This is a genomic window from Rhizobium sp. Leaf311, from assembly GCF_001423445.1.
Classification (GTDB): domain Bacteria; phylum Pseudomonadota; class Alphaproteobacteria; order Rhizobiales; family Rhizobiaceae; genus Agrobacterium.
Genome location: NZ_LMNZ01000021.1, coordinates 115,641 through 173,311, shown reverse-complemented (window position 1 = coordinate 173,311; position 57,671 = coordinate 115,641). Strand labels below are relative to the sequence as shown.

47 protein-coding genes and 3 pseudogenes (1 of these 50 only partly in view) are annotated in these 57,671 nt (G+C 57.1%); 12 read left to right on the top strand and 38 right to left on the bottom strand.

Annotation, left to right across the window (positions count from 1 at the left end):
* Positions 1 to 800, bottom strand: the 5' portion of a protein-coding gene (locus tag ASF69_RS23780; protein ID WP_062590071.1) for an autotransporter domain-containing protein. Its footprint begins 2,689 nt before the window's first position; the window shows 800 of its 3,489 coding nt (coding positions 1–800); the start codon lies at positions 798 to 800; its stop codon lies off the left edge, out of view.
* Between the two features lie 429 nt (positions 801 to 1,229).
* Between ASF69_RS23780 and ASF69_RS20190 the strand changes: the two genes are divergently transcribed.
* Complete coding sequence (locus tag ASF69_RS20190) at positions 1,230 to 2,210, top strand: helix-turn-helix domain-containing protein (RefSeq protein ID WP_062590070.1); 981 nt, start codon at positions 1,230 to 1,232, stop codon at positions 2,208 to 2,210.
* Positions 2,211 to 2,328: 118 nt separating this feature from the next.
* Positions 2,329 to 2,924 (top strand): annotated as a pseudogene (locus ASF69_RS20185) (IS6 family transposase); the annotation flags it as partial.
* Here the strand turns inward: ASF69_RS20185 and ASF69_RS20180 are convergent.
* Entirely contained in the window at positions 2,924 to 3,343 is a 420-nt protein-coding gene (locus tag ASF69_RS20180) for a hypothetical protein (protein WP_062590069.1), read from the bottom strand. The pseudogene ASF69_RS20185 and the gene ASF69_RS20180 overlap by 1 nt on opposite strands.
* Before the next feature lie 250 nt (positions 3,344 to 3,593).
* On the bottom strand, positions 3,594 to 4,166 hold the full coding sequence (locus ASF69_RS20175; RefSeq protein WP_082469803.1) for a contact-dependent growth inhibition system immunity protein: 573 nt from the start codon (positions 4,164 to 4,166) through the stop codon (positions 3,594 to 3,596).
* A 350-nt stretch (positions 4,167 to 4,516) separates the two neighbouring features.
* On the opposite strand from ASF69_RS20175, the gene hpaI reads away from it, so the two are divergent.
* Positions 4,517 to 5,305, top strand: coding sequence for a 4-hydroxy-2-oxoheptanedioate aldolase (gene hpaI / locus ASF69_RS20170; protein ID WP_062590067.1), 789 nt, complete (start codon positions 4,517 to 4,519; stop codon positions 5,303 to 5,305).
* Positions 5,306 to 5,511: 206 nt separating this feature from the next.
* On the opposite strand, the pseudogene ASF69_RS23820 reads toward hpaI, so the two are convergent.
* The 12 genes and pseudogenes from ASF69_RS23820 to ASF69_RS20110 all read right to left on the bottom strand — a co-directional run.
* Positions 5,512 to 6,090 (bottom strand): annotated as a pseudogene (locus tag ASF69_RS23820) (metal-binding protein ZinT); the annotation flags it as partial.
* 2,186 nt (positions 6,091 to 8,276) lie between these two features.
* Positions 8,277 to 10,055: pseudogene (locus ASF69_RS20160) on the bottom strand (ABC transporter ATP-binding protein).
* On the bottom strand, positions 10,052 to 10,966 hold the full coding sequence (locus tag ASF69_RS20155) for an ABC transporter ATP-binding protein (protein WP_082469802.1): 915 nt from the start codon (positions 10,964 to 10,966) through the stop codon (positions 10,052 to 10,054). Before ASF69_RS20155 ends, ASF69_RS20160 begins: the two are co-directional and overlap by 4 nt.
* A 29-nt stretch (positions 10,967 to 10,995) precedes the next feature.
* Positions 10,996 to 12,066 carry an iron chelate uptake ABC transporter family permease subunit gene (locus ASF69_RS20150; RefSeq protein ID WP_082469801.1) on the bottom strand — a complete coding sequence of 357 codons (1,071 nt, stop codon included), beginning with the start codon at positions 12,064 to 12,066 and terminating at the stop codon, positions 10,996 to 10,998.
* Positions 12,067 to 12,068: 2 nt separating this feature from the next.
* Positions 12,069 to 13,118, bottom strand: a complete 1,050-nt coding sequence (locus ASF69_RS20145) for an iron chelate uptake ABC transporter family permease subunit (protein WP_062590064.1) — start codon at positions 13,116 to 13,118, stop codon at positions 12,069 to 12,071.
* Positions 13,119 to 13,135: 17 nt separating this feature from the next.
* The gene (locus ASF69_RS20140) at positions 13,136 to 13,978 is read right to left on the bottom strand and encodes a siderophore-interacting protein (RefSeq protein WP_062590063.1); all 843 of its coding nucleotides are present in this window, start codon (positions 13,976 to 13,978) and stop codon (positions 13,136 to 13,138) included.
* 57 nt (positions 13,979 to 14,035) lie between these two features.
* Positions 14,036 to 15,094 carry an ABC transporter substrate-binding protein gene (locus ASF69_RS20135; protein WP_082469800.1) on the bottom strand — a complete coding sequence of 353 codons (1,059 nt, stop codon included), beginning with the start codon at positions 15,092 to 15,094 and terminating at the stop codon, positions 14,036 to 14,038.
* Positions 15,094 to 17,553, bottom strand: coding sequence for a TonB-dependent receptor (locus ASF69_RS20130; protein WP_062590061.1), 2,460 nt, complete (start codon positions 17,551 to 17,553; stop codon positions 15,094 to 15,096). Before ASF69_RS20130 ends, ASF69_RS20135 begins: the two co-directional genes overlap by 1 nt.
* A gap of 143 nt (positions 17,554 to 17,696) precedes the next feature.
* Positions 17,697 to 18,731 (bottom strand): FecR family protein, encoded by a 1,035-nt coding sequence (locus ASF69_RS20125; RefSeq protein ID WP_062590060.1) that lies wholly within the window; start codon positions 18,729 to 18,731, stop codon positions 17,697 to 17,699.
* An 84-nt stretch (positions 18,732 to 18,815) separates the two neighbouring features.
* Positions 18,816 to 19,391: an RNA polymerase sigma factor gene (locus ASF69_RS20120; protein WP_244475531.1), complete on the bottom strand. Its 576-nt coding sequence runs from the start codon at positions 19,389 to 19,391 to the stop codon at positions 18,816 to 18,818.
* A gap of 271 nt (positions 19,392 to 19,662) precedes the next feature.
* Positions 19,663 to 20,607 carry a dienelactone hydrolase gene (locus ASF69_RS20115; RefSeq protein WP_062590059.1) on the bottom strand — a complete coding sequence of 315 codons (945 nt, stop codon included), beginning with the start codon at positions 20,605 to 20,607 and terminating at the stop codon, positions 19,663 to 19,665.
* Positions 20,608 to 20,646: 39 nt separating this feature from the next.
* On the bottom strand, positions 20,647 to 21,405 hold the full coding sequence (locus tag ASF69_RS20110; protein WP_062590058.1) for an SDR family oxidoreductase: 759 nt from the start codon (positions 21,403 to 21,405) through the stop codon (positions 20,647 to 20,649).
* Positions 21,406 to 21,502: 97 nt separating this feature from the next.
* On the opposite strand from ASF69_RS20110, the gene ASF69_RS20105 reads away from it, so the two are divergent.
* Positions 21,503 to 22,402 carry an AraC family transcriptional regulator gene (locus ASF69_RS20105; protein ID WP_062590057.1) on the top strand — a complete coding sequence of 300 codons (900 nt, stop codon included), beginning with the start codon at positions 21,503 to 21,505 and terminating at the stop codon, positions 22,400 to 22,402.
* 157 nt (positions 22,403 to 22,559) lie between these two features.
* Here ASF69_RS20105 and ASF69_RS20100 read toward each other — a convergent pair whose 3' ends face one another.
* Together ASF69_RS20100 and ASF69_RS20095 are read right to left on the bottom strand one after the other, a co-directional pair.
* Positions 22,560 to 23,693 carry a HAMP domain-containing sensor histidine kinase gene (locus ASF69_RS20100; protein WP_156462134.1) on the bottom strand — a complete coding sequence of 378 codons (1,134 nt, stop codon included), beginning with the start codon at positions 23,691 to 23,693 and terminating at the stop codon, positions 22,560 to 22,562.
* Complete coding sequence (locus ASF69_RS20095) at positions 23,686 to 24,384, bottom strand: response regulator (RefSeq protein WP_062590055.1); 699 nt, start codon at positions 24,382 to 24,384, stop codon at positions 23,686 to 23,688. The genes ASF69_RS20100 and ASF69_RS20095 overlap by 8 nt, the downstream gene beginning before the upstream one ends.
* Positions 24,385 to 24,479: 95 nt before the next feature.
* On the opposite strand from ASF69_RS20095, the gene ASF69_RS20090 reads away from it, so the two are divergent.
* Complete coding sequence (locus tag ASF69_RS20090; protein ID WP_156462133.1) at positions 24,480 to 25,235, top strand: phosphatase PAP2 family protein; 756 nt, start codon at positions 24,480 to 24,482, stop codon at positions 25,233 to 25,235.
* A 342-nt stretch (positions 25,236 to 25,577) separates the two neighbouring features.
* On the opposite strand, the gene ASF69_RS20085 is transcribed toward ASF69_RS20090, so the two are convergent.
* The 6 genes from ASF69_RS20085 to ASF69_RS20060 all read right to left on the bottom strand — a co-directional run bounded on the left by ASF69_RS20085 (position 25,578) and on the right by ASF69_RS20060 (position 30,205).
* On the bottom strand, positions 25,578 to 26,252 hold the full coding sequence (locus ASF69_RS20085) for a 4-carboxy-4-hydroxy-2-oxoadipate aldolase/oxaloacetate decarboxylase (RefSeq protein WP_062590053.1): 675 nt from the start codon (positions 26,250 to 26,252) through the stop codon (positions 25,578 to 25,580).
* Between the two features lie 87 nt (positions 26,253 to 26,339).
* Positions 26,340 to 27,176 carry an ABC transporter substrate-binding protein gene (locus ASF69_RS20080; RefSeq protein ID WP_062590052.1) on the bottom strand — a complete coding sequence of 279 codons (837 nt, stop codon included), beginning with the start codon at positions 27,174 to 27,176 and terminating at the stop codon, positions 26,340 to 26,342.
* A 32-nt stretch (positions 27,177 to 27,208) separates the two neighbouring features.
* Positions 27,209 to 27,970 (bottom strand): amino acid ABC transporter ATP-binding protein, encoded by a 762-nt coding sequence (locus tag ASF69_RS20075; protein WP_062590051.1) that lies wholly within the window; start codon positions 27,968 to 27,970, stop codon positions 27,209 to 27,211.
* A complete protein-coding gene (locus ASF69_RS20070) occupies positions 27,967 to 28,725 on the bottom strand; it encodes an amino acid ABC transporter permease (RefSeq protein ID WP_062590050.1) in 759 nt (252 codons plus the stop codon). The genes ASF69_RS20075 and ASF69_RS20070 overlap by 4 nt, the downstream gene beginning before the upstream one ends.
* Positions 28,722 to 29,429, bottom strand: coding sequence for an amino acid ABC transporter permease (locus ASF69_RS20065; protein ID WP_062590049.1), 708 nt, complete (start codon positions 29,427 to 29,429; stop codon positions 28,722 to 28,724). Before ASF69_RS20065 ends, ASF69_RS20070 begins: the two co-directional genes overlap by 4 nt.
* On the bottom strand, positions 29,426 to 30,205 hold the full coding sequence (locus ASF69_RS20060; protein ID WP_062590048.1) for an SDR family oxidoreductase: 780 nt from the start codon (positions 30,203 to 30,205) through the stop codon (positions 29,426 to 29,428). Before ASF69_RS20060 ends, ASF69_RS20065 begins: the two co-directional genes overlap by 4 nt.
* A 228-nt stretch (positions 30,206 to 30,433) precedes the next feature.
* Between ASF69_RS20060 and nac the strand changes: the two genes are divergently transcribed.
* Positions 30,434 to 31,339: a nitrogen assimilation transcriptional regulator NAC gene (gene nac / locus ASF69_RS20055; RefSeq protein ID WP_062590198.1), complete on the top strand. Its 906-nt coding sequence runs from the start codon at positions 30,434 to 30,436 to the stop codon at positions 31,337 to 31,339.
* Positions 31,340 to 31,384: 45 nt separating this feature from the next.
* On the opposite strand, the gene ASF69_RS20050 is transcribed toward nac, so the two are convergent.
* The 7 genes from ASF69_RS20050 to ASF69_RS20020 are packed head-to-tail and all read right to left on the bottom strand — an operon-like array spanning position 31,385 to position 37,338.
* Entirely contained in the window at positions 31,385 to 32,590 is a 1,206-nt protein-coding gene (locus ASF69_RS20050) for a pyridoxal phosphate-dependent aminotransferase (protein ID WP_062590047.1), read from the bottom strand.
* A 47-nt stretch (positions 32,591 to 32,637) separates the two neighbouring features.
* Positions 32,638 to 33,405, bottom strand: a complete 768-nt coding sequence (locus ASF69_RS20045) for a 5-oxoprolinase subunit PxpA (RefSeq protein WP_062590046.1) — start codon at positions 33,403 to 33,405, stop codon at positions 32,638 to 32,640.
* Between the two features lie 16 nt (positions 33,406 to 33,421).
* A complete protein-coding gene (locus tag ASF69_RS20040; protein WP_062590045.1) occupies positions 33,422 to 34,417 on the bottom strand; it encodes a biotin-dependent carboxyltransferase family protein in 996 nt (331 codons plus the stop codon).
* Positions 34,414 to 35,121 carry a 5-oxoprolinase subunit PxpB gene (gene pxpB / locus ASF69_RS20035; protein ID WP_062590044.1) on the bottom strand — a complete coding sequence of 236 codons (708 nt, stop codon included), beginning with the start codon at positions 35,119 to 35,121 and terminating at the stop codon, positions 34,414 to 34,416. The genes ASF69_RS20040 and pxpB overlap by 4 nt, the downstream gene beginning before the upstream one ends.
* A complete protein-coding gene (locus tag ASF69_RS20030) occupies positions 35,118 to 35,534 on the bottom strand; it encodes a hypothetical protein (protein ID WP_062590043.1) in 417 nt (138 codons plus the stop codon). The genes pxpB and ASF69_RS20030 overlap by 4 nt, the downstream gene beginning before the upstream one ends.
* Positions 35,531 to 36,913 carry an acetyl-CoA carboxylase biotin carboxylase subunit gene (gene accC, locus ASF69_RS20025; RefSeq protein WP_062590042.1) on the bottom strand — a complete coding sequence of 461 codons (1,383 nt, stop codon included), beginning with the start codon at positions 36,911 to 36,913 and terminating at the stop codon, positions 35,531 to 35,533. The genes ASF69_RS20030 and accC overlap by 4 nt, the downstream gene beginning before the upstream one ends.
* Positions 36,913 to 37,338, bottom strand: coding sequence for an acetyl-CoA carboxylase biotin carboxyl carrier protein subunit (locus tag ASF69_RS20020; protein WP_062590041.1), 426 nt, complete (start codon positions 37,336 to 37,338; stop codon positions 36,913 to 36,915). The genes accC and ASF69_RS20020 overlap by 1 nt, the downstream gene beginning before the upstream one ends.
* Before the next feature lie 544 nt (positions 37,339 to 37,882).
* Between ASF69_RS20020 and ASF69_RS20015 the strand changes: the two genes are divergently transcribed.
* Entirely contained in the window at positions 37,883 to 38,365 is a 483-nt protein-coding gene (locus ASF69_RS20015; RefSeq protein ID WP_062590040.1) for a MarR family transcriptional regulator, read from the top strand.
* Between the two features lie 305 nt (positions 38,366 to 38,670).
* Positions 38,671 to 40,050 carry a carbohydrate porin gene (locus tag ASF69_RS20010; protein ID WP_062590039.1) on the top strand — a complete coding sequence of 460 codons (1,380 nt, stop codon included), beginning with the start codon at positions 38,671 to 38,673 and terminating at the stop codon, positions 40,048 to 40,050.
* Positions 40,051 to 40,487: 437 nt separating this feature from the next.
* Here ASF69_RS20010 and ASF69_RS20005 read toward each other — a convergent pair whose 3' ends face one another.
* The 5 genes from ASF69_RS20005 to ASF69_RS19985 form a co-directional block, all read right to left on the bottom strand.
* Positions 40,488 to 42,155, bottom strand: coding sequence for an FAD-binding oxidoreductase (locus tag ASF69_RS20005; protein ID WP_062590038.1), 1,668 nt, complete (start codon positions 42,153 to 42,155; stop codon positions 40,488 to 40,490).
* Positions 42,152 to 43,165: a (Fe-S)-binding protein gene (locus tag ASF69_RS20000; RefSeq protein WP_162238100.1), complete on the bottom strand. Its 1,014-nt coding sequence runs from the start codon at positions 43,163 to 43,165 to the stop codon at positions 42,152 to 42,154. Before ASF69_RS20000 ends, ASF69_RS20005 begins: the two co-directional genes overlap by 4 nt.
* Positions 43,166 to 43,482: 317 nt before the next feature.
* The gene (locus tag ASF69_RS19995; RefSeq protein ID WP_062590036.1) at positions 43,483 to 44,892 is read right to left on the bottom strand and encodes an FAD-binding protein; all 1,410 of its coding nucleotides are present in this window, start codon (positions 44,890 to 44,892) and stop codon (positions 43,483 to 43,485) included.
* A gap of 300 nt (positions 44,893 to 45,192) precedes the next feature.
* Complete coding sequence (locus tag ASF69_RS19990) at positions 45,193 to 46,905, bottom strand: CocE/NonD family hydrolase (protein ID WP_082469798.1); 1,713 nt, start codon at positions 46,903 to 46,905, stop codon at positions 45,193 to 45,195.
* 209 nt (positions 46,906 to 47,114) lie between these two features.
* Entirely contained in the window at positions 47,115 to 47,738 is a 624-nt protein-coding gene (locus tag ASF69_RS19985; RefSeq protein WP_062590034.1) for a TetR/AcrR family transcriptional regulator, read from the bottom strand.
* A 109-nt stretch (positions 47,739 to 47,847) separates the two neighbouring features.
* Here ASF69_RS19985 and ASF69_RS19980 point away from each other — a divergent pair, with 109 nt between their 5' ends.
* Genes ASF69_RS19980 through ASF69_RS19965 form a run of 4 tightly spaced genes read left to right on the top strand, consistent with a single transcriptional unit; the run spans position 47,848 to position 54,273 of the window.
* The gene (locus tag ASF69_RS19980) at positions 47,848 to 48,921 is read left to right on the top strand and encodes an efflux RND transporter periplasmic adaptor subunit (protein ID WP_062590033.1); all 1,074 of its coding nucleotides are present in this window, start codon (positions 47,848 to 47,850) and stop codon (positions 48,919 to 48,921) included.
* Positions 48,918 to 50,003 carry an efflux RND transporter periplasmic adaptor subunit gene (locus tag ASF69_RS19975; protein ID WP_062590032.1) on the top strand — a complete coding sequence of 362 codons (1,086 nt, stop codon included), beginning with the start codon at positions 48,918 to 48,920 and terminating at the stop codon, positions 50,001 to 50,003. The genes ASF69_RS19980 and ASF69_RS19975 overlap by 4 nt, the downstream gene beginning before the upstream one ends.
* Positions 50,000 to 53,077 (top strand): efflux RND transporter permease subunit, encoded by a 3,078-nt coding sequence (locus ASF69_RS19970; RefSeq protein ID WP_062590031.1) that lies wholly within the window; start codon positions 50,000 to 50,002, stop codon positions 53,075 to 53,077. The genes ASF69_RS19975 and ASF69_RS19970 overlap by 4 nt, the downstream gene beginning before the upstream one ends.
* Before the next feature lie 53 nt (positions 53,078 to 53,130).
* Positions 53,131 to 54,273 (top strand): alpha/beta fold hydrolase, encoded by a 1,143-nt coding sequence (locus tag ASF69_RS19965; protein ID WP_062590030.1) that lies wholly within the window; start codon positions 53,131 to 53,133, stop codon positions 54,271 to 54,273.
* Between the two features lie 20 nt (positions 54,274 to 54,293).
* Here the strand turns inward: ASF69_RS19965 and ASF69_RS19960 are convergent, their stop codons facing one another.
* The 3 genes from ASF69_RS19960 to ASF69_RS19950 form a co-directional block, all read right to left on the bottom strand.
* On the bottom strand, positions 54,294 to 55,646 hold the full coding sequence (locus tag ASF69_RS19960; RefSeq protein WP_062590029.1) for a glycosyl hydrolase family 28 protein: 1,353 nt from the start codon (positions 55,644 to 55,646) through the stop codon (positions 54,294 to 54,296).
* 68 nt (positions 55,647 to 55,714) lie between these two features.
* The gene (locus tag ASF69_RS19955) at positions 55,715 to 56,686 is read right to left on the bottom strand and encodes a mannonate dehydratase (RefSeq protein WP_062590028.1); all 972 of its coding nucleotides are present in this window, start codon (positions 56,684 to 56,686) and stop codon (positions 55,715 to 55,717) included.
* Between the two features lie 57 nt (positions 56,687 to 56,743).
* On the bottom strand, positions 56,744 to 57,655 hold the full coding sequence (locus tag ASF69_RS19950) for an SMP-30/gluconolactonase/LRE family protein (protein ID WP_062590027.1): 912 nt from the start codon (positions 57,653 to 57,655) through the stop codon (positions 56,744 to 56,746).
* Positions 57,656 to 57,671 lie beyond the last annotated feature (16 nt).

The following is a 57,671-nucleotide window of genomic DNA, read 5'->3' as shown; positions in this document are numbered from 1 at the left end:
GGGCCGCCTGAGCCACCTGTGATGTTGCCTGTATTGGTGACGGTCGTATTGCTGCCCGCGACCAGCAAACCGTCACCGCCGCCACCGCCACCTCCGGCATAGCCACTACTACCGTTTCCTCCATCACCGCCGTTCAGTGTGCCCGCATTGCCGATGGTTGCTCCTGCAATGTTGGAGACCAGCGCGGCACCACCGCCACCGCCGCCGCCGCCGCCACTGTGGGACGCGCCGCCATCACCGCCATTGCCACCAGAAACGTTGACGCCCGAACTGACCGTGATGCTGGCGCTGCCTGCCTGCAGACCTGCGCCACCGCCACCGCCGCCGCCGCTGCTATAACTGACACTTGCTGTCCCATCACCACCATCGCCACCGGTAATGTCACTGGTCACGGCAATGGATGGGCCGGTCGCAACGCTTCCCGCCGCGCCACCACTGCCTCCGGCTGCACCCACCGCGCTGGTGCCGCCATTGCCACCTGCGCCATTGCTGCTTGAGGACGTGTTGTTCGTGATGGTCCCTGATCCGTTATTGTCACCACCGGCGCCGCCGTGACCGTTTCCGGCTCCCCCTATCCCGCCATATATCGTCATGACGGCACCGCCAGCCGCGTCTGCCGCCAAGCCGGTCTGTGGAAGCGCAAGCGTGGAGCCAAAGACTGCGATGGCCAGAGGGGATGCCACAAGGCGCAAGCCGACATGACCGCTGGGGGCGAGCGCCGCTTTTTCGGCGCGCGCTTTAGCGTGATCGGTGCGGGAGGGTGTGTCTTTGCCGTGGGTCTCACTTTTATGGGTCTTCATGCCATGCTTTCCATGCTTCAATTTCGCTCACCAGCCCGCACGTTTTCCGCACGGAGTGCCTCACTCCCGCGAAGAGCCGCATGGCTTGACGTTTCCACTTGTTGACGAAACCGCAGACCCAATCCCGTGGCTCCACTACACATCTCGACGTGATCCATTGCCCGGCTCCGCCGTTGAACAGTTGCTTGCCAGGGGGTGGGCGTCCGTGCCTTTTCGTTTCACTGCGTTAAACCGACGCGCCGCAATTCGCATATTTTGCGCGCAGGGTAGCAACCAGCACGCACTGCTTTTTGATCGAAAATGCGGTTTGTAAAATTTTTTGTATTCGAAGCATTGTGCTGATGTGAATCATTTTTTTTTGGCTTATGCATGGGTGCATATTGCCCCCGTGCAGCGGCTCGCGGGCCGAAAATATATTTGAGATTTAATATGGTTTTTGAACCCGATACCCGTTCCGCGCAGGAGCCGACACGCAACGAAAACTCCATTGCCGGTGCGCTGGAATTTTCGCAGCCTTCCATCGGACCGCTAGAGCCGCCCCTGCGCACACGGCTCCCGCCCATGCTGTTGGATGATCCGGCTATTCTCAATGCATTGCGCGCGATGGAGGGCTATCGCGCCTCTGCCTTGCCGATCGTCCCGCTCGAGGCCGTTGCTGCACAGGCGGGGCTCAGCCTGCACCATTTTCAGCGCCGGTTCAGCGCAGTAATGGGCGAAACCGTGGGTGCCTTTGCCCGGCGCCAACGGCTTGAGACGGCGGCAATGCTGTTGAAGATGACGGAAACGTCCGTCCTCCAGATCGCTGTCGCGGTCGGCTACAACAGTACGGAAGCTTTTTCGCGGGCGTTTTTGCGGCAGTTCGGCCACGGGCCAAGCCAATACCGGGCGTGGTCCCGTGCTGCCGCGACACCGTCTGAACCGCATGAATATGAGCTTGCCCGCCATGTCAGCGCAGACTCACGCGATACGTTGAACCTTCTGGCCGTGCGCTTCTTCGGTTCGCATGCCCGTGTGGGCGAGTATTGGCAAGCCTTTGCCAGATTGCTGGAGGAAGCCGAAATCGATACGCGGGGCAAGCGCTTCTTTGGCATATCGCTGGATGACCCGCAGATCACTCCTCGTGGCCTGATGCGCTACGACTGCGCGATCGAAGCACCGCAACCCATGCCTGCCTCACTGCATGGGACACCTTTCTCAGCGCTATCCTTGCCGCGCAGCCGCGTTGCGCGGGCGCGACATCGCGGGCCGTATCACACTGTGTTTTCCTCCTACCGCGCCATCATCATCTGGGTGTCGGAAAAGCTGCAACAGTTTGGCGATGCGCCCGGACTGGAAATCTACGATGAACTCCCCTGGCGCGCTGGTCTGGATCAACCCGATAACTTTGCAGTGGAACTGGCGATTTTATAAGTATCTCAGGCAGTGAGAAGCTGTTGCGGACCCGATCGCTTGTCGCAAATTTTCGGGCTCAGCCGTATGTTGACCATAAGCATTGAATTTGCCGCTCCGAAAGTTGCGGAGCGAGCCCATGGTTCTGAATGCTATTGCCGAGAAGCTGAAGCACCAATCAAATGATGACTTCCAAGGAAGCATTTCGAGGCCTGGCTGATTGTACAGGCGGTTGCCTGGTACTTGCGATACCCGCTCAGCTATCATGACTTGGAAGAGATGTTTCGCGAGTGGGGCTTCGAGGTCGATCATAGCACGGTCAACCGCTGGGTATTGGCTTATACGCCGATGATCGAAAAATGGTTGCGGGAGTTTCGCCAACCCCATTGCGGCTCGGTCCGGATTGATGAGACGTATGTCAAGATCCGCGGCAAATGGCGCTATCTGTTCCGAGCCATAGATAAACACGGCAATCCGTTAGATTTCCTGCTGACCGCTAAGCGCGATCTCGCCGCCGCCAAGCGGTTCTTCCGCAAGATGCTTAAAGATGAACCCTTGTTGTCGCCGAACACGATCGGGACGGACGGGGCCAACACCTTCCCGTCAACGATCAAAACGTTGGTTGATGACGGACTTCTCCATCCGGGCCCCGTCCACTATGTCACCAAGCACCTTCAGCAAGGCATCGAAAGTGACCATTTCCCGGTAAAGAGGAACATACCAAAGATCGACGGTTAACAAAGCATGAAAATGAGGATGCACAGTGGATAATCGCGCGCCCCAAAAATGTTTGCGACACCCTTTTCATCTTCCTTCGCGGGCTGGCTGGCGGATAGCAGAGGGATACCAGACGGGCTGAGCGTGATGCCGCTGCCCGAGGTGGAAACTTCCGAGCGGTTCTCGGTATCCGAATTGGTAAGATGATCGGCGGTCAGGCTGTTGTTGTTCTTCGCGGCGGATGACGCGATCACGCCAGCCTTCAGATCAACGCCACCCTCTGCCACAACATGATAACCGCCGGAACCGGCAACAATGCCGCTTTGCTCGGCAACATTGGCATAATCACCTTCGATCTTCGCCGTGCCAGCACCGCCAGAAACCTTGACGCCGCCGCCTGAAATCGAAAGGCCAATCGAAGCGTTCTTGGGGCTCATGTCAACGCTTACATTTCATCTGTCCGTCATAGCGAACTAAGGATTTAACATGCAAATGTGCAATGAAATCCCTCGCATCCACGTCGATTGAGCAACAAACGAAAGCCCTTGCCGCAGTCTTTGCACGTTTAGTTTAGGATGCCCTGGCTGGCCGTATGCGCACAGTCCTCACCCGTCCCTACCGTTCAATATGGATATTTAGTCGCGCTGCTTAACGCGCTTTCAGCAGAGTGAGTTCAGCTTGCGGCTGTCAACCTAAGCAGCGGCTGAGCGCAACGCGCAGATTGGCGCCGATGTCTTCGTTGCTGCTGTCCTTAGGAATGATGACATAGTCCTTTTCCCGGCGCAGTGTTCCCTCAAATCCATCACCACGGGAACGCTTGGTCGGTTTCATCACGATGTTATTGTCCGAGCATTCAACCGAGCAAAGGACCATCCCCTTGAACATCAAGCTCTTTGTCCGAAAACCGAAAGTTTCCATAATATCCTTGATCCAGGCGATATACCGCGCCGCATGCTTCTGGTTGTCCCAGAGTTCAGGATCCTCTTCCGGCGAAACCTGGCGACTTTTGGCAAGCGCCTCTGTGACGGCCTCACCCAACTTATCGTTTTCCACATCGGGGGGAAATCGCTTCTCACCGGCGCGAAAGTCACCGAGGCGCAGCCTGTATCCTGACATTGTTTTCACAGAGAAGAATTTCTTGTTCCTGTAAACATGACAGGCCGGAATGTGTACGATATCGTTGCTCATTTTATCACCGTAACCTTTATTGAAACGCCCTGTTGCCTGCCCTATTCCATTGCCCGCTGCAATTGCTGCCATTGCGCAGCAGTGGTACCTTGGGGCACGGCAAGATCGATCTGACGAGCGCTGATCATGGCGCTTGTCAGTTCCTTTTCGCCAAGGTTATAGTTATTGAACTTACGAGCTGAATCCACTCATCCTTTGAGGGTTGTATAAACCTGATTTGGGTTGGCTAGCTTAGAACCTATCAAGGTATACATTGTTTTTGCGCTTCCGCGGCGCCTGTTTTTCGATCATGGAAGTCAAACGTTTTGAAGCATGGCGGTAAGCGGTCGTATATGGAAGCGCGCCATGGCGACACGATCGTTGCGGATTTCGGACCATATGGCACCGTCAGCAGCTATTTCGCTTAAGAAAGAGAGCAGTCCATGCCCGCACCCAAGAACCTTTTCAAGCAAGCACTGAAAGAGGGGCGCGCTCAGATTGGCCTCTGGCAGGCACTCGCAAACCCTTACACGGTGGAGATTTGCGCGGGTGCAGGGTACGACTGGCTGCTTTTGGACGCGGAACATGCGCCAAACGACATTCCGCTTCTCGTATCGCAGCTACAGGCGATGAAGGGTTTGCCAAGCCACGCCGTCATTCGCCCGCCAATCGGCGAAACCTTCATCATCAAGCAGATGCTCGATATCGGAGCGCAAACGCTGCTCATTCCGATGGTGGACAGCAAGGAAATGGCGCAGCAGATGGTCAAGGCCGTGCGCTACCCGCCGCATGGCGTGCGCGGTGTCGGCGCGGCACTGGCACGCGCCTCCGCCTTCAATCGCATTCCCGACTATCTTCAGACGGCCAATGACGAGATTTGCCTTTTGCTGCAGGTGGAAAGCCGGGCAGGACTTGCGGCCCTCGATGAGATTGCATCGACCGAAGGTGTCGATGGCGTCTTCATTGGCCCTGCGGACCTTGCCGCCGATATGGGCTTTCTCGGCAGGCCGGGCGCACCGGAAGTACAGGTGCAGGTGGAGACAGCCCTTGCGAAAATCCAGTCTCACGGCAAGGCGGCAGGCATCCTGACCGGCGATCTTGGCCTTGCAAAACGCTATCTCGAACTCGGCGCAACCTTCGTAGCCATCGGCAACGACGTAACCCTTCTTGCCAACGCCACGACGAAGCTTCTGGCTGATTTCCAGAATGCCGTCGCGAAGCCCGCCTACTAATTCTGAAAGCACCAAAAGAATGCGCAGTGACGACACCGCTGAAGTAAACTTAAAACTGGATAAAACTTCGGGGCAACGTCAGGAGGCTTCGGCGCTCTTTCCGACATCAATGTAATTTTTTGCAATATAGCCAGAGGGATCGACTTTTCCGATGGAGCAGCATCCGTTCCGTGAAGGCCGGATGCTGTTGTCGTTGGCTTGGTCGATTAATGAGCCTTCATTTCGCTGACAATCTCTTCTGCCTTCAATGAAGACGGATAGTAAGTCGGCCAGTTGGTGACTTCCTTCAGCAAGGCTGCGCGGTCGTTACCCCAATAGAGGTGGTAATGGTCTGCTTTGTTAGGAGCAATTCCGTGATCGCTGAACTGGATGTATTGCGGAGCCGTCGCGTCACCGCCTGTCTTTTTGAAGATGAACCGTACGCCACGATTGCCCTTCTTGTAGGTCAGGATTTCTTTGCCGTCATAGGCGTAGGTGCCCTTCGACGGCTGACCGTCCTTGAAGAAGGTAACGACATCGCCGTCAATGGTGATACGCTCTACGTCAGTCTTGTATCCGACTTCGTATTCGGCACGGATCTCTTCTACGGTTGAAGTTCCCTTTTCAGCCTTATGCTTCCAGACGGGATCGAGACTACCGTCCTTGAGGTAAGGATAAACTGACTGCCAGTCTCCAACATAGTCAGCAAGCGGGCGGTCCTTTACCTGGTTGTCCTCAAAGTAACCGGCGTAGATTTTCGGGTCGCCATGACTGTGAGCATGATCATGACCGGCATGGTCGTGTGCTTCACCGTCAGCGTGCTCATGGACCTGGCCGCTGCCACCGGCAACCACAATGTTGTAGGGCTTGCCCTCAACCTTTATCGTGCCGACTTCCTTGAGGTCCGTCTTGGAAATTCGACGTACCAGTCCGGCGTTGGGATCACTCATGACGACATCGTCTCCAGCCAGGGCGATACGAGGGCGCGGATCGTTCCAGTGCCCATCCATGGAATAGGGTTCGGTTACCTTTGCGCCCTTGGAAATCTTGGCGCCGAGAATGTCGATCTGATGCAGCGTGCCGTCTTCCGTCAGCACATACCCAAAGCGAACGTTAGCAGGATCCAGGGCAAAGTCGATACGGCGGAAGGGTAGCTCGATGTAACGGACGTGCGGCTCATCGGCGGGGTCAATGACGACGAGACCCCTGGCACCATAGTTGCCGAGGAATACCTGCATGCTCTTTGCGCCCAGCAAGGTGCCGGTGGTCTGGTCCTTCGGCAAATCGGCGGGATAGGTCAGCATCTTGGCCACTGGGCCATTAGCGCTGGCGGTCACCGCCAAAATACCTTCCTTGCATCCAGCGGCGAGAAAGGCGCCAGAAAATGCTTCACCATGAATGTCTGTGCAGGTCACCACATCGCCTGTGGGCGTGCCGTCTTCCTTAACCGCACGCAAGCCGACACGCGTCGGAGCCACATTGCCTTCGACCGGGGCATCGGAGGCAACCGTGGTTACCCAGCCATTTCCGACAGGCGCAGCAAAACCGTGATGAGCACGGGTCTGTTTCAGGCGTGTCGTTTCAATCTCGCCATCGGATAGTTCATGTGCATCAACGATTTCGTTGTAACCGCCCTTGTCGAAGTTGATGACAATCTTGCCGTTGTGATCAATGACGTGAAAGGGGCGCGGGCCGGTCAGGGCTTTTGTCACGACTTGCGGATCGGTAATCTCGATGTCGGAATGGTCACCATGAGAGTGAAGGGTAATGCCACTATTGATAAAGTTGACGGCATCATTGTCAGACTGAACGGCGACGACACTTGCACCTTCATTGACGCTGTACAGCTTATTCTGGCCGACCGTGTTGAACGTCCAGCGCTTCTCGGGCTTACCCAGATCAAACGCCGTGACCTTTGGATCCTTATGGTCTCCCACAAAGACGCGGTACAGCGTTTTGCTGTCTTCATCGTCCTGAGCATGAGCCACGGACCCTAAGAGGGTCGCTGATAGCGCCAGCGCAGATACGCTTCGGATTAAATGTCCCATTCTTCTCTCCTTTTAATGATATTACATAACATCAACGTTATGAATTTCCCCGTTTTACTCGACAGTCTCTTATCTGCGGTTGGTCATAGATGCTGGGGGCTAACGCTGTAACGCATAATGACCTTGGAGGCAGGTGCAGGTTCGTCGGCAGCCGACTGCGGGTACGAAGACACGATGCCGGACACACTCGCTCCTGCTCCCGAAGCGCGATGCTCCACGACGCGCGCGTCGGATATGTTTTCTGAGACGATAGTGACAGCAGAACGCCTCTCGCGGATTTCACGAGCATGTCCCACTCCTAGGCCCCAACGAGCCACGGATGCCCTGCCCTTTATCAGGCTCGATCCGCGTGACCCGTCACCGCCAACAGTTGCTTTCAGGCTTCCTCTGCGCACACCGAAGTTCATATCATGCGCAGCTGGCTGGCGGTTATCGCCTAACGATAGATTGTCACAGGTCAGGCATAGATCAGTCACGACGCCGCTATAGCTCCATTCTCAAGGCATCACTGCTCAACGCCCCATGTAATGCTATAACGTTTATGAGCGGTGTGAAGCGTGCGCAACCCCTGGCGCGCAAATATTCAGCAAATTATTTTAACTCACAGGACGCCATTGAAGCCGCGATGGTATCCTCCTTCCAATAGACGGCGGAACGTCTGAGGAATGAAGTCACAACACCCAAGGTCCTGCAGCGCGCCGCGCCCCAAGGACGTTCCGGACCAACGCGGCAACCTCCGCTAAGACATGGACAGAAAACCCGACTGCGCGACAGTATCGGACATTCATCACCAGGCAGGCGATATGCACGCTTACACGTTACGTTACCCGCTTTGGCGGCTTCCATTGTCCAAGCGGTCTTGCTTTGCGCTTCTGCACAGGTGGAGAGAAATAGCGATGGCGGTTTTGGAACGGCTGTTTAGGCGCGTTCGCCTTCCTCCCTCGTCAATCGCCAGAAACCGACACCGCAAAGGACATCTGATCGCTGGTAGCAGTCACGTGGCCTGCGGACTGGGCAGCATGGAGCTGGCTATAGCGACCGTGCTTTCGGGCGATAAGGTCTGCGTGGCGTCCCTGTTCGACGATGTGGCCGTCTTCCACAACGAGAATGCGGTCGGCATTGGCGATGGTGGCGAGCCGGTGAGCAATGACCAGCGTCGTGCGGCCATGCGAGAGATCGGCGAGTGACTGCTGGATCGCGCGTTCCGTTTCGGTATCGAGCGCCGAGGTTGCCTCATCAAGAATGAGGATCGGCGGGTTTTTCAAGAAGATGCGGGCAATGGCCAGCCGCTGCTTCTGGCCTCCTGATAGCTTGACGCCGCGCTCGCCGACGATGGTATCGAGGCCGCCCGGAAGAGCCGCAATCACAGCGTCGAGCCTTGCAAGCCGCGCCGCCTCCTCGATCTCACTTTCCGTCGCACCCAAACGGCCATAGGCGATATTCTCGCGGATCGTGCCTGCAAAAAGGAAAACATCCTGCGCGACAATGCCGATGCTGGAGCGCAGCGACTTCAGGGTTATCTCCCTGATATCGATACCGTCGATCAGGATAGCCCCGCCGGTTACCTAAGAACGCGGCAGAAGCGAGCAGATCGTCGTCTTGCCAGCACCTGACGGACCGACAAAGGCTATGGTCTCGCCAGCCTTGATCGACAGGTTCAAGCCCGCAAAGACAGGCTTTTCCGGGCTGTAGCCGAAACTTACGTCACGGTATTCGATATTCCCGTTCAGCCGCGCAACCACTTTGGCATCGCTCCGGTCGGCAATATCGGGTCTTGTATCGAGGAACTGGCAATAGCGCTGGAAGCCCGCCAGTCCCTTCGGATAGGTTTCGATAATCGTATTGATCTTTTCGATAGGGTGGAAGAATACATTGACCAGCAGCAGAAAGCCGACAAAGCCGCCAGCGCTCAGTTCGCCCCGCACCACGAACCAGGCACCGGCCAGCATCACCACCACCTGCACGAAGCGCATCGACAGGTAGGAGAGCGACATGGAGGCCGCCATGACCTTGTAGGCCTTGAGCTTGGTTGCGAGATAATTATTGTTGTTTTCCGCAAACAGTTTTCGTTCGTGATCCTCGTTGGCAAAGGCCTGCACGACGCGGATGCCGCCGACATTTTCCTCGATACGGGCGTTAAATTCCGCCACCCGACCATAAAGCGCGTGCCAGGTTGCAGTCATCCGCTGGCCATAGACGGTCGTGAGGATAATCGTGACGGGTACGATGATGGCCGTGATCAGCGCCAGTGGCACATGCACCCATAACATCAGGGCAAGCGCGCCGATCAATGTCATCACGGCGATGAACAGGTCCTCAGGCCCGTGATGGGCGACTTCGCCAATTTCCTCCAGATCCTTGGTCAGCCGCGCCACCAGATGGCCCGTCTTCTGGTTGTCGAAGAAGCCGAAGGAGAGCTTCTGCAGATGGTCGAAGGCTTTGCGGCGCATCTCCGTCTCGATCTTGATACCAAGCATATGGCCCCAATAAGTGACGATGACCTGCAGACCCGCATTGACGAGATAGATGAGAAACAGCCCGAGCGACGCCAGGGCGATCATCCCCAGCTGATGTGTGGGCAGCAACCGGTCGATAAACAGCGTCACTGCCACGGGAAAGGCGAGTTCCAGCAGCCCTGCGGCGACAGCGGAGGAGAAATCGAGCGCAAACAGGCCGCGGTGGGGCCGGTAATAGGCCGCGAAGCGCTTCAAAAGCGTACTCACACTCGCCCTCCTTCCGTTTGATGGGTACGAGGATTATGACGAAGGAGAGGGCCACTTCCGGTAAAACTTTCTCCTGTCAAACCTTCGCCGCCGCCTTGATCGAGCTTCTCCAACCTGTTCATACCCGTATTGCCACGCCCCTTGGCCACGATGAGCGGTGTGCCGGTGACCGGGTCGGGAATGATGATAGAGCTCAGACCAAAGACGGCTTCGACCAGATCTTCGGTAACGATGGCAGACGGCGCGCCCTCGGCGAGAATGGCGCCATCCTTCATTGCGATGAGGTGGGTGGCATAGCGGCAGGCATGGTTGAGATCATGCAGCACCGCGACAATGGTGCGGCCTTGTACGTTGAGATCGGCCAGCAGGTCCATAAGCTCGATCTGGTGGGCGATGTCGAGGAAGGTGGTCGGTTCATCGAGCAGCAGGATCGGCGTTTGTTGCGCCAGGACCATGGCGATCCAGACACGCTGACGCTGGCCGCCGGAAAGCTCATCCACCAGCCGTCCTGACAGCTCCGTAACACGGGTTGCGTCCATCGCAGCGATAACGGCTTTCTCATCGGCGCTCGACCATTGGCGCAGGAAGGACTGATGCGGATAGCGCCCGCGCGCCACCAGATCCGCCACCGTGATACCATCAGGCGCGGTGGAGGATTGCGGCAAGAGGCCAAGGCGACGGGCAGCCTCTTTCGCCGGAATATCGCGCAGGCTGCGCCCATCGAGGATCACCTGGCCCGCCGATGGCACAAGCAGCCGTGACAGGGCGCGTAAAAGCGTGGATTTGCCGCAGGCATTCGGCCCGACGATGACGGTGAAGGAAGCGTCGGGAATGGCAACCAAAAGATCCTGCGAGATCGTCCGTTCGTTGTATCGCAACGTCACATTATCGGCGTGCAGGCGCTCGAGCATGGGGTGGGCAGAGCCGGATGGGGAGTTGGTCATTTGCGACCCTCGCGAATGAGAAGAAAAAGGAAGTAGAGCCCGCCGATGCTGACCGTCATGACGCCGACGGGAAGCTGCGGGCCCATTGCGTGCTGGGCGGCCCAGTCAGCGGCGAGCAGCAGCAGCCCGCCGGTCAGCGCCGAGGGAAGAAGCGCGACCCCGGCCGAACGGGTCATGCGCCGGGCAATCTGCGGGGCGCAGAGCGCGATGAAGGAAATCGGCCCCGCCGATGCGGTCACGAGCGCCGTCAGCGCCACGCCCAGCATCATCAACAAAAGCCGTATGCGGCCCGCATCGACACCGGAGGCGCGGGCCACATCCTCGCCCAATTCCAGCTGGCGCATCGGACGAGACAGCAAAAGCGTCAGCGGCAAGAGGACGCAGAGCATCAGCGCCAAGGGAAGAAGTTGCTCGACGCCAAGGCCGTTCAGCGAGCCCGCCCCCCAGATGGCAGCGGCCATCGCCACCTGAAGATCCGCCTCGCGGATCATCCAGGCATTGAAGGCTGACAGCATGGCGGCAACGCCAATGCCGACGATGATGAGACGGAAACCCTGGACGCCGCGCCGCCAGGCAAGCAGATAGACGGCGGCTGCCGTGACTATACCGCCCGCCAGCGCGCCAAGCGCCGTCTCATAATATCCACCGGAGAAAATGAGGATCACCATCAGCGCGCCGGTATAAGACCCTGCGGAAAAACCGATGATATCCGGGCTTCCCAGTGGATTGCGGGTCAGGCTCTGGAAGATGGCACCGCTCACGCCTAGTGCAGCCCCCAGCAGAACGGCCAGCGCCACGCGTGGCAGACGCCATTCCACCACGATCATGCGCACCATGTCATCGCCCTGACCCACCAGCGCCCAAAACACCTGGGACAGTGCAACGGGATATTTGCCACTTAACAGCGACAGCGCCGCAAGGGCGGCGGTCAGAACTAGCAGCGCCAGCATCAGGATGAGCACACGGCCATCGAGCCGGACAGACAGACGGCCGCCTGCGAGGCGAAAGGCAAAGACGATGCGGCCAAAATCCAACCGTGCGGGAGAAGGCGGGGGGCGAGAGGACATCGTCACAATCCAACCGCCTGTTTGCGCCGCGCCAGCGCGATCAACACAGGCGCGCCGAGGAAGGCGGTGACCACGCCCGCCTCCAGCTCGCCCGGATAGAGCACCAGCCGACCGGCAATATCGGCTGCAAGCATCAGCACCGGCGCATAGATCATCGTCAGCGGCAAGATCTGTCGCTGATCCGGCCCGGTGAACCAGCGCACCGCATAGGGCACCATCAGACCGACAAAGCAAATCGGGCCACAGGCTGCCGTGGCTGCTCCGGCCAGAAGTGTCACGGCGGCAAGTGTCAAAATTCGGGTGCGAACAAGACTGGCCCCAAGCGCGCGTGCGAGGTCCTCACCCAGCGCCACGGTATTGAGCGAACGGCCGCTCATCAGCGCGATCACAAGGCCAAGGCCGATAAAGGGTGCAATCGCTGTGACCACCGCCATGTTGCGCCCGGCCACCGAGCCGATCGACCATTGGCGCATGGCATCGAAGGCCTGGGGGTTCAAAAGCGTAATCGAAGAGGAGATGCCGCCCAGCACCGCCGACAGCGCCACTCCCGCCAGCACCATGCGCACCGGAGTTGCGCCACCGCGCCCCGCCATGCCCAGCCCGTAGACGGCCAGCGTCACCAGCACCGCGCCGAGAAGAGAAAACCACAGTGTGGCTTGGATCGAATGGAAACCGAACAGCCCGACCGAAAGCGTAACGAAGAAGGCTGCCCCGGCATTGACGCCCAATATCCCCGGATCGGCCAGCGGATTACGCGTCGCCGCCTGGATCAGCGCGCCGGATACGCCGAAGGACGCCCCGCACAGAAGCGAAAGCAGCGTGCGCGGCAGGCGGTAATCGACAATCACGATATGATCGACCAAACCGCCATCATAGGCAAAAAGCGCATCGACCACCGTGGAGACCGCAACCAGCCTTGCCCCCAGCGCAAGGCTTGAGAGCGACAGGGCTACCAGCAGCACAAGGCCAAGCACAGCCATGGCAAGGCTTCGTGTCTGAGCACGTTTGACGGCTGCGGTCCGATCACCGGCCTCGACAGACAGGGCCATCATCACACCCCTCACACTGTTCACACTCGGGCCTGCCCTTCGATCCAGTAGCCGACCGCATCGATGCGGCGCTTGTCGAAACCGAGCGCATCGCGGAAATGCTTGCGGCACTCCGAAGCAGCCCTGGCTTCGCCGGCGATATAGATATAGCCCGGCCCCTCCGGCAGCGTGGTGATCTCTCGTGCAATGCGCGGCAATTCCGTATATCCGGGCCGCTGCGGGCGCAGGCCGTGGCAGGCATGCCAGGTGATCTCGACATCGGCCTGTGTCTCGATCATCTCCCCGATCTCCTGACGATCGGCATCGGACGGGATCTCCACATGGACCACCGCCCGGAACCCTTGCGGCAGTTCCTCCAGCACGCGACCCACGGCGGGCAAGCCGGTGATATCCGTCAGCATCAACAGCCATTGGCTTGCCTTCGGCAACCAGAACCGCCCTTCCGGATTGCAGATGCCGACGATATCCCCTACCTTGGCCCCCATCGCCCAGCTGGCTGCCACGCCACCCTCATGCACCACCATGTCGAGTACCATCTCGCAGGTCTTGGCATTCCAGCGGCGCACCGTATAGGGCCGGTTCGGCGCATAATCCGCCCCCTCCGGCATCTCCCATCGCCCGTTCTCCCGCAACACCGGCAGCACCACCGGCGTCCCATCATCCGCCGGCACCGCCAGACGCACCCACTCATCCGGATGCCCGCTGCCCAGCAACCGCTCCCCACCCTCCAGCTTCAACACCACCCGCATCATCGACGGCGTCAGATGCCCGATCGATACCACGCAGGCCAGAAAATTGTCCTCCACATAGGCTTCGTGGTCGTGATCCAATGTGCCCAAAAGGGCTTGTGCGTTCGCGTGCATTTCAGTGTCCTGGCGCTTTCGGGGCTAATATTTTACCGTACGGACAACACCCAATCATCATGGTCGAGGGCCGATCTTGCTAGCAGCTTGAGTCAGTCGTCTCGCCACTTCTGGCAGTGCATAACGGATGGATTGGGTGCTGACGGCGGTAGGGAACCAGATGAGAACCGGATCATCGAGAAGAACCAATCTTCCCTGCTTTACCACCAACATGTTCTGGATCAGTTTCGTATCAGCCAACTCGCCGCGTGCCTGCGGCTGAAGCCATAATGCAACAATATCGGAATCGATCAGCGGCAGCATCTCAAGGCTTAGGCTCAATATCTCCGTCCCAGACCTGCCATAAAATATTTCCTCCAGACGCTTGGACGAACGCATCCCCAGCAATCTGAAGATTTGTTGCCGCGAACTATCGGGGTTGTATAGTAAAAGAGAACCACGCGAAGGCCAGAACATACCATGCGTCACACCCAGACCATCAAGATCTCGATGCTCTCTCCTGAGTGCCGCAATGAAGTCCTCCGTGCTGCGGATCACATCTTGGGCAATAATTTGCCGCCCGAGGATCATGCCAGCAAACTTGATGTCTTCTCGCCAGTCACCGCCAGTAGGGCCTTCCCGAACGATGGTCGGCGCTATTCTTGAGAGCTTCTCGTACTGTGTGGCGTCGACATACGAATTGACAGCCAGGATCAGATCCGGCTTCAGTAAAGCGATCTGTTCGAAATCAATGGTTCCGTCTTCAAATAGAAATGGATGGAAACCAGCGACACTCTTCTCGTTCCACGGAAATATACCGGAAGGAAAATAGTGTCGAAACGGCATCCCAGCCGGAATCTTTCCAAGAGCGATGAGGGCATCTTCGGTATTCCAGCCGAAAGTGACAACTCTATCCGGCTCTTGAACAATGGTTGTGGTCCCAAACTTATGTCGGACCGTTATCGGAAATGCGTCAGACCGCTGAGGAGTAGCCGGGTAGGCCACAAGGGGGAAAAGCAGAGCTAGGAAGAGCATAGTTGCATAGGAATATTGATTGCAGGAACCGAAGTTCCTGCCCTTCATGCCCATGCGGATCATACCTTTCCCACCAAAAGACAACATCTTTCTATAAATCATCAGAACTTGTGGCGAAGGTTAACTGTAAAATTACGTGGAGCCCCCATTATATTTCCATAGTATTTATTAGCGCTAATTGAATTATAATACTCTTCATTGAAGATATTGTTGAAATTCATTTGCAAAGCTGTCGCTTCCGAAAAATCGTACTTCGCCATGAGGTCTACTACAGCGTAAGTCTTTTGCTCTGATCGCCATCCGTCCCCTTCCGCATAGATTTTGCTTTGTGCGCGGAGTCCCGCTCCAACTGTTAAACCCTCAAGATTTCCCTCAAAGGAATAAGCTCCGAACAAACGGAACAAGTGGGTAGGAATTACATTTGTATTAAAGGCATTTCCCGCGTGATCCCCTTTTGAATATTCGGCATCAGAATATGTATATCCGGCGGTTGCGTTAAACTGATCGGTAATTTCTCCGCTTAATTCCATTTCTACGCCGCGCGTGCGAACCTCATCGGCAGGTGCGTAGCAAGCAACACTTCCCACACAAAGGGTCGTATCGAGGCTAACCGGTAGGTTTTTCTGCTTACTTTGGAAAAGAGCAACCGAAGCAACAAGCCGATCATTGAACCATCCGTATTTTGCACCGAATTCTATATTGCTGCCCTCAAGCGGATCCAAAACTTTTCCGTCTACTGAAAGATAAGATTGGGGCTCGAATATGCTCGTATAGGAGGCGTAGAGCGTCATTTGATCTGTCAGATCGTATGTAACGCCCACATATGGAATGAATTCAGCGCTTTCGGAGTAGCTATCAGTGCTATATTTATCGTCGTTCGAAAACCAGACTAAACGTCCGCCAGTGATGAAATTTAGTTTATCCGTGACACTGAAACGTCCGCTGGCATAAACACTATATTCTTTTTGAACGTAGCCCTGCCATCCCAATCCGTCGCCATCTTTTTCTCTAAGGACGTTTGCAGGGTCCCAAGCGTATATATCGGTCACACTTGTCCCTTTGTACCCCTCATACTCATAATAATAATCCTCGCGCTGAGCAGACGCTCCGAAAACGATGTCATGAGTACGACCGAAAAGCTCCACAGGCCCTGATAGCTTGATATCCGCCGACTGCTGATTGTCTGTACCGCCCCAGTATACCGGCCAAAAATTTAGCCCACCAGCACCATCCGGATAGTGATAGTAGGTCAGGAGGTCGCCTTCACCCCACTTTGCCTGGCTGGTGAACTTCAATTCCCACGTGTTGTCAAATTCGTGTTTAACATCAAAGTAGACTGCTTTTCCTTCTTTCCGTAGATGATTCCACTCAGCTCCAAGATAGTCAGTTGGATCGAGATTGTAGAATGAACCATCATCCTGAACAGGAAAGCCACCACCTATGTACCCATCCTGACGATACTTCTGGTAGGAAGCTCCCAGATTGATTGTCGTCGATTCACCCAGATCAGCTTCGACCGTTCCGTAAAACAGCATGTTTTTACGTTCGTTGTAGTCTTGATACCAATCACCCCCGCCGACATTCGCGACGAACCGTCCACGCACGCCGTCATCCTTTGTAAGGGAGCTACTCGTATCAAGCATCGTGCTGCCATTCCCCCACGACGATCCGGTGACCGTTATGGAAGACTGCCTTTCTGCCGTAGGACGTTTACGGATGAGATTGATTGTTGCGGAGGGATTGCCTGTTCCCTGACTCAGCCCCGTAGCACCTCGCACGACTTCAACGCGATCATACATGGCCATATCGTCAGAGGTCGTGACATCTTGCGTGAAGGTGCCGGTCGAATTTCTGACCCCATCATAATTGATAGCGTTGACAACATTTCCCCGAGAATAATACCTCCAACGGTCGCCAGTATTATTCTGGAAAGTGGTGATGCCTGGAGTGTCCTGCATTGCCTCATCTAATGATTGATAGTTTTTATCATCCATTTTTTGACGGGTTACGACACTCACCGACTGAGGCGTTTTGCGGATTGATGTGGGAAGGCCAGTAGCCGTACTCATCTCTCCCGTCGTATACGATCCCGTCCCCTCCGTCGTCGCGCTCTGCCCCTCAACCGTAATCGTCTCCAGCACCGTCGAGCCATCAGCACCCACCGATGGAGCCTGGGCCGCATCCGGTCTTGTCAGGGAGACGCTGTTTCCGGAGAAGCGATAGGAGACCCCTGTGCCTGCAAGCAGCTGGGAGAGCGCCTGTTCTGGAGAATAGCTGCCGCGAACGGCGGTGCTGCGCAGCCCTTCCACGCGAGAGACATCGTAGAAGACCTGGATGCCGGCCTTGTTGGCAAAGGACAGGATCGCGCTGTTGAGGTTCTGCGCGGGAATGTTGAAGGCAATGGATCGCGGCTGTGCCGTGTTGGACGAAACGCTCTGCTGCGCGATGACCGGCGAGCAGGCAAGCGACAGGCCGATGGCCAGTGCAACCATGCTGACTGTCGATCCCAGCTGCTGGCGAACATCATGGCCCCGGCTGCTGTGTCCCACCTTTACCCCCATTACAAAACCCTTTCGTCACTCAAATTTACGCTGGCGGAAGGCTTCTTCCGCCGGTTCGCAAATGAGACGAATCCACTCATGTTTTCCGGTAAGGTTTTTTTGACTTTTTTTCGAGCTGTTAAAACCAACCCCCTCGCGGGGGGTCAGTACAGCAGAGTCACCAGCGGCGGAACGGATGCTGAGCGTATGCCGAGTTCCTGCGTGATGGTTTCAAGTGCGCGGTCGAGATCGCTTGTCTCGAACACGCCGCTGACGGTGCGGTTTGCCAGTGTGGGATTGCCCACGACAATACGGCCCCGGCGATAGCGATTGAGTTCGGCCACGACATCCGCCAGCGGTACCCGGTCGAAAACCAGCCTTCCCTGCCGCCAGGCAGCCGCCAGTTCGACATCCTTTTCCTGTACCTGACCTAAGCCGGTGCGGGCCGAATACTGGACAGATTGGCCAGGCGCCAGAATGGCGCTGGCGGATTGGCGGGCCGGATCATCAAGGTTCACACGAACTTCGTGCTCGATCACCGTCACTTCAACCGTATCCGAAAGACGATCCACCACAAACTGCGTTCCAAGCGCCGTTGCCGTGCCTTCCGCACCCTCGACAACAAAGGGACGTTTCTCGGCGCCTGCCTTGGGCGCGGCTGTGAAGTAGGCGGCACCTTCCAGCAGTTCGACGCGCCTCTCGCGATCGGAGAAATGCAAGGCTATCGCGCTTGAGGAGGAGAGGTCTACGATGCTGCCGTCCGGCAGGGTTACACTTCTTCGTTCGCCCGGCAGCGTGCGGTAGTCCGCAATCATCATGGTGATGGGGCTGCCATACCAGAAACTCGATATGCTGATTAAGACGGCAAGACAGAGCGCACCAATGCCAGCGCCGCGCCACAATGGCACACGCGGTGCACGCGGCACGCCTGTTTTGGCAAAAGCCCGTTCCGGCCCCGATCCTGACGAGAGAGCATCAAGAGAGAGGGAGCCTGGGGCCTCACGCAATCCCGCCAGATCGCCCCAGGTGTTTTGGGCGAATTCAAAAGCCCGCGCATGATCAGCGCTTTGAGAACGCCAGCGCTGGAAGGCGGCGCGCTGCTGCCCATCAAGCGGATCGCCGCCAAGCCGAATGACCCATTCGGCAGCTTCCGCTTCAATCCGTTCTTTGTCGTCTCGGTGTCCCACACTTCGGTCCATGTTCTTGCACCGCCACTTCAGACGCAGTCCCTGATAAGACGTGCAGGGCATCTGTATCCGGTAACGTTCCTGCGCTTTTTCTCGCTATTGCGGCCGGAGCCGTTTGGTGACGTGCAACAGCGCCTTGGCCAGATGTTTCTGCACGGAACTTTCCGATATGCCAAGCCGCTCGGCGGTTTCGGCGTAACTCAATCCCTCGATGCGGTTCAACACAAATATCTGCCGTGTCCGCTCCGGCAGTTCCGCCACGATTGAACGCAGTCGATCCAGCTTTTGGCGGGCATCCGCTTCGTCTTCCTGCGACGGGCGATCATCCGGTAGATCAGCCATATCATCATGCGCGGCGGCATCCGTTTTCTGGCGCGCCTTCTGGCGAACGTAATCCACTGCAAGATTATGCGCCGTCCGATAGAGATAGGATCGCCCGTTCAGCACGACAGCGCTACCGGCTGGATTTTGCTCTGCATAACGCAGAAAGGCCTCCTGCGTAAGATCCGCGGCGGTATCGGAATCCCTCAATTTTTCGGTGAGATAGGCTTGCAGTTCCCGTCGATGCGCGAGGAACAGCCCCTTTAGCGTCTTGTCCGTCACTTTTGCTTTGAAGCGCTCTGCCGTTGTGAATTCCTGAGCGTGAATATCCGGTTTTGTCTCTTGTCGCAATCCGTCTGATCAACCAGGAGCCTCTTGTGTTCCATCGCCCGAAAGCTGCGACATCAACGGATGTAATGATGATGGTGACGAATAGATTGAGCTCCTTAGATTGCGCCTACAGCCCTTCCGAGCCATCCCGCCGACGTATCTCGGCGGGATGCTGGCAGATTTTCGTGCCCATGCTACCCGTGCTGCCCTTGCCGCCAAGCCACCCGCGACCTTAAACACAAACGGCCGGGTTGCTTGGGGGCAACCAGGCCTTCGACAGACCTTACAGATGTTACCGCCGTCTTAGCGTAACATCCGCGAGCGGGCGAGCTTTACCCTCGAGCGCAAGGCACGCGCTCTGCCATGCACCCTCATCTCCTCCCAGCACTGTTTGAAGCCATGCAAGCGTCAGACGTCTTGTGGCTTCCAGCGCATCAGGTGCCTCGGTCTCGGTCTCCTTTGCGTCCAGTCCGGCGATCCCGCCCAGCCCATGTCCGACGCCGTGCAACATCAGGAGCGCGTCTGCGCCCGGCGCATCGTCAAACGCATCCGCATGCCAGTCCGGCCCCCGGGTGGTGAAATGCGGATCGTCCATATCACCGCAGACGACGAGGCTGCGTGTCGTCAGCGTCGAAAAATCGACGTCGAAGAACGGAAATCTGGCCGCATTTTCTTCGGTCATGTCCTTTCCACCTCGCCCCGGAGCCGTCAGCAAAATGCCAGCAGAGATGCGTGGATCGGAGAAATCCTCACCATTCAGTTGCGCGCCCAACAGAAGTCCGACGGTGTGCCCGCCAAAGGAATGACCGGCGGCGCAAACGCGCGAATGATCCAGCCGACCAGCAACGGAGGGTGCCTGTCTTTCCACTTCCAGCAATTGGTCGAGAATGGTCCTTAATTCCTCCACGCGCTCGCGCCAGAAGAACGGCGCGCCTGGCTCATCAGCAGTCAAACCACCGACACGCGAACTCGCATGCGTCGGCTGAATTACCGCAAAACCTCTCTCTGCCCAAAACTGGACCAGCGGCGCATAACCGTCTTTCGACGGAATATAGTTGGACGGGCCGAACCCATGCGACAGCAGCACGATGGGAAGGTTGCTGCCGGTCGCGGGTGCCGTCAGACGCAGTTCCAGGGGGTGACGGCCGGTCATCGGCAACCGGATGGGCGTATAGGCCACAGTGAGACTGGCTTCAGAGGTTGGAATATGTTTGGCAAGATCGATCAGATTGTTCATGGTCAGGATCCTTAAGCATCGATGTTCGGGTTGTTGTCTTCAAGACAGCGAGTGGCCTGCCTCGCGGAACCAGGTTTGCGCATCTGCACCGGCGGGCGTTTTCATCGGCATGTCAGGTTGCGTCACCGCACGCCAAACGGCCTCGGCAACATCTTCCGGCGTCGTGACCTCCGTGCCGGAACGCGGCGCTGCAAGGACGTCTTGGACAAATGCGCTGTATGGCTCGGGGATATCCATTCCCATGCGCGCGACCGCATTTTTCCCGAACCCGGTCGCGGGGGACGAGCCCGGCAGAACAAGTTTGGCGCGGACGCCAAAGACAGCGGCTTCAAGAGCGAGACTTTTCGTAAAGGCGTTCAACGCTGCCTTGCTGGCGCTATAGACGGAGAGTGCGGGCAGCGGCTTGAGAGTGACTATGGAGCTTACGTTGACAATGACGCCTGAGCGACGAACCCGCATTTGTGGAAGAACCACCTTGGTCATTGCCATTGCGCCGAACACGTTCGTTTCGAACAGTTCGCGGATTTTCGACATCTCCGCGCCTTCCAGCACATTGAGCATGCCGACACCGGCATTATTGACCAGAGCGTCTATCGGCCCAGCCGCTTCGACAGCCTTTGTGATGCTGTCCGCGCTGGTAACATCAAGCGCCAGAATTTTGAGCCTGTCATTGGCGGGGATCAGGTCGTTGCGCGGAGTGCGCATGGTCGCGACCACGTCCCAACCAGCCGCCACAAATTGTTGCGCGATGGCGAGGCCGAACCCGGATGAGCAACCGGTGATGAATATCTTGGGCATCTTTGTCTCCGAACGATTAACCAAAGACAAGATGGACCTGCAGCACCGGACTTACTATATTCATTTGTCCGATTAAATTTAGACTGAGTCCGAAACCTTGACTGATCCAATCGCCGAAGTCGTTTCCTTGCTTAAGCCAAGTCCGTCGATCTCGAAGTTGGTGACGGGTGGAGGTCAGTGGCTCGTCGAGCGCACGGAACTTGGCAGCCCATTTTACTGTGCGGTCGTTGAGGGCCATTGCAGGATGACGATCACCGGTCGTGAGCCTATGCTGCTCACAAGCGGCGACTTCGTGCTGGTTCCGGAAATCTTCTCGTTTACAATGAGCAGCCTCACTCCGCCGCCTCGCGGAGCACTTGCCCAGCGTCTGGAGACCAGCCCAGGTGTCTTTCGTCTTGGAGACCCGGAAGCGCCCGCAGAGATCAAGGCAATGGTGGGACATTGCGCCTTTGGTTCGCACGACAAAGCTCTTCTCGTCTCGTTGCTTCCGGAGGTTATCCATATCCGGGGCGAAGAACGGCTGATGATGCTGGTCGGCATGATAAACGACGAGACGAGAGCCGACCGTACCGCCCGTGAGATGGTGCTTCACCGGTTGCTGGAGGTGCTGTTGATCGAAGCATTGCGCTGCACCGCAAGTTCGTCCGCCCCACCTGGTCTCCTGCGCGGTATGGCCGATCCGCTGCTGGCACCGACCTTGCGCAGGATCCACGCGGATCCGGGGCGTAGCATGACGGTGGAAACACTGGCGCGGGATGCCGCCATGTCCCGTTCGACCTTCTTCGATCGTTTCCGGAGGGAGGTTGGCGTCGCTCCGATGGAATACGCCACCGGCTGGCGTATGGCGCTGGCGAAGGAATTCCTTCGCAAGGATGTGGCGACAGCCGAGATCGCACAGCGCGTCGGCTATGGTTCGGCAAGCGCCTTCAGTGTTGCGTTCAGCCGGCATGTGGGAATGCCGCCTGGTGCCTATTCTCGGACGCACACGACTGGATAACACTAGCGATCGAAAGATGAAGCTGTCGCGTTGACCCCTCAACCTGCGACGCAGGTGGCTGGTTGATTGGGTGGCCCGTCAGAAACGACCTGCTGTGTTCCGGGCCTCTGTCCACTGATAGCCGCCCGGCAGCTTTGAACCAATCTGATACCGTTATCTAAAAGACAATCTTGGCATAGGCACCTCCATCAGGATTGTTTCCAACTTCCAGCCGCGCATTGTGCCCTTCCGCTATTGCCTTAACCACCGAGAGGCCCAGACCTGAACCACTCTGACCACGACCGTTGAGCCTCTCGCCTCGCCAGAACATATCGAACGATGAATGCTGTACATAATCCGGCAGTCCTGGCCCTTGATCTCGAACCGAAAGAAACGACTGCCCGCCTTCAGTCAGGCCCGTTTGAATGTCGATAGGGCCGCTATCGCCCGCATACTTACGTGCGTTTTCAAGCAGAATCAGGAGAGCCTGATGGAAACGGTCGGGGTCTATCTTTGCCGGGGCTGGCTGAAGATGGGTTCGGAATATGACGACGTCGCCTGTCGAGGTCTGAAACAATGTCACTGTGTCCATGACATGCGTCGCCAAGTCTGTTGTCGACGTTGCCACGACAAAGTCGGACGTACCAGCCAGGGAAAGCGTATTCAGTTGGTCGACCAGGCGGGACATGCCCTGTGCCTGCATAAGCAGCGCTCGCAACCGTTCCTCGTCTGCGGGAATGATCCCGTCAGACATGCCCTGCAGGTTACCCTGCAACACCGTGAGCGGTGTGCGCAGTTCATGGGCCACCGCTCGCGTGTTGAATTTCAGGCGTGTTTCCAGTGCGTATAGTTCGCTCGCCATGCTGTTGATCGTAATGGCGAGCGCTTCCACCTCTCTGGTTGCTCCGGGCTCTACCGTCACCTGGAAGTCACCCTGCCGGATCTTCTCCGCGGCCGCAGTCAGGCGGGTAAGGGGGGCTACGAGCCTATGGGCCAAAACCACCCCGAGTGCACAGGTCAAAGCAATCAGTGCGAAGCCGAAATACAGAACGCCCTCGACAGGCGATGCTTCTGTCGCTTCGTCTAATTCAGGAAACAGGGGCGCCAGCGCCGCAAGCTCCTTCGGGTCGGGGACTTCGCCTGCGTTAAGGCTTATCCACGCCGATTGCGCATCTTTAGGGAGTCTTTCCTGGGCCGATATTTCGGCGTGATCAATATACCAGTCAACCGTGATATAGAGCACCGCGATGGTTATGACCTGGATGACCGAGGTCAATGCTGCCGTCATGGTGGAGAGGGTTGGCCTAGGCACCTGTCGACCTCGCAAAACGATATCCGATACCGCGAACTGTGGTTATATACCCTTCCTGACCGCGTTCTGCGAGCTTGCGCCGCAGATTGGCGATATGGGTGTCGATGGTCCTGTCGAGCGCGTCGCTTTCGGGTAGACATGCGTCCAGCAAAGACGTTCTCTCGAAGGTTTTGTAGGGCGATCTCAGCAGGCACACCAAAAGGCGGAATTCGGTTGCCGTCAGCGGCAGTTCAACACGCCCCTTTTCCGTCGATACGGCCGCGATGTGCGAATCCAGCTGGACTTCGATCTCGTCATGTCGGATCACCTCGGTCGCGGCAACGCCCTTGGTTCGTTTCAACACGGCACCAACCCGCGCCACGACTTCCTGCGGGTTAAACGGTTTCGTGACGTAGTCATCAGCGCCAAGTTTCAGACCGAGCAATTTGTCCATGCTGTCATCCATCGCTGACAGGAATATCACCGGCACGGCGGAGTTGGCTCGAACTTTTGTCAGAACATCGAAGCCGTCGATATCTGGAAGGCCGATATCGAGCAAGATCAGGTCCGGCTGTAGTCTTAGTACCTGCGCCAGAGCCGCAAGACCTGTTGATGCTTTGGTCGTCCGGTAGCCAGCCCTCGCCAAATATCTCTCCAGGAGAGAGGCTATATCCTCGTCGTCCTCGACCACCAGCACGAGCGATGAAATCATAATATAGCCTTCTGATTTTGACGTCGCCTCCCGAGTTTCTCCGTCAATTCTTGACATTCGAGCGGGAGAACGTGGCCCTCAACGAGGAGCCACTTATGAGTGTAACTAACCTTAATCACGTTCAAAAAGCAATTGCCGAAACCGGGCACGACACGCCGCGGAATGTATTGCCGCAAGCACTTGCCCTTCTGGGTCTCGCCTCACTCATCTTCGCAGCGATTCCAGAACTCGACCTCATGGTAAGCCGTTTTTTTTGGGAAAATGCCTCTGAATTTGCATTCAAGGAAAACAGCTTTCTCATCCTGTTTCGTGACACCAACAGGCTCATGCCTTGGGTGATCATAGGAGCAGCGGTTCTCCTCCTAATTCCAAATCCTTATCTCAGGCGCCTGAAATACACCCCTGCTCCGCACAAATTACTGTTCGTCCTCATGTTTTTCGCAACAGGTCCGGGGCTGGGTGTCCACTTCATAAAGATTTTGGTCGGCAGGGCTCGCCCAAGAACACTTGAAGAATTTGGCGGGAACGCCGTTTTCACACCTGCGTGGGAGTTCACCGACCAATGCGTGAGGAATTGTTCCTTCATCTCGGGAGAGGCGGCGAGTGCATTCGCGCTGCTCACACTGGTCGTGTTTTTCAGGCGTCAATACTCGACGCTTTATCTCTGCGCGGTGGGTGTCGTCGCTGCAGGCTTCTCGCTGAACAGAGTGGTGTTCGGAGCTCACTTCCTATCAGATGTGGTTATCGCCTGGGGTCTGATGTTTGTTTTGGCCGCACTTCTCTGGCGGTTGTTCTCACAAAGTGCCCCACAGATCGATACTTTGTTCGGCTACCGAAACTCTTCGAGATAGCGTGGTTGGCTGGTGCCGAGGCCAGCGCGGATCGGTCGTCGCGCCGGCAACTCCGATGGTGTACCCGGCTTAGAACCTTCGTTAGATTAAAGGCGCGCCGCAGCCTGAAACAACAAAAGTCAGGTGCCGCGGTGGCACCGGCGGTTCATGGACTTCCGATCCGCCCGCCGGCCAACGGCGAACGAGATCACGACTGCGGTCAGCCAAGCCCCTGCGGAGGCAAGGCTGATACCGTGAACCTCGGAATACCCGCAAACTGACACTAAGGCGGCGTGACAAGAATGACGCCGCCAAGGATGACCGAACGGAACGCTTCATGCGTCTCCGCTCGGCCCATCGGCGTCACATATCAACGACCAGTCCTTTGGCTTTCAAGACAGGTTCAAGGTTGCTCACTTCGATTACCGATTTGCCCTGCTTATAAGCTTCGATATATCCTGCCTCCGCGTCTTCACGGATCTGCGACAGGCGAGCCGATTCCTGCGCGTCTTCACGCCGGACAACAACCAGGCCATCCGCATCGCCAACGATGATATCGCCGGGATTGATGATCTCACCGCCGACAATGATGCTGTCGTTGACGGCTGCAATGGTTTCTTTGACGGTGCCCTTGATGCAGACACTGAGCGAAAACACTGGGAAGCCGAGATCGCGCAGTTGCAGCGTGTCCCGTACGCCGGTGTCCGTCACCAGACCGCCGATCCCTTTGGCCAGGCAGGCATTGGCGAGAACGTCACCGAACGAACCGGCCTCTTCGTACTCACCGGCGGAAACGACGATGATATCGCCGGGCTTGGCGTAGTTGATGGCGAGCTGCAGCATAATGTTGTCACGCGGCGCACATTTGACGGTAAATGCCGGGCCGCAGAGCTTCATACGATAATCGACGGGCTTAAGACGGGAGGAAAGTGCACCTTTACGGCCTTGTGCCTCATGAATAGTCGCGGGCGAGAACTTCGAAAGGGCTTCGATGTCTGCCTTGCTTGGCCGTTCTGCGATATCTTTAATGTGGATCATAAAACCTCCCACGGTAAGGCCTGCGGTGGGAACGTCCCACCGCTTGCGTTTGATTTTTGACGGGTTGGATCGTGTCGGGTGCCCGTATCAGGGGATCGGGTCGAACTTCAGTTCGGAAAGCGGAACGACCTTGTCGTTACGCGTCATCTTGTACTCGGTGTTCGGGCCAAGCCATTTGTCCCAGATCTTGTTGATCTCGCCGTCAGCATCCATCTTGCGGAGCACTTCGTTGATTTTGGCCGTCAGCTTCGGATTGTCCTTTGCCATGCCGATCCCAATGGGCTGGTACAGCATCGGCTCCTCGATCATGCGCATCGGCTTGCCCTTGTTCTTCGATTCATTGACGAACTTGGTCGTCGTCATGGTGTTGGCCACCATGCCGCGCGCCTTGCCCTGCTGAACCGCGAGATAGGCGGAAGCCGTGTCCTGGAACGTCAACGGCTCGGACTTGTTGAGCTTGATCGACATTTCTGAGGTCGAACCCTTTGTGGACGCCACGCGCTGGCCTTCATAATCCGATTTCTTTTGACCGGCATCGTCAACTGGAACGATCAGCATTTCCTTGGCAAGATAGTAAGGGTCGCTGAACTGGATCTGCTCGGCACGGCTCTGAGTATAGGCAAGGTTGGCGACGGTAATGTCGACCCGGCCGAGTTTGACTTCCGGCACACAGGCTTCGACCGAAACAGGCTTCACTTCAGCCTTTACGCCGAGTTCCTTGGCTATGGCGTTGCAAAGATCAACGTCGAAACCGGCCATTTCACGGGTCTTCGGGTCTGGCGCGGCGAAAGGAACGACGTCCGCAAAGGTCGCGCAACGCAGCACCTTGTTGGTCATGATCGTGTCCAGCTGATCGGCAGCGGCTGGTGAGGCAAGGGCTGTTCCGGCAAGGATCGCCATCAGTGTCAGGGATTTCCAGTTCATGTCTCGTTCTCCTCTTATGTTTTTGCTTGGTATCAGTGGCGCAGATCGGAAAGGAACCGCTGCGCGCGCGGATGGCGTGGTGTGTTGAAAAACTCTTCCGGTGTCGCTTTTTCGATGATTTCACCGGCATCTATGAACCAGATGCGGTCCGCAACTTCGCGTGCAAAGCCCATTTCGTGCGTGACGCACAGCATGGTCATGCCTTCAGCGGCCAGCCCCTTCATGACGGCCAGCACTTCGCCAACCATTTCCGGATCGAGCGCGCTTGTCGGCTCGTCGAACAACATCACGGGAGGTTCCATAGCGAGCGCGCGGGCGATCGCCACGCGCTGTTGCTGACCGCCGGACAGTTGACCGGGGTAGGCGCCTGCCTTGTCGGACAGACCGACGCGATCCAGAAGCTTCAGCGCCTTGTCGCGAGCGACATCAGGGGCAACACCTTTGACGCGGACCGGGGAAATTGTGATGTTCTCGAGAACCGATAGATGCGGGAAGAGGTTGAAGCTCTGGAACACGAAACCGACGCGACTGCGCAAGAGGTTGAGTTCCCTCGTCTTCGTCGCAGCATGAATATCCTGCCCATCCAACGTTATCGAGCCGCTGCTGATCTCCTCCAGTCGGTTGACCGTGCGGATCAATGTGGACTTTCCGGAACCTGACGGGCCGCAGATGACCACGACTTCGCCGCGGGCCACTTCGGCATCGACATTCTTCAAAACCTGATAATCGCCATAGCTCTTGCAGACATTCGAGATGCGGATGGTCTGCTGTGTCGAGGGTGCTGTTGTGGTCATGGCTGCTCCGTGATGATTTTGGCCTGAGCCACAGCTATCTGCGGCGAGCGGGCAACGACGCCCGCGCGGCGCTTGGAAATGCGGCGCTCGAACGAATTGGCCAGATAGGTCAGGCTCCAGCAGATGGCGTAGTAAACGACCGCGAGAATGACAAAGACCTGGAATGGCTGCGTCAGAAGCTGGTTGTTGACTTGGCTTGCCGCAAACGTCAGGTCTGGCACGTTGATGACGTAACCGAGCGTCGTGTCCTTGATGGTCGCAACGAAGGTCGAAATCATGCTCGGGATCATATTGTAGAGCGCCTGCGGCAGGATAATGAAGCGCATCGCGCCAAGATAGCTGTGGCCTAGAGCTCGTGCTGCATCCATCTGCCCGGCACCGAGCGCGACGATACCGGCTCTGACAACTTCGCTGAGAAACGCGCCCTGGTAGACGACCAGCGTTACCAGCATGATCATGAAGCTGGGCACATCTGCACCCGTCCAAAGTGGAATGAGGAAGTAGGTCCACAGGATGAGCATCAGCAACGGTACGCCTCGGGTGACGTAGACCAATGCCGTAACCGGCCACCGCAGCAGTCGCCATTTCGACAGGCGCGCAAGAGCCATGAGGATGCTGACCGGAAAGGCGAAAGCGATGGCAAGAGCGGAAAGGATGATGGTATTTGCCAGCCCGCCAAGCGGTCCGTTCGGATATTGGCCGATCAGCAGCAGCAACCAATAGTCATGGATGATAGTGATGATTTCGCTTATCATGCGCGCGCCCTCCAGACCGGGTCGAGCCGCATCGAAACATAAGCACCGGCCGCCATGATCAGCAACGAGATGGCAAGGTAAAGCACCGTTCCGACCAGATAGATTTCAAATGTCTGAAAGCTGAGATTCTCAATCTCCTTGACCGCATGGGTCAGTTCGGACGCACCGATCACCAGCGCGAGAGAGCTGTTTTTGAACAGAGAAACGGTGTGGTTGATGAGCGGTGGCAGCGCGTTGCGTACACCCTGGGGCATGATGATAAAGCGCATGGCCGACAGATAACCATGGCCCAACGCCTTGGCCGCCTCCATCTGGCCGGGTCCGACGGAGCGAAGCCCGGAGCGCAGATCCTCACTAAAATAGGCCGCCTGGCACAGGCCGAGGCCAAGGATCGCGAAAATCGCTTCGGCATTGTGATCGATCAGCCAGTTGGTGAGACCGGAGGGCAGCAGGGTGAAGATACCGAAATACCATAGCATCAGTTGCACCAGCGTCGGCACATTGCGGTGGTACGAAACATAGGCTGCGACGAGGCGATCACCGAACCGGTAGGGCGAAAACCGGATGCAAAGAAGAATGAGCGCCAGCGCCATGGCCAACGTCCACGAGCCGAAAAAAATGATGAAAGTCATCTGAAGGCCGTGGACCAGCATTCCGATATATTCGGGATTGCTGAGGATCGCTGAAAGATCAAAGCCGCTCACGGCTTTTGCTCCTTCGCCGCTTCAGCCGCCAAAACGTCCTGTGGCTTGGTGGTTTGCAAACCGCCCATGACCTGCAATGTCGGGGTGATTTCCATATGCCCGATATTCACGGCGACCGGTGCGGCAATCGCGAATGCAATCGCATCGGCGATGTCCTGGGCCGTCGGCAGCTCAAAGCCGTCAATGAAGCGCTCACGCACGCTTGGATCGTTTCCATGGACGTGGTTGAAAATATCCGTTGCGACGCGACCAGGACAAATCTCGGTGACGCGAACACGCTTGCCGAAGGCGTCGATGCGCAACTGGTTCGACAGCATGGCGACACCCGCTTTGACCACGTGATAGGTGGAGTTGCCGCCGAAATTGTAATTTCCCGCAATGGACGAGATGTTGACGACATGGCCGCGATCGCGGTTCACCATGCCCGGAACAACCAGACGGCAAAGGTGCAGAACCGCGCGAAGATTTACGTCGACGAGAAGATCGATGTCCTCCGCATCGGCCTGAAGAAATTTTTTCGGTCTGTCGACACCCGCGTTGTTTACCAGAATGTCGAACTGCACCTTGCTGACAAGCTGGCTCACAGCGGCTCGGTCCGTCACATCTATGGCATGAGAGATGCAGCCCGTGCGCTCGGCCAGTTCGTTCAAGGCATCGGCGCTGCGAGCGATGGCATGGACTTCGATATTTTCACGGCGGAGCCGCTCTACGACTGCTGCGCCGATACCGGATGAAGCGCCGGTGACCAATGCGGTCTTGTAATCGGAGAAAGACATTCTGATCCCCTTTTTTTGTTGTCAGGACATTAGCGGAGCTTTTCCTGCTTGCCTAAGACCGATTACTTTTGAGGTAATAAGTAAGTTTTATGGACGCTGTTGGCTGGCTGTTTTGCCCGCACATCGCAGCCGGTCGCAGAACAACACCGCTTACATCCGCAAATGAGTTCGATTGCAAAACTTGCATTAGGCTATAAGCTCTGCTGCACAGAAAGTAGCCAAATCATCATGGACATCAGACGCTTAAAATCCTTCATAGTCATCGTGGACAGCGGCAGCATCACACGTGCCGCCGACATTTTGCATCTCGCCCAACCGGCGCTCAGTCAGCAGCTTGCAGCGCTGGAAGAGCATTTCGGCCAAAAGCTTTTGATCCGCAGCCAGCAGGGCGTTACCATGACCGACGCCGGTCATGCCGTTTATCGCCATGCGCAAATCATATTGCGGCAGATGGAACAGGCACAGATCGACGCCGCGGCGGCTGGAAATTCCATTGCAGGACGCGTTTCGGTAGGACTTGTGCCCTTTAGCAGTGCTGCGACGCTCTCGGTCGACCTTCTTGCGGAAACGCGAAAACGCCATCCCGGCATTCTTATTCATCTGACCGAAAGCGTTGGGCAGACCTACAGCCAGATGATCATGAACGGCCGTCTGGAACTGGCGCTGATACACGGCGTCGGGCCCATCAAAGGCGTGCGTTTCGAGCCGCTGCTCAGCGAAGAATTCTATCTCATCGCGCATCGTGATTTCGCTGTCGAGGCGGATACAAAACCGGTACCGATTGCGGCGCTGGATGGCGTGCCGATGTTGATGCCGCCCGCCTACAACTTCGTGCGTCGTGCGGTGGACATGGCTTTCACGCGAAGCCGCGTCACTCTCAAGGTCGTTGCGGAAGTGGAGATCGTCCGAACGCTGGGCCGGGCTGTCGCCAGCGGCCTGGGAGCGACGATCATGCCAAAAGCGATTGCCGACCGGATCGTTTCGGAAACGAGCGAACCTCTCGTCTGCCGCCTCCTGTCTCCCCGGATCGAGGAGACCCTTTCGCTATGCACGTCCGACCAGAATTCGCTGTCTGAACCGGCCTTCGCCGTTAAGGATATTCTTGTTGAACTGACGGAAAATTTGAAGCTCTGACAAAGTCCACCGGCCCGGTTGGCGAGCCGGTGGACAGCTCGTCGATCAACGCATGTCCTTGCAGAACTGAGCAATGCGCGCGCATCCCTCGTTGAGCATTTCCAAGCTCGTCGCGTAGGAGATACGGAAATACGGGCTCATGCCATAGGCGGCGCCTTGGACGGTGGCCACGTGATGCTCATCCACGAGCGCCATAACGAAATCGACGTCACTTTCGATCTTGCGTCCGCCCTTCGTGGTCTTGCCGATGAGGCCGGACATGTTCGGGTAGAGGTAAAACGCACCCTCCGGCTTGTGGCAGCGCAGTCCATCGATTTCGGCAAGCTTGCCCAAAACGAAATCACGGCGCTCGCGATAGATCGCGGCCCGCTCCTTCAGCAAATCCTGCGGTCCGTCCAGTGCGGCAATTGCTGCGGCCTGAGAAACGGTGGCGATGCCACCACTGTTCTGGCCGTTCACATTGCTGATGGCGGAAATCAACTCCCTTGACCCGCTGGCGCAATAGCCCAGACGCCACCCTGTCATAGCATAGGCTTTGGATACGCCGTTCATCGTCAATACGCGGTCGTAGAGACGCGGCTCAACATCGGCTATCGTGCCGAATTCGAAGCCATCATAGACGAGATGTTCGTAAATATCGTCCGTCAGGACCCAGACATGCGGATGGCGCAACATCACTTCAGCAATTGCCGCCATCTCGACCCTCGAGCAGGCCGCACCCGTCGGATTGTTCGGGAAATTCAGGAAAAGCCATTTCGTGCGGGGGGTTATCGCTGCCTCGAGTTCCTCTGGACGAAGCTTGAAACCCGTCTTTTCAAAGCAGGGAACCGGAACGGGGACACCTCCTGCAAATTTAACAATATCCGCGTAGCTGACCCAGGACGGGGTTGGGATGACCACCTCATCGCCCGGGTTACAGGTGGCAAGCATCGCGTTGAAGATCACCTGTTTGCCACCACCAGATACGACAATCTGGCTGGCATCATAGGTCAGATTGTTGTCGCGCTTGAACTTTCTCGCGATCGCGGCCTTAATCGCGGGCGTGCCATCCATGGGCGGGTACTTGGTCTGCCCGCCGAGAGCTGCCTCATGCGCGGCCTCTGTCGCATGCGCGGGCGTTGGAAAATCCGGTTCGCCTGACGAAAGGCTGACCACCTTGATGCCTTGCGCGGCCAGTTCTCTGGCACGCTGCGTCATGGCGGCGGAAGCGGAGATAGAGACGTTTTTCAATCGCTCGGCGGTAGAAAGCATTGGCGTAATCTTTCAGTAAAACAGGAAAATAGGGCCAGCGAGGCCCGTCAAGATGCAAGTTCCGAGGCGGACGCGAGCGTCGCATTCGCGGCCAGGATTTCGCTGCGGACGATACCGGTAAGCTCCAGTGAACCAGGAGTGTCGCTGTGAACGAGGATGGATCGGGCAGGCATGGAGATGATGGTGCCATCGATAGCCTCGACCGTTCCCTCGTTGAGAAAGCGGCGAACACGGGCCCGCACCGATGCTTCGTCCTTTATCAATGCGCCAGGCAGACCGCGCGCAACAAGACTGCCCTTTGCATCATAGGCGCGGTCGGCAAGAAACAGAGCCAGCGTTTTCAAACCGGCGCGTTTTGCAGCCCGCTCTATTTCGCTGTCCGCCGTTACGAAGATGACAAGCTTGGGATCGACGGCAAATATTGCGTTCATCATCATGTCGGCAAGGGCCGGGTCGCGATTGACCATGTTGCCCATTGCCGCGTGGAAACTGAAATGCTCGACGTCCGCGCCTTCGCTTCTGGCAATCGCGGTCAGAGCGCCGAGCTGATAGAGCATCTGCTGTCTCAACTCATCCGGCTGATAGGGAAATTCTCGGCGTCCGAAACCTGCGCGGTCCGGGAGGCCGGGATGCGCGCCAATGCCGACCCCGTTCTGTTTGGCCAGGCGCACCATGCGCGCCATGGTATCCGGATCGCCACCATGGAAACCACAGGCAATATTTGCGGAAGAAACGAGCTTCATCATCGCTTCGTCGTCGCATAGCCGATAAGGGCCGAATCCTTCACCCATGTCGGAATTGAGATTGATTTTCACAACGCTCTCCCCTCTCTCAGGCCATCGCTTTGAGCGCGCGTTTGACCATTGGTACGGTTTGTCGGATATCGTTTATGTACAGCGCCAACGCCTGCTCCAGCCGCCGCGCTTCCTCATGGCTCGACCTGACGAACCTGATTTTGCCGCCTGCACGCGCCTGACCCAGCCGCCAGAGATCGGCCTCGATCACGCCTGCAATTTTCGGATAACCACCCGCGGTGTTCGCATCACTCATCTGAATGATTGGTTCGCCACCCGGCGGAACTTGGACCACCCCCGGAACTACACCGTGAGAGCGCATTTCGATGGTCTCAGTCGGCGTGATCGGGTCTCCGGTAAGCCGGTAACCGGTTCGGTCGCTGCGTGAGGAAATCCGCCAGGTCTGACCCCAGAAAGCTTCGCCATCAGCCGCAAAAAGTTGGTGCTCCCCGGCTGGAATGGCCCGAACCTGCAAAACCCCATCCACAATCGGCGGAAACAGGTCAGACAAAGCACTGGAGGGCGGCACTACGGCAAGACCGTTGACCGGGAGCGGCGCAGGATCGACAAGCTCCCCAGTTTCCAGCTTGTCACCCTTGGTCAGAGGCCGTCCATCATGACCGCCGAAATTGCCGCGGAGAGCTGTGCTGCGCGAGCCCATCAAGACCGGCACATCCACGCCACCGGCCACCGCAATATAGGAGCGGGCAAGTTTCGGTGGCTGCTGTAGCTCCAGAACGGCGCCTTCTTTTGCCAGATGCGCGCACCATGGCAGGAGTTGCTTTCCGTCCAGCAGCGGTAAATTGTCGGCGCCGGCAACGGCAAACACAGTGGGCACAGAAAAACGCAGTGTGAAGGGAAAGGTCTGGACCTCAATGACAGCGGCCTCTATTCCGTTTCCGACCAATATGTTGGCGGCACGAACCGCAACCGGGTCCATAGCCCCACCGGCGGTGACGCCAATATCGCGAAAACCTGGCCGACCCAGGTCCTGAACAGTGTTGAACGGGCCGGTTTGAATGATCTCGATCATAGCTCTATCCTCGCAGGGATGAAGCGGATCGTATCGCCAGGAGCCAGAAGGGCCGGTTGATTGGCGGCAGGATTAAACATCTGCAAGTCCGCATAGCCGATTGAATTCCACCCGTTTGGACCGGTCAGCATGGCGACGCCTGTCTGCATTCCGCCAATCGTGACGCAACCTCTTTCCATCCTGATCGAGGGCACTTTTTTTCGCGGCATATGGATGCGCCGATCAAGCCCGTGCAGGTACCCGAAGCCCGGCGCACTGCCGAGCGCAAAAACTCGATAGGTCGCCTCATGATGGATGCGCACCACTTCGCGGTCGCTCAAGCCTGAAAAATCGCAAAGGGCTGCCAGGTCGGTCGCGTGCTCGCCGCCGTAATGGACGGGTATCTCCACCGTTTTTCCTGCAAGGTCGACACTGTGGGCAGTGTCCCACGCATCCAGCAATCTGCCGACAACAATATCCGGGTTCTCCGGCGTTTCCTTCAATATTGTAAGGATGTTCGTCATGCCCGGAATAACTTCCGAAACCTCCGCCCACGTCCCAACGGTTTGCGACAACGCCCAAATCCAACGCTGGGCTGTCAGGTCAAATTCACCGGGCGCTTCCAGCAGGAACGAACGCGAACCGATGAAGGATACGCGCGCCTGCCCCTTGACTGCGGGCTGAATAACTTGACGTTGTAAAGGAATGCTGTGCGGGGCAATCATGGCTGTAGCTCGATTTCGAACAGGGGATCACCAAAACCGACCAGCTTGCCGTGCTCGGCAAATCGGCCTGTCAGCAAACCCGCACGACCGGCGGGCACCGGCACAAGAACATGGCCGACACCGATAAAGCCGATCACTGTATCGACGGCTACGGGAAGCGGGTATGCCTCCTCACCATGAGACGCGACGTGAAAATGACCGGCTATCGGTGCCTTTACCGTAAAGTTGGAGGCAATCGCGGTTGGTCCAGCGGGGGAGGTTGAAGCCGGTATCGCGGCGGCTCGCCGGGCGGAAACGACCAGCTTCACCTGGGCATCCGGTGTGGCGATCTCCAGCCCATCGACACCTGACGCCGTCAACATATCCGTCAAGGCTGCAAGCGTGGCCGGATCGGTAAAATCGAGCCTGCTCATGCTGCTCTCCATGTCGTCAGCCACTGTTCGAGATAATGAATATCCGTTTCGCCTTTGGCAAAGGCCGCATCCTCGAACAGCGCCCTCAACAGCGGGAGATTGGTGGATATTCCCTCGACGCGAGCCTCGGCAAGCGCGCCGCGCATACGGGAAATCGCGTCGTGTCGTGTCGGTGCGTGCACGATCAGCTTGGCAATAAGGGAATCGTAATAGGGTGAAACGCGATATCCTTCATGGATATGGGTATCGACACGTATCCCTTCGCCTTCCGGCCAGGATACATGTGTCACCGAACCAGCCGACGGCAAGAACGTGTCAGGGTCCTCGGCGTTGATGCGGCATTCGAAGGAGTGACCGTTGCAGGTTACGTCCTCCTGCCGCAGCTCTAGATGCTTTCCTTGTGCGGATTTGATCTGCGCTTGGACGATGTCGATACCGCTCGTCATCTCGGTGACCGGATGCTCGACCTGCAATCGGGTATTCATCTCGATGAAACAGAAACGCCCGTCTTCATACAGGAATTCGAATGTGCCCACGCCGCGGTAGCCGATTTGCCGGCAGGCTTCCACACAGGCAAGCCCCACCGGTTGAATGATCTCGTCGGGAATGCCGGGTGCAGGCGCTTCCTCAACGACCTTCTGGTGACGCCGCTGCATCGAACAGTCGCGATGACCGAGCCAGACGGCATTACCGTGGGTATCACACAGAACCTGTATCTCGATGTGACGAGGGCGCTCTAGGAACTTCTCCATGTAGAGTGCGGCAGAACCAAAGGCCTGTCGCGCCTCCTCACGCGTCAAGGCAAAGGCTTCCCGAAGTGCGTCAGGCTGATGCACCACGCGCATACCGCGTCCGCCGCCGCCGCCGGCCGCCTTGATAATCACGGGATATCCGATCTCCTGCGCGATCCGTTCAATCGTTTCCGGGTCATCTGGAAGTGCCGTATCGGGACCGGGAACACATGGCACGCCCGCGGCAATCATGGTGCGCTTGGCGGCAATCTTGTCGCCCATCGTTGCGATAGACTTCACATCCGGACCAATGAAAACAAGGCCCGCATTCTCGGTCGCTTCAGCGAATGCCGCATTTTCCGACAGAAAGCCGTAACCGGGGTGAATTGCGCCAGCGCCGGTCAAGCGCGCGGCCAGCAATATGGCATCCTTGTTGAGGTAGCTTTTCGTGGCATTTGCCGGGCCGATACAGAGAAACGTATCGGCAGTCTCCTCATGCAAGGCCTGCCTGTCTGCCTCAGAGCATATGGCGACCGTTTTCAGGCCGAGTTCATGGCAGGCTCGCCGTATGCGTAGCGCGATCTCACCACGATTGGCGATAAGAACGGTATCGAAAAGTGCCCCTGCTTCGTTAAAACCTGCCGCCATCACGCGATCTCCGCGAGCAGATCGTCGGCGTCAACCTCACCGCCATCTATATCGGTCAGAAGGGTAATACGCCCGGCGCACGGAGCGGCGATTTTATTGAAAACCTTCATTGCTTCGACGATGAAGAGCGTATCGCCCTTGTTGACGTGATCTCCCGTTTCCACAAAGGGAGCCTCTCCCGGCGCGGAGGCGCGATGCAAAACGCCAAAAATCGGTGCTCGTACAGCCGTGGTAGGGCTTGGCCGTTCGGATGTCGCACCCTCTGCGCCACCTGATATCTCAGGACCTGCGTCAACGGTCGCAGCGGCGACGTCATTTGCGTTGCGAAAAATTCGAACGGTCACGTCCCTGTGGGTGACCGTCAATTCGCTGACATTTGATCGTCCCACAAAATCGATGAGCGTTTTTATCTTCGACAGGTCCATAAGCATACTCGGCATCGTTGGAAGCCGCTGAACTGAGCTGCAAGGCACAGCGTCTCAGCATTGGCACCATCAGACCTAGCACGAGCAGCGTAGCGATGGGGTCAGAAGAACTTTTGATGGCCCTCGATAGAACACAGGCCCGTAGGTCGACGGGTTCGCTCGCAAGCCGCGTGCGGAGAATCGTGGCGGCTCAACAGAAGCCTTTTCGCCTGAGGCGACGACAGCTTCCCAGGATGTGCGCGCAAGGCACCGGGAACGTCGCGCGCGTGGGCGGCGTCCTGTTTATGAACAGCCTTTTGAATCCGGTCCGGTCTTTCGAAGATGTCCGTGAACACATCGAATTCTTGAAAACAACCGATCGGCATCAGTAAATAATATGAAAGAGAATACTTATGCAGACATTGCGCATGAATAACCAGTATCAATATTAGAATTTCATATAAAACTACTTACTTGAATTTATTGCTATGAAGTATAGCGGATTGACTATTGGTAAACATAACTTTATTGATGAAACTTAGAGAGTGATGGGGAGGAGCCCTGCATGTCTTTGACAAACCAGAACGACCAGGTTGAGACCCGCGAGGTATGCGTCCGTCGACTCGACGACCTGATCGGCTACAACCTTCGGCGCGCCTCTGTATTCGACCTGCTGGGAGCAGTGGCGGCGTTGGAAGCCGTGAATGCCCGCCCGGTGGCGATGAGTGTGCTGCTTAGCATTATCGAGACACCCGGCATCAGCGCGGCGGAAATCTGTCGTGCACTTGGTATGCAAAGAGCAAATATCGTCCCTGTCCTTGCAGAGTTGGAGCAGCGCGGGTTTTTCCTGCGTGAATCGGATCGTTCCGATCAGCGTGTTCAGCGTCTTTTCGCCACGGTCAAGGGCGAGGAGGAAGGGGCAAGATGGCTGGCGCTGGTGGCAGAAAGAGAAAACGAGACATTTCACCGTCTGACGCCTGCGGAACGCCGACAGTTACGTTCCTTGCTCGCGAGGATCTGGCAGGAAAGCGGCCCTAAGCAAGGCTAAGGCGGCAGTCGCGGAGGGGCGACAGGCTTTCTGGAGGGGGAAATCAACACGATTAATGACGACAGTGATCCAGCAATGTCCGTGGGTCATGCCGTCCCTATGGCAACTATTTGCATCCAAGCGCTGCTTGGTTGATGCGGTGAAGAACGCATTCTGGTGAGTTCCGCCGGAGGGATGGAACGCGTCTGCAGGAGGGAATCCACCGCGACAGTAAAAGGGGAATATCCGCGCCGCTGATCAGCGACGGGGCGGGAATCTTTGCACATTTTTTAAAGAACGACATCGAATTAAGGAGGAGGATTTATATGAAGGCATCTATTCGAACGCTCGGTCTGCTTGCGACATCGGTCGCACTGTTGGCAGCTGCAGCACCGGCTCTGGCCGAAACCGACGAGGCACCCGAAGTTCTCGCAACACCTGCTTCAAAGGGCCCGCCGCGGGAGCTGTCAACCATCGGCAAGGATCTCCAGGACGCTGGTTTCGATATTCGCATTCACTATATCGACCTGTTTGCAAATACGCCAAATTTCGGTTTCAGCGGCGGCGGCGATTTTCTGAACGCCGGCTTTTTGATCTTCAATACCACCTATCATATCTCCGATATGTTTCGGGTCAATTTCGTCGAGACAGTCAACATTGCCGACCATAGCGCCGATACCTATTTCCTCGATGTCGGCAACTCTTTCTACGCCACCTACCCCTACATCGATACAAGATCCGACCTTACACGCCTGACGCTTCAGGGTAACTTCTTTGACAACAAGCTTGAAGTCGAAGCGGGACGCATGAACATCTGGCCGGAGTTTTTCCGGTCTGAATTCTGTGCGGGCATGGGCTGCCTCGCGCAGACCCGGGCGCTGGTTGTAAATGGACCTGGCAACTCTGTTGCCCAGTGGGGTGGCCGCATTGGATATAATATCGCTCCCAACATCTCGCTCGGCGCGGCGTTGACGGAAGACAACCCAGAAAACTGGCAAACCGGTTCGGGATGGGATTGGGGCAAGGGCTCGTCCCAAGGCTACACAGCGGTCATGCATCTTGCCCAGCGGGAGAGCTTCAAGGACGGTGACAAGCCGTTCAATTATGAAATTGGCGCCTACCGCCGCTCGGCGGACTACGAAGATGCCCTCTATGGACGTGGACCAGGCAATCCGACCTTTGGACCTGGCCAGATTGTAATCGAGCATGACGACGGCACGAACGGCGTGTTTGCCCAGGCGCGCAAGGTCATCTGGAGCCAACCGGACGGCACACCCTTTCCTGAAAATATTGCGCTGTTCGGCGGCGCATTCTACACATTCGGGGATGGACAGTCCTATCCGCTTGAAGCCTATGCGGGCGTTGAATATAGCGGGTTCTGGAAGGAAAACCCCTTCACCACCGTCGGCGCCACCGTTCACTATATTGGCTTGAGTGAAGAACGGGCCGCCTACGAAACCAATGCTAGACGTTTCAACTTTGGAACGGGCACACAGTCCAAGGACACGTTCCAGCTTGGCGTTCACGCGCGCACCGGCATCGGCGCAGGCTTCTTCGAATTCGGAGCGGCCTACGTCATAAATCCAAACGCGCCTTTCATGGCAGAGATCTCACACAAGAAGATGGAAGATGGCTGGACCTTCTATGCCGGACTCGTCTTCGATATCGGTACCACCATGGGCCTGTCGACACCCAATATACCCTGATCACCAATCGAGCAGATCCTCATATGGCGCGGCATTCATTGAATGCCGCGCCATTTTCATTTTGAGGTGACACCGTCAGGCGTGGAAAATGCTGTGACATCTCCTGATTACGACTGAGTATCCGAATGGAGCGCATCTTTTCGCATCGATAAAAGCGATTGGCTCGACAGAAGCTTTCGAGGACAGCCCCTCACCGAGAATATGTGCGCGGAAGAATTCAAATCCGGCGGCGCGCTTCCATTTGAAAAGGAAAGGCCTCATGCCGGCCGGCTAAATGCCTGTCCAGCGAGATGATTTTACGCTCCCAGACTGTAACCAGGAACAGGTAAGCCCGGCTCAGGACATCATCCTGAACCGGGCTTTGTTCTTGGGCAACATTTCTGTCAGAGCATCAGCTATCTGCTTGACCCAGGCGTTGTGACTGACGTCGAAACGCCTCAGTTTCTAGTTCTTTTCAGCATTTGAAGGATTACGAACTTCAGGATTGGCTGAAAATATCTGGCACCGATAAGCTTGCCCAGCAACCTCCAACCCGTTGTACTGAGCGGTCCCTGCTTGTTGAAGACATAGTGCTGCCCGATCGACAGTCCTTTGGGATCGTAACCGTTCTTGATCTTGCGCATCCATTCGTTGGAGCGACCGTAACCGCCACCGGCAAGATCAGCCACCGGCCCGATCGCAAAGCCGTTCATTCCGAACGGCTTTGTGCTCAAGAGGACGGTCATCCGCACGAAATAGGCCATCGCTGCGGCAGAAGCTTTCCTGTCCTGGGTGGAATAGACCGGTACGTTTTCCGCCCACATATGGCGGCTCTCATTCGCCCAGGTCCACACCGCATCTGCCGATACGAAATGACCTTTCTTGGCATCCTTCTCCAGAAGCTTCTCGGCTGCCTCCATCATCTTTGGCATCATCCGGAAGTTATCCAGTCCACCAATGCTGGTGATACTGCCAAAAGTCGGACGCCAGACGCGCAGCACATAGGTCGAGGTCACGAGGTTGCGGATAAGCACCTCGTACTCTTCCTTTGGCATCTCGATCACTTTCGCACCGGTATCGGCTATGATTTTCGCCATGACCCGCTCCTTGTAACGCATTTCAGCGTCCGACGTCGCAAGGGTGAGCACAGACCAGTGACACGTGTTTTCGTCGCGCGCGGCCACGGGCAAAGTCCCATTCGCTTTCCGCCTCAAATACTCGCCGTTATCAGCGGTCAGCACCGTGCCGATACCTGATGGGGGAATGCGTAGCCAGAAATCAGCAACGCGCGACTTGTTGAGAATGATAGCCGCTTCTGCCCCTTTCTCCCAGTCATCCCATACGAGATGGTAGAATCGCTGGCGCTCGGACAATGGCGCGCCCAGTTGTGGATGCGCGCCCGATACTTTCACCGGCTTTGCTTCATCTTTCCAGGGATGCAGCTTGAACCCGATCTTGGTGAAGACACCGATGCCGCCATAGGCGCCGTTGTCTCCGCGGATCATTCCACGAAAGCCGGGTCCGGGGCCTTCCCCATTGAACCATCCAACATCTGAACCGCTCGACCCTATCCGCTTGATTTCACCTTCGGGAGTGACCCATTCCAGCGCAAGAAGATTGCGGTAATTCACGCCTGTCGTCGCGCCCGAAACGCCAATACCAGCAACGGACGTTGCCGAGGCAAGCGGCGAGTGTGGAGGCCCTGCTCCCACGATGTGACACGTCAGCCCCTCTCTCAGTGCTGCGTTTTGAAGCTGTAGCGCCGTCACATAGGGCTCGATGATCGCCATCTGGTTCTTTGCATCGATCTCGCAACGGTTCATGCGTCTGAGGTCGAGAATGAGATATTGGCCGGGGCTGGCATTCATCGACCAGACCCCTGTGCTGAGAGCCCGGAAGCGCAGCTTGTTGCGCACGCAGCATTTGACGATCGCCTGAACCTCTTCGGTTGAGCCCGGCATGATAATCGCGCTCGGCCAGACTTCCGACAGGCGGTTCCTGCCGGGATCTGCAGCCAGCCCGTTCCATGCATAGCCAAGCACGATGCCGTCATCCTCGCTGAGGTTTGGCGCGCCGACGATGCTCTCAAGCTCTTTGTAGACAGACCTGTCGAGAGGCGTTTTCATTTACTCACCTCCGCTTGCCCTTCCGTACCCTCGGAAATGAACGAGGCCAGGCCTTCGACCGAAATGCCGAGATTTTCCTGGTCGGCAATCGCACGCAGATGGGCGGTGCAGGCACCGCATCCGCTGACAAGGGTCTGCGCGCCGCTATCGATCGCTTCCTGCAGCACTTCGACGGCCGCATGACGGGCGAAGTCGGGGTAGGCTTCCTTGCCACCGCCCAGCGCGCCGCAACAATAGGCAAACTGTCGGCTGCGGGGCATTTCGGCGAGATCCGCACCGGTTGCGGCAATGAGACGGCGCGGAGGATCGTAAACTCCGTCGTTACCGAAAAGCACCTTGCGGGGTGGATCGAAGTGTTCGACCTGATTGTGCTTTACGCGTTTACCAGACCATGCGGTGTAGGCTTCCGACAACCGACCCAATCTGCACCCGTCATGATAGGCTACCGCGCCTGACCTTGCGCTCAGACCTTTTGACAGCAGTCCGCCATCACGTAAGTCATCCGCGCATTGCGAGAAATGCTGGACCTCGAAACCCTCCAGACTGACACCAAGACGCGGCCAGATATTTCGGATCGAGGAAAAGCTTGCCGCGGAACATGTCACAAGTCTCTTTGCGCCAGTGGCCTTGATGGCATTCGCCAGTGCTTGTGCCGATCTGGCGGCCTCTTTTTGCTGCCCTATGTCGAAGGCATACCCGCCGCAGTCCACTTCGTCGTCATAGAGAACGCCAAAGCTCACGCCGCCTGCACGCAGCAGCCTGACTGCCGCACGCAGTTCCTCGTGCAAAGCATCGTCGAAAGCATTTTCGCAACCGATATGCAGGAGGGTTTCACACTGTTGGCTGCGCGCATCGGGCAACTCCATGCCCTTGGCCCAGGCGAAACGCTCACTCGCGGCTTTGCCGAAACGGTTGCCATGGGCTCGAACCGATTGCATGGCCTGACTGTGAACATCCGGGGCCTTGCCGTCCTCCACCATCTTCTGACGAAGCGCATAGATTGTATCCAAGGGATCAACCAGGTCCTGGTGATTCCATTTACACGCAGTATCGCAGGCGCCGCAGGCGCTGCAGGCAAAAATACTCCGCGTCAATTCCTCGGTCGCGGTCACCTGTCTGCCCTCCGCTAGGGCATAAGCGATCATGCTCTTACCCGCACCGCCGTAGCTATGGAATTTCCCATAGTCTACGCTCGGACAGGTTGACGCGTGGCGCGCGCTGGTGGCGGCCGGTACCCAACGACAGCTGTTGCATCTCTCGCAACGCTCGGCAAATTCACGGCGATCTTGTAAAGTCAAAGTTGCCTCCCCCTTCATTGACTGAATGACTAACTGAACCGACCTGGCGTCATGATATCTCTCGGATCGAGGACGGACTTGATCTCCCCGATGCTTTTGAGCGCACCGGGATCTGCCTTGAAGGCCAGTTTTCCCCAGCTGTCATAAGGCCGGCTGAAGAACGCTCCTCGCTGGGCCCAGCCCTCTGCGACCTCATCGCGCTTTTCCCTGCGCCTGTCCCCGAACTGTGCGTCCGTAAAGATCGCCTCGACATGACAGCAGACGCCATGGATCATCGGCTGAATGTAGATGGCCGGACGATTGCGATCGTCCGCTCCGCCCAGAAGTGCGTCCACCTTGTCGAGCTGGCTGAGACAGAAAAGGTTCTCATAGGCACCACGGGCCGCCTTGTAATCCTGTCGCGACGTTGAGTGGAGAAGCGACTGAAGTTCCGCACCCGACAAACCGTTCACACTTTCGCTGACGGTCAAGCCCTGTGCCTCGGCATCGCTTGTGAAGTCGGCAATCGCCACCGATTGACTCTCCTCAGGGAAATACGGAGAAGAGGTGATGTTGCACAAAAGGAGCCAATTGCTTGCCCGATCGCCGGTGGATGCTCCACCCTTGGCAATGACAGAGCCCATCAGGTCAAGTTGTCGCGCATTGACGATCAAGATCTGGCAGCTGGTTCGCCGCCAGGTCGTGCGATAGGCGAGCTCTACCAGGGGAGCGAGACGATCAGATCCGACAAGGACCATTCGTTCCATAGCAGGAATTGGCTCACAATAGGCAGAGCCCCAGCTGACAATTCCCAGAGAGCCTTGAGACCCCTGTAAGACCCGCGTGAAATCGGTCACTTGTGGGCCGCTGGAAATCATCTGGCGCAGCCCGCTCTTGAGATTGTCTTCAAGCTCACCCGGTGCTGCACCGCCACCCGTGCGAAACCGCTCGCCGCAGCCGAAGACAACCTCGAGTGCCGCGAGTGGATCGCTGGAATCCCACTGGTTATAGGGGCTGGTGATTGGCTCCCGGTCGAGATAGCTGGCCAGAACGGATTTTTGCGCCTGTGGAAGCAGCGGCTTGAAAGCCCGAAGCCCGTAGGGTCTCAGAAGTCCGTCGATCTCGCCAAACGTCACTCCGGCCTCAATGACCGCAATCCGATTTTCTTCGTCTGCATGGATCAGCCTGTTGTTGCGGGCCATGTTGACGATCACAAGTGGCCGCGGGTCCGCGGTCGGTGGAGGACAGGAGATGGGGGTCGAGCTTGAAACGGGATAAAGCGCAACATCCTTCTCATTCGCCCAACGAACCAGCGCCTCGACGTCTCTGATGCCCACCGGGAACACCATAGCCGCGCCATTTGGAAATCCCGGAGCTGGCGGGAGCGTTTCAACTCTCAGCGGTGCCGATGCGTATAGATCAGGCACGCGTTTCTTCAATGCAGCTTTGATAAAGGCCAAACTGACATCCTTTCAATGGTTTGAATGGTTATGCCCGCATATGGATCACGCACGGCGTGGCGCGTTGCCGCCGCCGCACGGTGGAATGGCTCTGTCAATTACAGTACAAACAACTGCTGCCGCACTGCCGCAGGCAGTGACGCATATGCCGTTCAGTCTGCTGACAGGCGAACAAATAATCCGGTATTGCAAATATGTGCCCATGTGCCTGAAAAGCCGTATGGCGACGGCTCGTCGGCTGTCTTCGGCACTGGCTTTTTTGTCGCCAGTGCCGAGCAGTTCTGCTGGGCGGCAGTTCAGTTACGCGCCAGGAATGTGTGGCACCAGCAATCGGGACGGGTACTTTCCACCGAAGTGGATGATGTGGCGGCCCTTGTTGATCGTCGGAATGGGCGGAATCTGCGGGAACTCCGGCCGCACCAGTAGATCGGTCGCGGTGATGACGAGTTCAAGCGTTTCGCCCGGTTGCCAACGAATTCCATAGGGCCAGAAGCCGATATCGACAGGGACGATTTCGCCCGGCTTGAGCTTCTCCTGTTGGTCGAAGTCCATATGGGGCTTCAACTCCGTGGACTTCTGCGCATTGGTCGCGCGCAGGGACACTCTCAACCGGCCATTCGGTCCGACATGAGTTCTGTCGGTAACGACTGGGCACTCCTGAATCTTGCCGTCGCGGTCACGCTTGCGAACAAAGGCGAAAATGTCCATGTCGTCATTGCCAGCCGCTTCCACCCAAAGCTTGAGATTGAAGTAGCCGGTCAGTTCCGTCGTTTCGTCAAACGTGACAAAGAAGCTGACACCTTCCCGTTCTGTGACATCATAGGAAACCGACGTCGCTTCGGCCTGCGCCTCATGCAGAAGGGCTGGCTTGCCATCCTTCAGTCCAAGGTGCAACGGCTTGACCTGCTCGCGCTTCAGCGGGAACTCCGCTTCGCTGCGATTGACGATATCGCCATTACCAGGATCGAAGACGCTCAGCCTGACAGGCGGGGTTGCTTCCCAGCCATTCTCGACGCCCTTCAGATAGCGGTCAAAGAAGCGGCGGAGGTCCTCCACATTGGCGGGGTTGTAATAGTCCGTCCATTCATGGGTATTGTGCACCCGCAGCCACTTGTTCTCCGAGGCAATAGACGACCAGCCGCGGAAGCTGCCTTCGGTGTGCAGGAGATTTGTCCAGGAGGCCACGATGTAGGCTGGCACATCGATCTTCTCGACCGGCGAGACCTTTGTTTGCCAGTACTTGTCCAGCAAAGGATGAGCTTCGGTCATTGCCGGGATGTCTTCCAGCAAATTATTGCCGCAGAGGCGGCTGAAAATACCGTTGGAGAAAAGCCGCTCGGGAATACCACCCCGGCATGCCGTATCGCGGTAGATGTCGGAAGCACCCTCCCACGGCGCGATTGCTCCAAGATGCGGCGGTTTCATGCCGGCGACAAACCACTGGGACATGGCAAGCATCGAGTTGCCCGTCAGGCCGACCTTGCCGTTTGACCAGTCCTGCTTGCCAGCCCATTCGATCAGGTCATATTCATCTTCCGGCTCCTGACGGCCCCAGGCATGAATATCGCCTTCCGAGTTGAAGGCACCACGGCTGTCCGGTGCCAGAACGACATAGCCATTTGCAACCCAGTAGCCCGGATTTGGTGCCTCGAACTTGTTCAGCCCGTCTTCCCACTCCAGAGGAACATCCATGCGGGTCGGGTGGCCAAATCCACCGTTGCCGATAACGCTGCCGCGTTTGCCGTAAGGGCTCCAGCCCATGATGGCGGGGTAGTTTCCGTCCTCGACTGGACGATACACATCCACACGGATCTTCACACCGTCGCGCATGGTTACGGCGACATCCTGATCGACGCGAATATCCGCTTGGAGCGGCATTCCGCCCTCAAGGTGAACGCTACCCTTTTTCAGGACGTAGCTACGTTCCTGAAGGCCGGGATAGGCCGATTTTTCAAGCGGTGCCGCCTTGCGGAAAATGACGTCCATCCCGTCTAATTTTTTAACAATATTCATGAATTCCTCCAGATTGCCATGTCGCCCTTATGTCGGGAGATGAGGCGGACATGCCTCGGCACGACGCAAATCGTCCACCGATGCCGCCTCGCCCTCTTGGCCTCCTCAACCAATGAAGGGATGCCGCATCAGGTTACACTTCAAAAAAATAAATGCAACGTCCGTTTAATTTATTTTGCCAAGACTTTTTCGAAAAGCACGTCAGGCGTTCAACGGTCCTGATTTCGGACCAGAAGACTGCCCATCACGAGGTCAAGATGGGCCGCCATGAAGTCGGGCACCTCCAGTTCGCGGCTATCACCGTGGACCAGTGTATCGACAGCTATTGCGACGAGAGGAGCAAAAACGATGCGCGCCGTGGCCCGCGGGCCTCCGACAAACTCGCCATTGGTTACACCCTCGTCCAGGATGGACTGTATGCAGGCCAGGATTGGCGCGATCAGATCATCGTGGTGCGTGGCGATGACCTGGGGAAAGCGTGTGCCTTCCGAAATGACAAACCTTAGAAGCTGACGAAGCCTCTTGTCGTCCAGAAGCCGTTTGTAAAGCAGATGCAACATCGCAATCAGCCGCTCGGGGCATGTGCCTTTCAACTCACGGCTCTCCGCCACCAGATCATCGAGTGGCGAAGCCGTATAGCGGATCATTGCTGCGAAAAGCTCTTCCTTGGTCGGGAAATAGACGTAGACAGTGCCTTTCGTTACGCCAACGCGCTCTGCGATATCTTCTACTCTCGCCGTCGCGAAGCCGCGTTCCACGAATTCCAGGAATGCTGCTTCAAGAATTTGGGTGGGCCGAAGTGCCTTTTGCTCGGCGCGCGTCAGCCGTTTCATATGCTATCCTTAACCATTAAATTTCAGCCGTTTCGAACATACAATAATTTCATTGACTGTCCGGTAAGTCAAATGTATCAGGGTTTCATCACGGTTCAAGAGGCAATAGATGAGAAGTCTTGCTATTAGTGCCCTGGCGGCGGCATCCCTGGCGGGCCTGACCGCTTGCACACCCGACGACCAGCAGGTGGAAAAGCCCAAGCGTCTGGTCGAAACGGTTCAGGTCAAATCGCTTGAATCCACCGATCAAATCTCGATCACGGGCGAAGTCAGCGCGCGCGTTCAGTCCGATCTTTCCTTTCGCGTTAGCGGCCGCATAACCGAACGTTTGGTCGACGTCGGCGACCACGTGTCGCAGGGCCAGATTCTCGCCCGCATCGACCCGGAGGAGCAGAAAGCCGATCTTCAGGTTGCGGTGGCGACACTTCAATCGGCTGAAGCGCAGCAGATGCAGGCGCAACAGGCCTTCGACCGCCAGCAAAGTCTCTTCAATACCGGTGTGACGACCAGAGCCGCGCTCGACCAAGCGCAGGAAGCGCTTTTGACAGCACAGGGCACGGTCCAGTCCGCACAGGCGCAGGTGGATACTGCCCGCGATGCCCTTGAGCAAACGGAATTGAAAGCCGATGCCGATGGCATCATTACCGCAAGAAACGCGGAAGTGGGTCAGGTTGCGCAGGCCGCACAATTGGTTTTCACGCTGGCGCACGATGGCCCCCGCGATGCGGTGATCAACGCGGACGAAAGCGTTCTTATTGGCGGTGAAATTCAAAACGATATCATGGTGCGTATGCTTTCAGGCGGGCAACCGATCAAGGCGACCGTCCGTGAGGTATCTCCAACCATCGATACATCGTCCGGAACCGTGAGGATAAAGCTGGCGCTGGACGCCAATGCCGATGTTCGCCTTGGCAGCGCCGTCGCCGCGACCGCGCGTTACAAGCCGAAAAGCATGATGCAACTGCCCTGGTCGGCAATGGCATCGATTTCCGGACAACCGGCAGTTTGGATCGTCGATCCCAAGGCAGGTTCCGTCTCCTTGCGGAAGATAGAGGTTGCAGACTATTCGAATGAACGCTTCTCAGTCCGCGCGGGACTTTCCGAGGGAGAAACCGTGGTGACCAGTGGCAATAAATTCCTGTCTGCCGGCGAAGTCGTGGCCTACAAGGGAGCCGCCCAATGAAGGTCCAAGCAACATTGATATCGCTGCTTCTTGCGGCGACCTTTCTTGTATCCTGCGAAAAACAGGATGAAGCTCCTGCGGAAAAGCCTCGTCCTGTGCTTTTCATGGTTGCACAGCCGGCACCGGAAGTCGCTTTCAGCCTCCCCGGCACGGTGGAAGCACGCATCGAGACCCAGTTCGGCTTTCGCATTCTCGGCCGCATCGTGGCACGAAATGTCCAGGTTGGGGACGTCGTCAAAAAAGGTGCGGTCCTTGCCGCGATAGATCCACTCTCTCTTGAGCTGGCCGTCAGAAGCGCGCAGTCGGATTTGTCCAATGCCCAGGCACAGCTGGCAAATGCGGCAACCAATGAACAACGCCAACAGACCCTGTTCGAGCGCCAGTCCGCGGCCAAAGCAACCTTTGAAAGCGCACAGCAGGAGCGGGCCACCGCTGAAGCGAATGTCAACAAGGCGAAGGCTAACCTTGATAAGGCAGAGGAGCAACTGGGCTACTCACGCCTCCTGGCCGAATTCGATGGTGTCGTCACCACAACATCTGCCGAGGTCGGGCAGGTCGTTTCCGCGGGTCAGAGCGTTGTTACAGTAGCGCGGCCGGAAGAACGCGATGCCGTCATCGACGTACCGGAGGCCGGAAGCTCGCTTCTCAGGCCCGGCGCGGAATTCGATGTTTCGTTGCAGCTCGATCCGGCAATTCACACCAAGGCTGTCGTTCGTGAAATAGCACCCGAGGCCGACGATGCGACCCGAACGCGGCGCACGAAGCTGACATTGATCAATCCTCCGGAAGCCTTGCGTCTGGGGGCCGTCATCATGGCAAGTGCCACGACGACATCGGCGCCCGTCATCAAGGTTCCCTCGTCTTCCATTCGCAAGGAAGGAGCAAAAACCTTCGTGTGGATCGTCGATGACAAGAGCGGTACGGTATCTCCCCGTGAAGTTACCCTTGAAGCTACCCCAGCCTCAACCGGCACTGTGATCGTCGCCCAAGGCATCAATGCCGGCGACCGCGTGGTGACGGCGGGCGTGAACCAACTCAAAGACGGCCAGGCCGTTCGCATTGACCAGGAGAATGCCCAGTGAAACCGTTCAATCTTTCCGACTGGGCGCTCGAGCACCGTTCGCTCGTCTGGTATTTCATGATCATCTTCATCCTGGCGGGTGCATTCTCCTATATCAATCTCGGCCGTGAGGAAGACCCCTCCTTCACGATCAAGACGATGATCATCAATGCGCAGTGGCCGGGAGCCTCCGCAGAGGAGGTGACAAAACAGGTCACGGACCGCATCGAGAAGAAACTCGAAGAACTTGATGCACTCGACTATACGCGCAGCGAGACCAAGGCCGGACAAACGACGATTTATGTCGAACTGCTTCCCACCACCAAGGCAAGGGACGTCAGTGGCAACTGGGTCCGCGTTCGCAACATGGTCAGCGACATCAAGGGAGATCTTCCCAGCGGTGTCGTCGGTCCATTCTTCAACGATACATTTGGCGATGTCTACGGCAACATCTACGCCTTTACGGCAGACGGCGTTTCCCAGCGCCAGTTGCGCGACCTTGTCGAGGACGCCCGTGCCAAGCTTCTGACAGTGCCGGATGCAGGCAAGATTGACGTCATCGGCGCGCAGGACGAGGCCATCTATCTCGAATTTTCGACGCGCAAGATTGCCGCGCTCGGACTGGACCGTCAAAGCATCATCCAGACACTGCAGTCCCAGAACGCGGTCACGCAGTCCGGTTTCGTTGATGCCGGTCCTGAAAGAATTGCCTTGAGAGTGGGCGGTGCATTTGCATCCGAGGAAAGCCTCAAAGCCATCAATCTGAGGGTCAATGACCGTTATTTCCCGCTGACCGACGTTGCGACGATCAAGCGCGGATATGTCGACCCTCCATCGTCGCTGTTCCGCTTCAATGGACAGCCCGCAATTGGTCTTGCAATCGGCATGACGCCCGGCGCCAATTTGCTGACCTTCGGCGAAAATCTCGACGCGGAAATAAAACGTGTCGTTGCCGACCTTCCCATTGGCGTCTCGGTCAATCGCGTGTCCGACCAGCCCGCCGTCGTCGAGGAAGCGGTCTCGGGCTTTACAACCGCCCTCTTCGAGGCTGTCGTGATCGTGCTTGCCATCAGCTTTATCAGCCTTGGCGTCAGGGCAGGACTTGTGGTTGCCGTTTCCATCCCGCTCGTGCTGGCAATCACTTTCGTGTTCATGGAATATACCGGCATTTCGCTCCAGCGAATTTCACTCGGTGCGCTCATTATCGCGCTCGGCCTGCTTGTGGACGATGCGATGATTGCCGTCGAAATGATGGTGTCGCGACTTGAGGCTGGCGACAACCTGAGAAAGGCAGCAACCTACGTCTACACGTCTACCGCATTCCCCATGTTGACGGGAACGCTGGTCACGGTTGCAGGCTTTATTCCCATCGGCCTGAACAGCAGCGCGGCTGGCGAATTTACCTTCACCCTCTTTGTCGTCATCGCGGTGTCGCTCGTCGTTTCATGGATCGTTGCGGTGGTCTTCACACCATTGCTGGGCGTCGTCATCCTTCCGAAGACGATGAAATCGCATCATGAGCAAAAGGGACGTACTGCACGCGCCTTTGCCTGGCTGCTCCTGATTGCCATGCGGTGGCGTTGGCTCACGATTGGAGCGACCGTATTGGTGTTCGGCGCTTCCATTGGCGGCCTTGGTCTCGTTCAGCAGCAATTCTTCCCGGCATCGGACCGCGTTGAACTTATCATCGACTGGAGCTTGCCGCAAAACAGCACCATCGCTGAAACCAACAGGCAAATGGCCCAGTTCGAAAAGGACAAGCTTGTCGGAAACGGCGACATCGATCATTGGTCAACCTATGTCGGAGAAGGCGCACCCCGTTTCATCCTGTCCTACGATGTTCAGAGCCCGGCAAGCTGGTTCGGCCAGACGGTTATCGTGGCGAAGGATGTGGAAGCGCGCAATCGTCTGAAAGATGATCTGCAGTCTTACCTTTCGCAGACATTCCCGGGCACCGACGCCTTTGTGAAACTGCTCGATATTGGCCCACCCGTTGGAAAGCCGGTTCAATATCGCATCAGCGGACCTGACGTGCAGAAGGTGCGCCAATATGCGCAGCAATTCGGCACCATCATCAGTTCCAATCCGCTCCTGTCCAACATGACCTACGACTGGAACGAACCATCGCGTGTGGTCAAGGTTGATGTCCTGCAGGACAAGGCAAGGCAGCTCGGCGTTTCGTCCCAGGATATCGCAACCCTGCTGAATGATATTGTCGAGGGAACGTCCACGACGCAGATCCGGGACGATATCTACCTGATCGACGTCATCGGTCGGGCAGAAGACGTCGAACGCGGCTCTATCGAAACCTTGAAGAACCTCCAATTGGCAGGTTCGAACGGCAAGTCCGTCCCTCTGTCGGCTGTCGCGAAGTTCCGCTATGAACTCGAACAGCCCATGATCGGACGCAGAGACCGTATTCCGACCATCACCATCAAGGCTGCGGTATTGGGCACGACGCAGCCGGCAACCATTGTCGAACGCTTGAAGCCCGAAGTCGCGAAGTTCACGGAAACATTGCCCGCAGGCTACAAGGTCGAGATTGGTGGTTCGGTGGAATCCAGTGCCGATGCGCAGGGGCCAATCGCCGCGGTTGCGCCGATGATGCTGCTGGCAATGGCAACGATCCTGATGCTGCAGCTGCAAAGCTTCAGTCGTCTGTTCCTTGTCTTTGCCGTTGCCCCGCTTGCTCTCATCGGTGTCGTCGCCGCGCTCCTGCTCAGCAATGCGCCAATGGGCTTCGTGGCGATCCTCGGTGTTCTTGCCCTCATCGGGATCCTGATCAGAAACTCGGTCATCCTTGTGGTGCAGATCGAACAGCTGCGAAGTGAAGGCATGTCGCCTTGGAAAGCCGTCATAGAAGCAACCGAACATCGTATGCGGCCGATCATGTTGACGGCGGCAGCAGCCACCTTGGCTCTTATCCCAATCTCTCGCGAGATTTTCTGGGGGCCGATGGCCTACGCCATGATGGGCGGCATCGTTGTCGGAACGGTTCTCACGCTTCTGTTTCTTCCAGCTCTCTATGTTGCCTGGTTCAGAATTCCACGCGAAGATGATGTCGAGCCGACAGACACGCCAGCACCTGCCTGCTAAGAGACGGGGCGCCAGACGCCCCGTTACCTTTTTCCCTCCATAAAGCGACCCCCATGATGTTTCTTTCCCTCTCTAGAAGCGACAGAGGCCGTTTCAGTCTCCTCAGCGTGATTGCAGTCCTGTTTGCCCTGACCGGCTGCGTTTCGCGCCCAAGCCCGGATGTTCTCAAGCCCGTGGCATTGAAAAATGACGCAGCTGAAACGCTAAGCGTGCTTGCGGTCACCAATCGCGATCGCGAAGCTAAAGACGGGACATTTGGAAACCGGTGGGGCCAAAACCTTCATTACGACCGTTTCGTTTTTTCCATTCCGAAAGACAGAAACGGTGCGGCGATAAATTACCCTACCGCCAAGCCGGACCCGAAACGCGATTACATCGTGCTTGAACGCGAAAAGCTCTCGCTCGACGCGCTTGTGCGGGAAGCGACGCAGGCGGCCAGATTCGATGGGACAGTCGCTGTTTTCGTGCATGGCTACAATTATTCCTACCAGGAGGCCTTGTTTCGAACAGCGCAGGTTGCCGCAGACGCCAATGCAATGAGCCCTCCGATCATGTTCTCCTGGCCCTCGGCTGCAAGCGTTGCCGGCTACGTGGCCGACAGGGATGCCGTCTTGTATTCACGCACGGAGCTGGATGCGCTTCTCAAGGCACTTGGCCGGTCACCGAAGATCAAACGCATCATTCTGTTCGGACACAGCATGGGAGGCTTTCTTTCGATGGAAGTCTCAAGGCAGCTGAAACTTCAGGGCCGTGACGACGTCCTGCAAAAGCTGCAAATCGTGCTGGCGGCACCGGATATCGACACCGACGTATTCCAGGCACAGCTCAAGGATATTGGCCGTATCCGCAATCCCATCGTTCTGCTTGTCTCGAAACAGGATAACGCACTCAGCATCTCCAGTTTCGTCGGAGGAGAACGTCCTCGCGTCGGCCTGTTGGATATCCACGATCCCATCATCGAAAAAACCGCCAAAGCCGAGCATCTCACCGTCATCGACATTTCATCGCTGCAGTCGTCGGATGGGCTTGGCCACGACCGATATGCTTCGCTGGCAAAGTTTGCAGGAAATCTGGACAAGGCGGAAACAAAAATGCGCACGAATGGCAGAAACATCGGCGCCTTTGTTTTTGACGCAGCTGGTGCCGCCGTGGCCAGCCCGTTCAGGCTGGCAGGCCAGCTCGTCAGCCCGCAGTAGGAATCTCGTGAACGCTGCTGTCAGCTTGAAGCAGCAGCGTTCACCACAATCTCGCGGTTCCAGTTTTCCGGCAGCGGCTCTGGACGGCCGATCCTGATATTTTCGGTGACAAGGTTGGACACACCCTTGGTAAAGATGGCTGGCATCCCACCCGGATATGCAATCAGGCCAATAATCTGGCCATCCGGGCCAAAGCGCCAGGCGTTGACGCGTCCGGCACTCTTATCTCCAATCGGAAAGCGATCGAAACGATCATCGATGGTCGGGCGAATGTCGTAGCGCAGTCCCGTCTTCAGTGGGCCTGCCTTTTGCTCCAATGCGATGTTTCGCAATATGATATCGGAAATGCCGCCTTCGGTTTCGGCGACCATATTGATCGCACCTTCCATCGTGCCTTCGACGTCTTCGATAAGCACGTTGCAGACCTTGCCAGCCGGAAACTCCTCTGGTCGCCGGTCCAGCACGGTAATCGTGATAGCTTCGCCCGAGCCCCAGAAACCAGCCGGTGTTTCGTGGCAATCCACAGAAATGCGGACAAAGCGCACGCCATCAACCACCCCGCCATCCCGTGAGAAAATACCGAGACCGCGATTGGATTTTTCAATGCGGACATCTTCAAAGGAGATGTTGCGGAACGCGGAGAAGCTTTCCGTACCAAGTTTGAGGGCGCAGGATCTGCTTTCAACGACGCAGTTGCGCACGGAGACATTCTCGCATGGTCCGGTAACGCTGCCATCCTCACGTCGTGTCGTCTTCAACACGATGCCATCATCGGCCGTGCGGAACTCGCTGTCGAGGATGTCCACGTTCCGGCAGCCATCGATCACGATGCCATCCGTGTTGGGCATACGGCGGTCGTTATCGACCGCCACACCCTTGACCTGAATCGTATCGCAGGCAGCAAAATGCATCGTCCACATTGGTGAATCGTCGATCCGCAGACCTTCAATGCGGATATTCTTGCAGCCGTCCAGAACGAGGATACGGGGACGATAGCGCGATGCGACCAATGTGCCCATGTCGCCGTCCTCACCATGGGTATAGAGCGTCGATCCCGCGCAGAATATGCGGCCGCCCCCAACGAGGGCAATATTGCTCTCTCCGACCGCAGTCATCATTGCGCGATCGCTTTCCTCCGCGACAATCGCAACCGTGGTGTGGGCATAGGCCTCATAATCGGGAATGAAATGCAGTTCTGCACCTTTGACGATCTCTATCGTGAGATTGGAGCGCAGACGCAACCCGCCGCATCGGTGAATGCCCGGCTCCAGGACGATATGCAGCATGCCTTCATGCCTGTCGAAAAGCGATTGCAGCTGTTCGGTGAGGTCGTCCGGTTGTGCGGCAATATGGATCGTAGGAGAGAGAGACATGTGACTACCTGACATAGTGTGCTGGAATGTGATCGCGAAGGCGGAACTTCAACCGGTTTGGATTTGCATCAGCAACGGGTTTGCAGCAGAGCCGCGATGTAGCCGTAGCAAAATGCGAAGGCCACCTGCTGCTGGTTTTCGCCGGAAAGCGTCGGCGCGTGGTCAGGCATGACCATGTATTTGTAGCCGGTATCACGCAATGCATCGATGACAGCGGGCATGTCGATATCACCGTCTTCAGGAAAGCTTTCCCGGAACGAATAGCGCTTGCCGACAATGTTGCGGAAGTGAATATTCATGATCTTTCCCCGCTCTCCGAACCAGCGGGTGATTTCCGGTACCTGCCCGACATCCTCGACCATTTCTCCAAGGGTGCCAATGCAGAAGTTGAGACCGTGAACCGGGCTCTCATGCATTGAGACGAACCGCTTCATTCCCTCTACCGATCCCAGAACGCGCGTTACGCCCATATAGCCTGGTGGCGTGGCTGGATCGTGCGGATGGCATGCAAGGCGGATGTTGACGGATTCGGCAACAGGCACCACACGCGCCAGAAAGTAATCCACGCGCTCCCAAATCGTGTCCTCATCGATATCGCCGATACCGGCTGGTGTCGGCTCGTCCGGATTGGCAAGATCCAGTCGAAATGCCTCAGCCATGTATCCCCCGCGACCGGGCTCCATTGGGGTCCGTGGAATGCCGATGTAGTTGAAATTGTACCGGACGGACGGAATGCCTGCTGCTGCGCAGTTTTCGATCAGGCGGCAGATGCCATCGATCTGGCTATCGCGCTCCGGGCCAGCCAACATGATATCCTTGCAGGGAACGTCTCTGTCCACTCGCGTCGAGGGCATCGGCAACTGTGTCATGTCGAGCGTCAGACCGAAGCTCTCCACCTTCTCCCGGAATGCCTCCAGCGTCGGGCGGTCCCACGTGCGCCAGTCGCCGGGCGGCGTTGCGGAAACATTGTTGACGCCGAGCTGCTTCATCACCCTGTAGTCGTCATCATGGCGGGCCGGGATTTGTGTGCCGAGATACATATCGTTACTCCGGTTGGGGTCTTTTGGTTTGGGGGATAAAGACGACAATCAATTTCGCTATCCCTGCGATTGTTGCGACAGGCCTGGCTGGTATCGAGGCTCACTCATGCCCTGAAACGGAAGATGAACGGCATAGACATCGCCTCCCGGGCCCACGCCATCGGCACGCAGAGTCGTTATGAACGCCGTTCTCATGCCGGGACCGACAAAGCAGATATTCGTGGGATTTGGCACGTCTATCCGGATCTGCGCATCCACCACGCCATCGGGTGTCAGACGGACGATCTGCCCGCCATCGCTTGCGGCAATCCAGTAACAGCCGTCGACATCGATTGCCGCTCCATCTGGTCGTCCGCCCAGTGTCTCGATATCGGCAAACAGGCGTCCGCCACTGAAATGTCCTGTCGATGGTTCGAATTCATGCACCATGACCTGCGAATAGCCCGGTTTGGAATCTGAGACATACATGCAAAGCCCGTCCGGGCTCCAGGCGAGACCGTTCTGCGTTCGGAAGCTTCCGCCCCTTTGAACGACCTCGCCGCCACTTCCGATGCTGAACAATGTGCCGAAAGCGCCTGGTGTCGAGGTGTTGGACGCGATAGATCCGGACCAGAAACGTCCCTGCCTGTCACACGCGCCATCATTCATGCGCCACCCCGCTTCCAGTTGCGGGCCGTAGCCCGCTTCAAGCAAGACCTGACCGTCAACGATGTCGAGCGTTGCAAAACCTCGCTCCGTCGAGGCAATGAAACCACCATCCTCACGCAAGGCAATCGCACCCACTCTTATTGGCAGCGCGAACCTCTCGATGGCCGCATCGGGGAACGTCATTCTGTAGAGATATCCAGCGGCCACATCGATCCATGTCACGCGATCATGCTCAGGCTCCCAAACGGGTGTCTCCCCGATGGTGCAAGCGGTCCTTGCGATTCTTTCAGCCGTAAAGACCGATGTACCAGCTTTGGTCATGTCACCAGATCCGTTT

Coding starts and splice junctions, on each gene's coding strand:
- ASF69_RS20190 (WP_062590070.1), top strand. CDS start 1,230: ATGGTTTTTGAACCCGATACCCGTTCCGCGCAGGAGCCGACACGCAAC.
- ASF69_RS20180 (WP_062590069.1), bottom strand. CDS start 3,343: ATGAGCCCCAAGAACGCTTCGATTGGCCTTTCGATTTCAGGCGGCGGC.
- ASF69_RS20175 (WP_082469803.1), bottom strand. CDS start 4,166: ATGGCAGCAATTGCAGCGGGCAATGGAATAGGGCAGGCAACAGGGCGT.
- hpaI (WP_062590067.1), top strand. CDS start 4,517: ATGCCCGCACCCAAGAACCTTTTCAAGCAAGCACTGAAAGAGGGGCGC.
- ASF69_RS20155 (WP_082469802.1), bottom strand. CDS start 10,966: ATGCTCGAGCGCCTGCACGCCGATAATGTGACGTTGCGATACAACGAA.
- ASF69_RS20150 (WP_082469801.1), bottom strand. CDS start 12,066: ATGTCCTCTCGCCCCCCGCCTTCTCCCGCACGGTTGGATTTTGGCCGC.
- ASF69_RS20145 (WP_062590064.1), bottom strand. CDS start 13,118: ATGATGGCCCTGTCTGTCGAGGCCGGTGATCGGACCGCAGCCGTCAAA.
- ASF69_RS20140 (WP_062590063.1), bottom strand. CDS start 13,978: ATGCACGCGAACGCACAAGCCCTTTTGGGCACATTGGATCACGACCAC.
- ASF69_RS20135 (WP_082469800.1), bottom strand. CDS start 15,094: ATGATTTATAGAAAGATGTTGTCTTTTGGTGGGAAAGGTATGATCCGC.
- ASF69_RS20130 (WP_062590061.1), bottom strand. CDS start 17,553: ATGGGGGTAAAGGTGGGACACAGCAGCCGGGGCCATGATGTTCGCCAG.
- ASF69_RS20125 (WP_062590060.1), bottom strand. CDS start 18,731: ATGGACCGAAGTGTGGGACACCGAGACGACAAAGAACGGATTGAAGCG.
- ASF69_RS20115 (WP_062590059.1), bottom strand. CDS start 20,607: ATGAACAATCTGATCGATCTTGCCAAACATATTCCAACCTCTGAAGCC.
- ASF69_RS20110 (WP_062590058.1), bottom strand. CDS start 21,405: ATGCCCAAGATATTCATCACCGGTTGCTCATCCGGGTTCGGCCTCGCC.
- ASF69_RS20095 (WP_062590055.1), bottom strand. CDS start 24,384: ATGATTTCATCGCTCGTGCTGGTGGTCGAGGACGACGAGGATATAGCC.
- ASF69_RS20090 (WP_156462133.1), top strand. CDS start 24,480: ATGAGTGTAACTAACCTTAATCACGTTCAAAAAGCAATTGCCGAAACC.
- ASF69_RS20085 (WP_062590053.1), bottom strand. CDS start 26,252: ATGATCCACATTAAAGATATCGCAGAACGGCCAAGCAAGGCAGACATC.
- ASF69_RS20080 (WP_062590052.1), bottom strand. CDS start 27,176: ATGAACTGGAAATCCCTGACACTGATGGCGATCCTTGCCGGAACAGCC.
- ASF69_RS20075 (WP_062590051.1), bottom strand. CDS start 27,970: ATGACCACAACAGCACCCTCGACACAGCAGACCATCCGCATCTCGAAT.
- ASF69_RS20070 (WP_062590050.1), bottom strand. CDS start 28,725: ATGATAAGCGAAATCATCACTATCATCCATGACTATTGGTTGCTGCTG.
- ASF69_RS20060 (WP_062590048.1), bottom strand. CDS start 30,205: ATGTCTTTCTCCGATTACAAGACCGCATTGGTCACCGGCGCTTCATCC.
- nac (WP_062590198.1), top strand. CDS start 30,434: ATGGACATCAGACGCTTAAAATCCTTCATAGTCATCGTGGACAGCGGC.
- ASF69_RS20050 (WP_062590047.1), bottom strand. CDS start 32,590: ATGCTTTCTACCGCCGAGCGATTGAAAAACGTCTCTATCTCCGCTTCC.
- ASF69_RS20040 (WP_062590045.1), bottom strand. CDS start 34,417: ATGATCGAGATCATTCAAACCGGCCCGTTCAACACTGTTCAGGACCTG.
- pxpB (WP_062590044.1), bottom strand. CDS start 35,121: ATGATTGCCCCGCACAGCATTCCTTTACAACGTCAAGTTATTCAGCCC.
- ASF69_RS20030 (WP_062590043.1), bottom strand. CDS start 35,534: ATGAGCAGGCTCGATTTTACCGATCCGGCCACGCTTGCAGCCTTGACG.
- accC (WP_062590042.1), bottom strand. CDS start 36,913: ATGGCGGCAGGTTTTAACGAAGCAGGGGCACTTTTCGATACCGTTCTT.
- ASF69_RS20020 (WP_062590041.1), bottom strand. CDS start 37,338: ATGGACCTGTCGAAGATAAAAACGCTCATCGATTTTGTGGGACGATCA.
- ASF69_RS20015 (WP_062590040.1), top strand. CDS start 37,883: ATGTCTTTGACAAACCAGAACGACCAGGTTGAGACCCGCGAGGTATGC.
- ASF69_RS20010 (WP_062590039.1), top strand. CDS start 38,671: ATGAAGGCATCTATTCGAACGCTCGGTCTGCTTGCGACATCGGTCGCA.
- ASF69_RS20005 (WP_062590038.1), bottom strand. CDS start 42,155: ATGAAAACGCCTCTCGACAGGTCTGTCTACAAAGAGCTTGAGAGCATC.
- ASF69_RS19990 (WP_082469798.1), bottom strand. CDS start 46,905: ATGAATATTGTTAAAAAATTAGACGGGATGGACGTCATTTTCCGCAAG.
- ASF69_RS19985 (WP_062590034.1), bottom strand. CDS start 47,738: ATGAAACGGCTGACGCGCGCCGAGCAAAAGGCACTTCGGCCCACCCAA.
- ASF69_RS19980 (WP_062590033.1), top strand. CDS start 47,848: ATGAGAAGTCTTGCTATTAGTGCCCTGGCGGCGGCATCCCTGGCGGGC.
- ASF69_RS19975 (WP_062590032.1), top strand. CDS start 48,918: ATGAAGGTCCAAGCAACATTGATATCGCTGCTTCTTGCGGCGACCTTT.
- ASF69_RS19965 (WP_062590030.1), top strand. CDS start 53,131: ATGATGTTTCTTTCCCTCTCTAGAAGCGACAGAGGCCGTTTCAGTCTC.
- ASF69_RS19960 (WP_062590029.1), bottom strand. CDS start 55,646: ATGTCTCTCTCTCCTACGATCCATATTGCCGCACAACCGGACGACCTC.
- ASF69_RS19955 (WP_062590028.1), bottom strand. CDS start 56,686: ATGTATCTCGGCACACAAATCCCGGCCCGCCATGATGACGACTACAGG.
- ASF69_RS19950 (WP_062590027.1), bottom strand. CDS start 57,655: ATGACCAAAGCTGGTACATCGGTCTTTACGGCTGAAAGAATCGCAAGG.